We start from the raw sequence: 54,767 nt of genomic DNA on the forward strand, positions 1-54,767 counted from the left end.
CTCCCCGACGACGCCGTGGTCCGGATGGCCCAGTCGAACGACGAGTCGATCCACGAGCACAACGCCCACGCCGAACGCGAGGTCACGATGGAGCGGCTTCGGACCGAAGTGAACGGCGCGGCCGAGTGATCCGGGGACGGAGCGGATCGAAAGACTACTCGACCGTCTCCGCGACCCGCGACAGCAGCTCGTCGGGCGTGCGTGCGGGCTCGGAGGTCTCCCCGTGGAGGGCAACCACGGCCGTGTCGCGATCGAGGGTGCGCCCGCCCGGCGCGTCCGCGAGGTGTGCGTTCGGGACGACGACCTTCTCGTGGTCGGCCACCCGCCAGGCGGCCCGATGGAGGTCGCTTCCCGGCGGGGTGGCGACGTGGACGGCGGGCGAGCCGTGGAGGAGACGCGCCACGAGTCCGCCGTAGCTCGCGATCTGTACGCCGTAGCGCTCGTAGGCGCCGGCGAATGACTCGGCGGTCTCGCGTGCGACGGCGGCGTATCGCTCCTCCCCGGTCGCAAGCGAGAGGGAGTAGAGCGCGTCGGCCATCTCGACGTTGGTGTCGAGGGGACGGAAGGGGCGATCGAGGAGTCCGGGGCCGTTTGCAGGTCCGTCGAGGAACGAGCCGTCCGCGTGGAGGACGTCGATCGCACGGTCGGCGACGGCACGCGCGACGTCGATCCCCTCGCCGAGGACGCCTTGCGCGCGGACGAACGCGGCAACGACGCGGGCAGCATCCTCGAGAACGTCGACCTCCCCGGTCGCGTCGCCGGTCCGAAAGCGCGTGACCGTGCCGGTCTCCGGATCGACGAGTTCGTCGCGGAGCAGATCGAGGATCCGCTCCGCGTACTCGCGGGCGCGCTCGTCGTCGGTGTAGGCGGCGTAGGTCAAAAGCGCGTCCGCCGCGAGCGCGTTCCCGCCCGCAAGGAGGGTGTAATCGTATCTGGGGTCCGCCATTTCTGCGCGTCCCTCGGCGTCGCTCGCGTAGTAGGCACGCCCCTCGCCGGGACCGATGCTGCCGCCGACGCCGACGCCGGTCCAGAGGTCCTCCGTGAGGAACGCGACGGCGTCGCTCGCCGTCTCCGCGTAGGCCGGTTCGCCGGTGTAGAGATAGGCGTTCGCGAACGCCCGAAGCGTCGCGGCGTTGACGTCGATCGTCTGCTCGTGGTGGACGTCCTCCCACGCGCGAGTCCCGGCGTAGCGGAAGAACCCCCCGCCGACGTCGTCGTGCAGGTGCGTCGAAACGGCATCCAGGGTGCGACGGGCCTGCGAGCGCTCGCGTTTGAGCGCGAACTCGATCGTCCGCGCGAGGGGGAACTTGGCGTCGTCGCCCCAGCCGGCGTGTTCGGAATCGAACTGGACCTCGAGTTGGCCCGCGAGGTGCTCCTCGATGGCCGCCGTGAGCTCGCCCGAGGGCGGGAGGTCGCCGGCGAGCGCGCGGGGGACTCGCCCGGCGTCGTCCCCCTTGTCGGCCCACATCGTGCGGACGGACTCGAGCACCTGACGCATCCCGTCGGGGCCGAGGTAGCCGGCGCCGGTGAGAAGCTCCCCGTCGGGGGTGACGAAGACCGTCGAGGGGAACCCCCCCATGTTGTACCGCTCTCGGACCCGCGGATGGCGGTCGACGTCGACGCGGACGGGGACGAACCCCTCGTTGACGTTGGCGGCGATCCGCGGCTCGCCGTAGGTCCGTGCGTCCATCTCGTGGCAGTCCGCACACCACGTCGCCGTGAGCGCGAGGAGGACCGGTCGGTCGGTCTCCGCGGCCTCCCGAAAGGCCGCACTCCCCCACTCGCGCCACTCGACGTGCGTCTCGTTCATGTCACCGGATCGGCCGGCGAGGTGGGTAAGCGCTTCGAGACGCGCGGGCGGCGGGGACGCGGACTCAAAGGTCGCGGAGCGTGTCGAGCGAGTCGTCGAGGTCGCGGGTCGAAACGGCGAGCGAGAAACCGTCGGCCCGAGCGAGGTCGGCCGCGTGGTCCCAGAGGTCCGGCTCCTCGATGCCGTGGAGGACGACCGCGTTCGGCGTCGGCGTGACGACCCGGAGCGCCACGAGCGGCGACTCCCCGCGCGTGACGTTCGTGAACACGAGCGCGCGGTTGGTCGACTGGCCGTACAGCCGGTAGAACTCCTCGCTCGAGAGCCGGGAGATGGCCTGGATGGAGTTGATGACGGTGTGTCCGTAGATCCGGTCGCGCTCGCCGGCTTGGATCTCGTTCGCTCCGATCGCGTCGTGGAACGTCGAGAGGGGGACGGCCGTCGAGTACTCCCGGAGGTCGCGGACCACGTCGCTCTCGAAGCCGGCCGAGAGGACGCGTGCGTGCTGTCGAAGCCGGTCGCCGCCGCGCTCGACGTCGATGTCGAGCAGCGCCTCGACGGTCCGTCGGACGACACCGATTCCGGGACTCTCCCGGCGGCCGCTCTCGTAGTCGGAGACGACGGACGAGGAGACCTCGAGCTGGGCGGCGAGCTCCGTCTGGGAGACGTCGAAGTCCGTGCGCCACTTGCGAAGCGTCGCGCCCGGATCGTCGCTCAGGGTGATCTCGCCGGCGATCCGTCGCGCCAACTCCTCTCTCGCGCGTTGGCTCATCGTGGTCGACGTCCGTCCGAGACGCGCAAAAGGGTATCGAAAGTGGGGTTCGTCGACCGTCGATATCGTTCGAGGATCGAAGAGGGACGGCGGCGCGTCGAGACGGGGACCGCGGCGCGTCCGGACGGCGGGCAGCGGCGCGTCCGGGCCGCGGGCGGTACGCGGACGAACGGCGGGCGCCAGTCCTATTTGATCGGCCGTCGAACCCTCGTCCGATGCGCGCCGCAGCATTCTCTGAGTTGACGGGGCCGGAGGGAGTACGGATCGTCGATCGACCGACGCCGGATCCGGAGCACGGCGAGGCGGTCGTCGACGTGGAGGCGTGTGCGATCAACAGACACGACCTGTGGATCCTGGAGGGCGACTCCGCGATGGTCGACGCGGACGACCTCCCGTTCGTGAGCGGGCTCGACGTCGCCGGAACCGTCCGCGCCGTCGGCGAGGGGGTGACCGACGTCGCGCCCGGCGACGAGGTGGTGTTGTGTCCGAACGAGACCTGCGGACGCTGCCGGTTCTGCCGTGAGGGTCCGGAGAACCTGTGTGAATCCTTCTCGCTGTATCACGGCGGGCTCGCGGAGTCGGCGCGCGTGTCCGCGGACAGGCTGGTCCGGCGTCCGGAGGGGGTCGACGCGACGACCGCGGCCGCGCTCCCGACCGCGTACGTGACCGCCTACCGGATGCTCCAGCGCGCGGAGGTGGGCGCCGGCGACCTCGTCTTCGTCCCCGGAGCCACGGGCGGGGTCGGCCTCGCGGCGATCCAACTCGCGGACGTCCTCGGCGCGCGGACGGTGGGCACCTCCTCGTCGGCGAGCAAGCTCGATCGGGTGGCGTCGCTCGGGCTCGATCATCCGGTCCACGGAGAGGACCCGGAGGAACTCCGGGGTGCCGTGGAGGCGGTCGGGACGCCGGACGCGGTGGTGAACCACCTCGGCGGGCCCTACACGGAACTCGGCATGGACGTCCTCCGCAGGGGCGGGATCATGACCGTCTGCGGGCGGACCGCGGGCGGACGATCGACGTTCGACGTCGCGGACCTCTTTTTGAACCACAAGCGGATCGTCGGCAGCACGATGGGGACCCAGGGCGACCTCGAGACGCTCGTCGATCTCGTCGCGTTCGGCGACCTCGATCCGGAGATCGACGGAACGTATCCGCTTTCGGAGACCGCGGACGCCTTCGCGGCGATGCGCGACCGCGAGACCGTCGGCAAGCTCGTGATAACGGCCTGAGGACTCGCTCACGGAGGACAGGCTCGCGTTCGAGATCCGCCCCTCGCGATCGAAAACGTCGAAACCGGAGACCGGAGCGGCCGGAAAGAAGTCATTGAACCGACCGTTCGCGGGAAAAACGGCGCGAACGGAACTCGGTGTTTATATTCGAGCCCCGATTGAGGACGATCAATGAGGGGCTCCGCCGTCGTGCTTTCGATCTGTCTGATCGCGGCCGCGATCCCGCTCGTCGCGGGGACGGCAGCCGCGGTGCCGGACACGGGGGACGCCACGAACGACGGATCGGCGGCGCTCGACGGACCGGAGCCGTTCGACGTCGCCGATTCGGCCGACGTCCCCGATCCATCCGGCGTCGCACCACAGATCGGCGGAGCCGACGGAAACGAGAGCGAACCCACCGGCGGGGGCGACGGCGGGAGCGGAAACGGAACGGACGCCTCGGACGAGAACGGTACTGACGCCTCGAACGAAAACGGTACCGACGCCCCGGACGAAAACGGTACCGACGCCCCGGACGAAAACGGTACCGACGCCCCGGACGAAAACGGTACCGACGCCCCGGACGAAAACGGTACCGACGCCCCGGACGAAAACGGGTTCGGATCGGCGGTCTCGGCGTTCGTGCAGTCGACGTCGGCGGAGACGGGTTCGACGATCGACCAGGGGATGTGGGAGGCCGGGATCGACGACGAGGACTCGAACGAGGCGGGTCGCGAGCGCGCGAGCGAGCTGTCGAATCGGGTCGAGGCGATCCGCGAGGAGCGCGCGAAGCTCGCCGCGGCCCGGGCTAACGGGTCGATCTCGCCCGAGCGATACCGCGTCGCGGACCGTCGAGCGCGGGCGAGACTGAAGGCGACTGGCTCGGCGGCGAACGAGACGCGAGCCACGGTCCCGAACGAACCGGAGATCGAACGCGCGCTGGAGGCGGTCGAGCAGGCGGCCGAAAACGCCCGGGGACCGCCCGCTTCGGTTCGGAATCGAACCGGGGCGGGCCCGCCGGAGTCGGTTCCCGCGAACGCGAGCGGACCGCCGGGCAACGCCTCGAACGGCTCCACGAACGTGTCGAACCGCTCCGTGACCGTTCCGAACGGTTCCGCCCCGAACGCGAGCGGAGCCGACGGCGAGCCGCCGGGGGCCGGCCGCGGCACGGGGTCAAATGGGGAAGGGCCGGACGGGGTGCCCGGAAACGGACCGGACAGTGCACCGGGGAACGGACCGGATGGTGTCCAAGGAAACGGAGCAGCCGGCGGTGCCGGTCCCGATAGAGGTGGCGAGAACGCCGGAAACGCACCGGGTGACCGGGGTCGAAGCGGGGTGGGTGGCGGGAACAGCAAGGACGAGAGCGACGACGAGGACGGGGAAGACGGGGACGACGAGAGCGACGAGGGTGATGGGGGAGGCGAGGACGGGGATACCGGAAGTCGGGACGGGAACGGGGCCGATCGGGACCCCGGACGGTCGACGAACGACCCCGGAGGGTCGGGTTCGAGCGACGTCCCGGGTCGGGGGAACGGGGCGGGCGACGGGCGTGGTGGACCGGATGGAGGCGAGGAAGGTCCAGGCGAGAGCGACGACGGTGGGGACGAGGAGAGCAACGACGACGGCGAAAGCGACGACGGCGGAAGTGAAGACGACGAGAGCGACGACGACGAGAGCGACGACGACGAGAGCGACGACGACGAGAGTTCGGAGGGAGGCGACGAGGCGGGAGGGCAACCCGACGGCGAGGCGAGCGGAAGCGGTCCCTCGGACGATCGCGAGACCGGCGCGTCATCGAACGGCGACGGAAACGGGGGGCCGCCGAACGATCTCGGAAACGGCCCGCCGAGCGGTCGGTCGAACGACGTCGCGTTCGGCGAGTCGGGCGGTCCCGCTCAGGCGCGCGCGGAGTGAGGGACGCCACGGGAACGCAACCTATTCGGCCGTCCGCGGCGCAGCGACGGTATGACCGAGTACTTCGAGATCCACGAGCGGGACGGCATGGCCCGCCTCGGCGAGCTTCGTCTCGCCGACCCGGTTTCGACCCCGGCACGTGCCGACGACGTCCTCGCGGACGCCGGCAGCCTCTGGGCGGGCGACCGGTCGGTTCCCGAGGGCGACGAGAGCGCCCTCACCGTCCTGCCCCATCGCGGGTTTCCCGCGGGAACCCGCGAGCCCGTTCGCGAGTCGTTCCGGGTCGATCACCCGAACGTCGAGTTTCCGAGCGCGGCCGTCATCAGCGCCGCGGATCCGGCCGCAGCCGTCGCCGAGACGGACGCGAACGTCGACGCATACGTGCTCTCGGACGCGACCGGGTTCGTGGGCCACGGGTCGGCGTTCGTCGACGCGATCGTCGGGGTCAAGGAGGCGATCCCGGCGGACACGGCGCTCGTTCTCTCGGGCGTCTCCACGCCGGTGAACGTCGCGACGCTCGCGTACGCCGGCGTCGACCTGGTCGACGGATCGCTCGCCCGGGTGAAGGGGTCACAGGGAAAGTACCTCACGAACGAGGGCGAACACTTCCTCGAGGACCTCGAGGAGCTGCCGTGCGCCTGTCCGGCCTGTGCGGTCCCCCGCGGGGAGTTCACCCGCGAGGACTGCGAGGCGCACAACCTGAACGCGCTCGAGGCCGAGCTCCGGCGAGTCCGCCACCGGATCCGGCGGGGGCGGCTGCGCGACTACATCGAGGGGCAGGCCCGCCACGACCAGTGGCTCACGGCGACGTTCCGCGTGTTCGACGAGCGCTGGAGCCACGTCGAGCGTCACGCGCCCGTGATCCGCGAATCGGAGATCACGGCGGCGAGTGAGGACACCCTCGAGCGGGCCGAGATCAAGCGCTTCGCCGACCGGGTGAGCACCCGATACCGGTGTCGCTTCGACGCGCCGCTCGTGTTGGTGCCGTGTTCGGCCACGAAGCCCTACAGCGACTCTCGGAGCCACCGACAGTTCCACGACGCGATCGGGTGGCGCGGCCACGTCGTCTCCGTGACCTCGCCGATCGGCGTCGTCCCACAGGAGCTCGAGACGACCTACCCGGCCCAACACTACGACTCGGTCGTGACGGGCCGCTGGTCGTGCGACGAGACGGAGTTCGTCGCCGAGGTCCTCCGGCGTTACCTCGAGGACAACGAGTATCCCCGCGTGATCGCTCACGTGCCCGAGGACTACGGCCCGATCGTCGAGCGCGTCGAGGACGACCTCGAGGTGCCGATCGACTACACCTGCGAGGACCACCCGACGACGGACGCCTCTCTCGAGCGGCTCTCGGAGGCCCTCTCCGGCGAGGAGACCTACAGCAAACGCGAACGCGAGCACAACACGGTTCGCGCCATCGCCGACTACCAGTTCGGGAGCGACACGTGGGCGGACGCGGGGGAGGCGGCCGGCGACCGCCTCTTCGGGGAGGACGTCGACCTGCGAACGAACGGGCGCTACCCCAAGCTGCAGGCGTGGGACGGCCCGGCCGGCGACGAGGGGACACAGCTCGCGACGATGGTTCCACAGTACGGCGTTCTCTCGCTCACGCTCGCGGGCGCCGAACGCTGGGTCGACTCCGACGTGGCGACCCGGACCGTGGAGATCGACGGGTTCGTCCCCCAGGGGTCGGTTCTCGCTCCCGGCGTGGTCGACGCCGACGACTCGATCCGGGTCGGAGACGAGGTCGTGATCGAGGGACCGCGCGCGTTCGCGGTGGGACGCGCGGAGATGCACGGCCGGGAGATGGCCGAGTCGACGCGGGGGATCGCGGTCTCGGTGCGACACGTCGAGGAGCGGTAGGCGGGAACGACGGCAGTTCCCGACGGATCACCACGCGCTCACCACGTCTCGACGTATCCGTCGCGCACGTCCTCGAGACAGCCCTCGCAGTCGGGGTGATCGGCCTCGAAACAGGCGGGACGACCCGACTCGTCGACCGGGACCGATCGGCGCTCGCCGTGGCGGCGACAGACGATCCGGGCGTTCCCGTCCTCGTCGGTCGGCAGGCCGAACCCGGAAACGTCGTCCTCGACCGTTTCGGAGCCGCCGGATCGGCCCTCCCGGTAGGCGCGTTTGGTCTCCTCGAAGCGGCGACCCGCCAGCCGGATCCCGCGCCGGATCGTCTCCTCGAGGTCGTCGTCCATGTCGGGGACAAGCCGCCGTGGACCCTTGAGTGGTTCGTGTGGGGATCTCGAGTGGTTCGCGTGGGTCACTCCTCGCGGCGCTTTCGCATGCTCTGGCGCGTGAACTGCGGCTTGGCGCGGATCCCCGAACGCGATCGGAACGAGCGGTACAACGCGATCGCAAGCGGCGTCGAAAGCCCGAGCGAGACCGCGGCGAGCTCCCAGGCGTTCGCGAACGAGTAGAGGATCGTCGCGGAGAGCACGCCGACGGCGAGCAACACGGAGTAGGCGATCCGCATCGCCAGCTTGTCGAGCACCTTCGTCTCGTCCTCGATGGTGACGTTGAGGTGGACGTCGCCGCGTTCTGCGCGATCGAGGACCCGATCCAGCTTCGGCGGGACGGTGAAGAGCGCCTCGGCGGTCGCACGCGCCTGCTCGCCGGCCTCGGCGGCCAGCTCGCGGGCGGTCTCCTCGTAGTACCCCTCCTCGCGGAGGTAGTCCGTCGCGGTCGCGATGAAGTCGAAGTCCTCATCGAGGGTGACACAGACCCCCTCGACGACGGTCGCGACCCGCAGGACCAACGCGAGGTTCCGCGGGAGCCGCAGCGGGAACTCGTAGATCGTCGATTCGATCTGCTCGATTATCTGATTGACGCGGTACTGCTCTATGTCCTCGCCGCGGGCGTCGGCGATGGCGAGCTCCATCACCTCGCCCATCACCTCGCGGTCGGCCTCCGGCGAGAGCGTCCCCATCTCGATGAGGGTGTCGAGGATGGCGTCGATGTTCTGGTCGGCGACGGCCACGTAGAAGTCGACGATCCGGTCCTGGATGAACGGGTCGACGCGCCCGGACATGCCGAAGTCGTAGAAGACGATCGCCCCCTCGTCGTCGACGGCGAGGTTGCCCGGGTGCGGGTCGGCGTGGAAGACGCCGTCGTCGATGATCATCTGCAGGTAGGCGCGCTGGAGCGTCTCGGCGACCGCGGTCGGGTCGTGGCCGGCGGCCTCCAGATCCGCGATCCGGTCGATCTTCGTCCCCGGAATGTACTGCATGGTGAGGACGCGGCGGCCGGACGCCTCCGCGTAGGACGTCGGGATCCGGATCGACCCGTCGTCGGCGAAGTTCGCGCGGATCTCCGCGAGCATCTCGCGTTCGCGCTCGTAGTCCATCTCCTGGCGGATCGTCTTCGAGAACTCCTCGGAGAGGTTCTCGAGCGAGAACGCCCGCCCGCTCCCGATGAAGCGTTTGACGATCGGAAGCGACCACCGAATGACGCGCAGGTCGGCGTTCACGAGGGGCTCGATCCCGGGACGTCGAACCTTTACCGCGACCGGATCGCCCTCGTAGGTGGCGGTGTATACCTGCCCGAGGCTCGCGCCGCTTATCGGCTCGGGATCGAAGTCGTCGAAGACCTCCTCGACCGGACCCAGCTCGTCCTCGAGCACGCGTTTCGACTCCGGCCACGGGGCGGGCGGAACGTCGTCCTGGAGGCTCGAGAGCACCTCGATGTACGCAGGCGGGAGGACGTCCGGGCGAGTCGAGAGCAGCTGCCCGAGCTTGATGAACGTTGGACCCAGCGTCAACAGGATGTCGAGGAGCGTCTCGGCGCGCTCGCGTTGGGTCTCGGCGTCGACCCGCCGGCTCCCGCCGAACAGCAGGAATCGGCGACGGTCCCGCCAGTAGGCGAGGATCAGCGGCGAGAACCGCCGAACGACGACGAGAAACCGCCAGTAGGCGCGAAGGGAGACCAGCGTGACCACCCTCAGGCGTCGCCGATCTCGATCGGCGTGCCGTCCTCGCCCTCGCGTTTAGGAACCGTCAGCTCCAGGACGCCGCGGTCCATCTCCGCGCGGGCACGCTCGCCGTCGGCGTCCGGAGGGAGAGGGAGATCGACGTCGAGGAACAGCGGTCGGTCCTCGCGGACGTATCGATAACCCTCCGGGGTCGCCTTCTCCCGACGGGCCTCGATCTCGATCCGGCCGGACTCGACGACGACCTCGGTCGTCTCACTCGTCGCGCCGGGGAGATCGACCACCACGAGGTAGGCGCGCTCTGACTCGAGGAGATCTGCGAACGCCGGCTCGGGGAGGTCCCGAAGCGCGTCACGAAGCGCGGACATGAGGCGGAGTACGGTCGCGTGGTCGAAAAAGGGTGTGGTCGACGAGGAAGAGAGACGAGGGAGAGAGTCGAAGAAGAGAGACGAGAGGAAAACGAAGGAGCGGATGGTCGACGGAGACGGGCTTTTCACCTCGGAGGGGAAACGGCGCGTATGGACACACGGAGACACGAGGCCGGGTTCAAGGACCGGACCCGCGTCGAGACCGCCCGGCGAATCCTGCTCGAGGCGGTCGTCCCGCACGGTCGAAGCGAGTCGGTCCCGCTTTCGGAGGCCGACGGCCGCGTCGTGGCCGAGTCGATCCGGGCGCCCAACCCCGTTCCGGGCTACGACCGGGCCGCGATGGACGGCTACGCGGTCCGTGCCCGCGACACATTCGGCGCCTCCGATCGGTCGCCGGTCGTACTCGACCGAACGGAGGGATCGGTCGGTGCGAAGGATGCCGCCCGCGTCCACACCGGAAGCGATCTTCCGGAGGGAGCGGACGCCGTCGTGATGATCGAGCACGTCGAGGAGGTCGCCGGCGGGGCCGAGATCGAGGCGTTCGACGCGGTTGCGGAGGGGGACAACGTCGGGGAGGCGGGCGAGGACGTCGCCGAGGGACAGTCGCTCTACGAGCCGGGACACCGCCTTCGGCCCTCGGATCTGGGACTGTTGAAGTCCGTCGGCCGCCGACGGGTTACGGCCCGCGAACGCCCCGAGGTGGCCGTGATCCCGACCGGCGAGGAGCTCGTGGACGCCGATCCCGACCCCGGCGAGGTGATCGAGACGAACGGCCTCACCGTCTCCCGACTGGTCGAGCGATGGGGCGGAACCGCGCGGTACCGCGACGTCGTCACCGACGACGAGACGCTGCTCCGGGAGGCGATCGGAACGGAGATCGACGACGGCGCCGATCTCGTGGTCACGACGGGCGGGTCCTCGGTCGGCGAGCGCGACCTCCTGCCCGAGGTTCTCGCCGAACTGGGGGAGGTCCTCGTTCACGGGGTTGCGCTCAAGCCCGGACACCCCGTCTGTCTCGGCGTCGTCGAGGACACGCCGGTTGTCTGTCTGCCCGGCTATCCGGTCGCCTGCATCGTCAACGCGGTGCAGTTCCTCCGGCCGGCGCTCAAACGATCCGGGGGCGCCGACGTGCAGCCGCATCCGACGCGACGCGCGCGGCTGACGAGGAAGGTGGCGAGCGAGCCCGGCACGCGGACGTTCGCACGCGTCAGACTGGCGGAGGTCGATGAAACGGGAGCCGATAACGACGGAGCGGACCGCGATGATGCCGGCGAATCGGTCCCCTTCGAGGCGATCCCCACCCGCGCGAGCGGGTCCGGCGTTCTCTCGAGCGTCGCGCTCGCCGACGGGTGGGTCGTCGTCCCCGAGTCGACCGAGGGCCTCGACGCCGGAACGACCGTCGACGTCGAGATCTGGGAGGTGGACGAATGAGCGACCGCCGGGAGTTCCGCGATCTGGCCGAGCCGTCGGAGGCACACGCCGCGATCGCGAGCCTCGAACTCGAGCCCGCCACGGAGTCCGTGCCGCTGGAGGAGGCCGACGGGCGGGTCCTCGCCGAACGGATCGATGCGGATCTCGACGTGCCGGGATTCGACCGCGCCTCGATGGACGGCTACGCGGTCCGCGCGCGGGACACCTTCGGGGCCGACGAGGCCGATCCGGTCGAGTTGGAGCGGATCGGGGCGGTCCACGCCGGCGCGAAGCCGGACGTGACCGTGGAGGCGGGGACGTGCGCTGAGATCTCGACCGGCGCCGTGATGCCCCCCGGCGCGGACGCGGTCGTGATGGTGGAACGGACGGACGAGGTCGAACCCGGAGACGAGGGCGAACTCGCGAGCGACGACGACTCGCGGATCGCGATCCGGACGTCGGTCGCGCCGGGCGACAACGTCATGGTCGCGGGCGCGGACGTCGCGGCCGGTCAGCGCGCCCTCGGGCCGGGGACGGGGCTCACGTCCCGCGAGATCGGGCTGCTGTCCGCGCTCGGTCGGGAGACGGTCCCGGTTCGCGGACGTCCGCGGGTCGGGATCGTCTCGACCGGGGACGAGCTGGTGCGGCCGGGCGATGAGCTCGACAGCGACCGCGGACAGATCTACGACGTGAACTCGACGACGATCGCCGCGGCCGTCCGGGAGGCCGGCGGCGAGCCCGTCCTCTATCCGCACGCCGGCGACGACTACGAGGAGATGGAGCGGCTGCTCGTCCGCGCGGCCGACGAGTGCGATCTCGTGTGCTCGTCGGGGTCGACCTCCGCCAGCGCCGTCGACGTGATCTATCGCGTGATCGAAGAACGCGGCGAGCTGCTGTTGCACGGGGTCGCGGTCAAGCCGGGGAAGCCGATGCTGATCGGTCGCATCGACCGGTCACCCGATGCCGACCGTGCGGGCGAGTCGGCATACGTCGGGCTGCCCGGCTATCCCGTCTCGGCGCTCACCATCTTCCGCACGTTCGTCGCGCCCGCGATCCGGGAGGCCGCGGGGCGACCGGAGCCGCGGACCGCGACGATCGGCGGCGAGATGGCCGTCCGCGAGCGGTACGGCGAGGGGCGTCTGCGACTCATGCCGGTCGGCGTGCTCGAACGCCCCGGAACGGACGATCCGCCGCTCGTCTATCCCGTGGACAAGGGATCGGGCGCGACGACGAGCCTCGTCGAGGCCGACGGCGTCGTCGCCGTCGATCCGGACACCGAGTACCTCGACGCCGGCGAGCGCGTCGAGGTGCAGCTGTTCTCGCCGGAGGTCCGCCCGCCGACGCTGCTCGGGGTCGGCGAGGACGACCCGGCCCTCAACCGGCTGCTCGACCGTCTCGATCGCCCGCGGTACCTGCCGGTCGGGTCGCGGGAGGGGCTCAGACGGCTTCGCGGCGGGCTTCCCGACCTCGCGGTGACCGCCGGGCCGGTCGATCGGGACGTCGAGTCGATCGACCTCGGCGGCTGGACGCGCGAGTGGGGCCTCGTCGTTCCGACGGGGAATCCCGCGGACGTGTCCGGGCTCGCGGATCTCGTCGATCGCGATCTCCGGTTTCTCAACCGCGACCGGAACTCGGGGTTGCGCGCGAGCCTCGATGCCGCCCTCGACGGGATGGCCGCGGAACGCGGGGTGGAACGACGGGAGCTCGCCGACTCGATCGACGGGTTCGAGTGGACCGTCCGCGCCTTCGAGAGCCCGCCGCGACGCGTGAAGGCGGGCGACGCCGACGCGGGGATCGGCCTGCGATCGACCGCCGAGAAGCTGGATCTGGGGTTCGTTTCGCTCGGCGACCAGAACGTCCGGGTGCGGGCGAACCCCGATCGCACCGAAAGCGAGGGAGTGGCGGAGGTCCGGGAGGCGCTCGCGGGGATCGGTGCGATCCTCGAGGACCTTCCCGGATTCGAGTCGGCGTAGGACTTCGGGCCGGCGGAGGAGAATCGACGTTAGACCTCGTTGGAACCCGCTTCGTCGAGACGCCCTCAGGCGGAGCGCGGAACGGCGACGACCGGAACCGGGGCGTCGATAAGCACCCGTTGAGCGACGTTTCCAAAGAGCAGCTTGTCGGTCGCGGAGCGCTCGCGCACCGCCAGGACGATCTCATCGGCCTCGAGGTCGGCTGCGGACGCGAGCACGTCCTCGGCCGCGTCGTTTTCACGGACGAACTGGTGGGTCTCCACGCTCGCAAGCCCTCCGAGCCGAACCGACATCACGTTCAACGCCTCCTCGCCGTCGCGGACGTCATCGTCGGTGGCCGCATCGCCGCCGGGAAGCGAGTTGACCGCGTGAACGACGTCGTCGTCGGCGAGCCGATCCTGGAGGTAGTCACAGATCGCAGCGCTCGCGTGTACCGAGTTCGTCGCGGCGATGAACGTCGTCATCGCAACGCGATTCGCCGCGATCGGTTATAAACCTCCGCGTCTCGACGTCGGCGAGCGGCCAGGATCGAGACGACGACGCGTCTCGACGCCCGGCTACTCCTCGTCGGGGAGGGAGTCGGTCGAGGCGGGGATCTCCTCGACCTGTCCGGCGAGGGTGGCCGCATCGCCGGCGACGGTCGACGGTTCGACGCCGGCCTGTCGCGAGACGAGCTGGAGGTGGGCCGCGAGCAGCCCGAGCGGCTGAAGCGCCTCCTGATCGGCGTCGTCCGCACGTTGGGCGAAGGTCGTCTCGACCTCCCCGTCGCGGATCGCGCCGACGAACAGCGCGTCGACGTCGGGATCGAGGAGCGCGCGAGCCCGCTCGACCTCCGCGGCGAACTCGCCTCGGTCGTCGGGGTCGGTCGACTCGTCGTCAGGGTCAGCGTCTGCGGCGTCGGAGTCGGTGTCGGCGTCTGCGGCGTCCATATCGGTCGGTGGGACCGGGTGGGGAAAAAGGCGCGGCTCGAACCGGGAGAACCGGAAGAATCGGGCGGGTGAATCGAACTGGGAAAATCGAACCGGGAGATCAGTTCGGACGCGGACGGGCGACGAAGAGCGTCTCGACGATGCTGAACGGGTCGTACCGCGACTGGTGACACTGACAGTAGACGCCGTCGGCGGCGTCGTAGCGGGCGGCCTCCTCGTTCTTCTTGTACCCGGGGACACAACAGAAGTGGGTGCAGACGTTCATCCACGCGAGGAAGCCGTTCTCGGTCGAGGCCGCGAGCCACTCGTCGTCCTGGGCGGCCTCCTCGATGATCGGCGATCGAATGACGGTGACGGTGAGGGTGTCCTCGGAGTCCTCCGAGCGCCAGTTGGTGACCGCTGGCTTGCCGATGCCGTCCGATCCGATGCCGTTGCCCCACTCCTCGTAGTTCTCGAAGGAGTCGGCCCGGATCCGGTCGCCGGTCTCGTACTCCTCGGACTGCCAGTCGTATCCGCCCGGCGCCGACCGGAGGATGTTGTCGGACTCGAAGTCGGGCTGGATGTTCTCATAGCCCTCCATCCCGCAGTACTGGAACCACTCGCCGGCGTAGGTCACGCCGCCGGCCATGTCCTCTTGGGCGACCTGGACCTCGACGCCCTCCTGGGTGATGGTCGTGGTCTCCGGCCACTTGCCGCGGAGGTAGCCGTCGTCGGTGATCTCGACGGGGATCTGCGGCATTCCGCGCGGGGCCGGACCGCCGGTGAGCTCGATGGCCATCGCGACGGTCTGGCCGCCACCCTCTCCGGCGGAGGTCGTCAGGGTGTTGACGGTCGCGGAGCCGGCCGCGCCCACGCCCGAGAGGGCCGCACCGCCGACGACGCCCTTCACGAACCGCCGGCGCCCGGATTCGGGGGGATACTTGTCGTCCTCGCTCATACCTCGAGTTCGAATGGCGCGGTGAAAAGCGTGACGAAGCCCCCGTCCGGGGGAGGTTCTCGAAACGAGGTCGTCGATCGACGGCCGCGTGAAACGACAGTCGTTTGTAACGGGCTCGATAGAGTGTCGGTATGTTACTGACCGTCTCCGGCCCGCCGGGAAGCGGGAAGAGCACCACGGCCGCCGGGCTGGCCGAGGCGCTCGATCTCGATCACGTGAGCGGGGGCGACATCTTCCGTGAGATGGCCGCCGAACGCGACATGACGCCGGTGGAGTTCAACGAACACGCCGAGACCGACGACCGGATCGACCGCGAGCTCGACCGACGCCTCCACGAGATCGCGACCACCCGCGAGGACGTCGTCATCGAGTCCCGCCTCGCCGGCTGGCTCGCCGGCGACGCCGCGGACGTGCGGATCTGGCTCGATGCACCCATCGAGGTGCGTGCCGCACGGATCGCCGACCGGGAGGACAAGGACGTCGACCGTGCGCGCGAGGAGACGCGTCGGCGCGAGGAGAGCGAGGCGAAGCGATACCGCGAGTACTACGACATTCCCATCGCCGACCTGAGTATCTACGACGTCGTCTACAACACGGCCCGGTGGGGCCCGGAGTCCGTCCTCGAGTCGATCGTCTCGCTGGTCGAGGCCTACGACCCGGATCTCGACGAGGGGAAACACCCCGTCGAGGGCGTCCGGTACGACTTTTGAACGGTGGGATCGATGACCGGGACGAACGGAGGATCGATGACCGGGACGAACGAGGGGCCCACGGACCGAACGAGCGGAGGCCGACCGTGACGGACGACCGACTGCGCGCCGCGCCCGCGGACCGGACGGCGGCGGAGCGGCTGCGCTTCGGCGTGGTCAACCTCGACAAGCCGGCCGGGCCGACCTCCCACCAGGTCGCCGCGTGGATCCGCGAGGAGATCGCCGAGACGCTCGCCGAACTCGATCCCGAGGGGTCCTCGATCGACGGCGTCGCCCACTCGGGGACGCTCGATCCGAAGGTGACCGGCTGTCTCCCGACGCTCGTCGGGACGGCGAGGCGTGCCGCCCGGGTGTTCCTGGAGGGCGAAAAGGAGTACGTCGCCGAACTCGAGTTCCACGACGTCCCACCCGCCGACCTCGAGACCATCGTGGCGGACTTCGAGGGGGAGATCTACCAGAAGCCGCCGCGAAAAAGCGCCGTGACGCGACGGCTTCGAACCCGCCGGATCCACGCATTGGACCTTCTCGAGCGCGAGGATCGACGCGGCCTGCTCCGGATTCGGTGTGAGTCCGGCACCTACGTCCGCAAGCTGTGTCACGACCTGGGGCTTGCGGCCGGCACCGGCGGCCACATGGGCGCGTTGCGCCGCACCGCGACCGATCCCTTCGACGACACCGATCTCCACACGCTGCAGGACCTGTGGGACGCGCTCGCGTGGGCCCGCGAGGGCGACGACTCCTACCTCCGGGAGGTGGTTCGACCCGGGGAGGACGCGCTGAGCCACCTGCCCGCAGTCACGATCGCCCCCTCCGCGGCGGCGAACGTCGCCACCGGCGCGCCGGTCTACGCGCCGGGGGTGATCGACGTCGAGTTCGTGTCGGGCGACGGCGCCGAGCTCGGAGCGGAGCACGACGCCGGAGACGGTGGGGACGCCGTTCCCCATCCGGAGGGTCGTCCCCTCGTCGCGTGTTACCTCCCCAACGGGAGCGCCGTCTGTCTGGGAACGCTCGTCGGCGATCCGGCCGCCGAGGAGGGACTGGTCGTCGATCTCGAGCGCGTGCTCGTGTAACTCTCCGCCGGCCGATCGCGGGACGCCTCGATGCCCGATCGCGGGGCGTCACGCCGGCCGATCGTGGGACGCGTGACCGCCGTCGACGGGGGAAACGAAGCCCTTAATTAACGGACTCTCGTTCGTTCGGATGCAGCCCGGGACCGTGGGGTAGTGGTATCCTATGCCGATGGGGTCGGTATGACCCGAGTTCGATTCTCGGCGGTCCCATAAAATTCTTTACAGAACTCCATTAACGGGGATTTCAACCCGGTCAGGGCCCCGAAATCGACGACCGGAGGGTCCGAAAATGATGCGGATCGGTCAATTGACCGATAATTCTCTCTGTCTCAACTGCGAACCTCACGTTTCTGATACGTTCCGCCGAACCTTCGGCGATGAGGAGGGGGGCGTTCACCGCTGCACCTCGTGCGACTCCCGGCCGCGCATCCAGCTCGGCAGCGCTGCCGGACTCGACGTCGACTGGCTCGACCCCGCCGACCAGCCCGAACGGAACCGCGGAATCGCGGCGGACCACGCCGCGCGGACTGACGGAGGTCGATCTCGATGAGCGGCTCGTCTCGATCAACGTCGACCGCCTGGGCGTATCGGTTGATCGTGGCTTCAGTATCGACGGGAACTCACGTTTCCCGCTGCTTGCCGTCGACATGCTCGCCGGTGGTGTCCTTCCCGGCGACGATCTCGAGCTCGTAGTGGCGGCCGTCGGTCATGCGCGAGATATGGCGCGGCTCAACGTCGAGGTCTTTGGAGACGCGCAGCCCACAGTCGCCCATCAGCCGGATCGCGATCTCGTGTTCGAACGAGTCGGCCGCTCGCGGGATCGCCTGGTACTCCTCGCGCGACAGCCACACGTTCCAACTCCCGTCCCTGTTTCGCTCCGTTCTCATTTCACGTTCCCCCGGAGAACCACGAAGAATAAGCGTTCCGGTGGGGTTCCGCCGTGATCGGCGCCGATCGACGGTCGATGTTCGGTGTTTCTGTACAAACGTGAAATCCAAGTGACTCAGCCTGGCCGGTACATGAATCGCTCAATACAGAGAATTGATGTATCTCTCGGGCTCTGGTATTCGGATTTCAAGACTTAAAATCATCAAACCCAGCATCACCAGTACCAAGCAACCCCATCCAGTAGTTCCATTTACCCGTAACCTTGAGATGACCGGGGGCAGCCTTCATCGAAGATATTGCTGCATCAATAGTAAACGGGTCATCTTCCTCACTGAATAACTCATAGAGACCCGAACCCTCCAGCTTCTTAGCTTCTCTTACAACTTTTTCTCGCTCTTTTGAGGTACAATTGAATTCTTTCCTAAGCCGCTTTTTGAATTCATCCTCATCCATGATAGATAAAGATAAACAATCGAACTACTTGAATGGTTGTGAGCGTTATCGAGAAATACGCTGTCTTCATCAACCGGCTGTTTCATCGCACCCACGTCTGAAGAATAGGGCTCCAACAGAGTCGGAGATCTCTCGTTTGTGTAGAAACGTGAAATCGCAATTCCTCAGTCAAGAAAACGTATTGACTGTGCGAATAGCGGGGATAGGTATCAACTACGTGGTGTTGTAGGATTCATCGTACCGCTGGTATAACACAGCAAACACTCCAAATACGGCAATTGCCCCAATTGCAACTCCAATCCAGTCGCCGTAGGGAATATCGGCGCTGATCAAGACACCACCGACAGCACGTCCACCAATCATCATCGCGATGATCACCGCGAAACCAAGGATGAACCGGGTAATGAAATTATTCTCGACTGGGTTATTTTCCATACGTTGATTTGTAGATACATTGTCGTAAGTATTCTGTCGGTCGGCGCATGCTCGATACCAGTCGCTATCAAGTGGCTGTTCCATCAGAACACGGTCTGAAGGATTAGGTTTCAACAGAGCCGAAACATCGCGCTTCTGTTCAAACGTGAAATCCCTGTTGCTCAGTCTAGACAGCACGTGAATCGCTCAATACACTCCGAGACGAGCCACACTTATTTACTCTCTGAGTCTATATACCATGGTGCCTACCAACAAACCCCAACGGGATTCGTGGTAGGCAAGCACGATACTCAGGCAACCTGCAATCGGTTGAGCTATCGTGTGACATGCTACATAGGGGGCTTTGGACGGCCCCTGATTTAGCAGCATAACGGAGGTTCGGTCAGTCAAACTCACCAGGTCACATTTCGCCTCCGTTTTTGAACTACGGGGCTGGGAACAGCTCCAAGTCGATCGTGGAAAGACCGACCGGCAGATCTGCTCCTTCGTATCGACATCTAGCTTTCGTCAGAAATCCACCTCGAGCTAGTACATCCCGTCCTGCTCGCGAAGCTCGATAGCCTGCTCGTTCATCGCCACCTAGAAGGCGACGAACTGCTCGGCGGTCACCGGTTCCGATCGATCCATCGACACCACGCGTTGAAGTTTTGGGCGCCGGACTGGTCGGCGATGTCGCGAAGCGTTCCGCCTTTGATTCGGTCATGCATTGGCACGGTCACGAGCCGAACGTCGTCGTCGTTCTCAGGATGATCGTATCGCAGGCGAACGTGGCTTCCCTCACGGCCGATCACTCGAAAATTGTTCTTCGTGAGGGCCTTGAGACGTCCTGGCCGGAAAAGTCGGTCGTGACCATTCGTTACTGCATGAACTCCGGCAGCTCCTCGGACTCCGCTCGAGCCTCCTCGATCTCGTCGGGATCGAGTCCGAGATCCTCTAAGAGGGCAGCCTCGTCATCGACGTTCTCACCGTTCCCGGCGTGGAGTGCGACCGCCTCGTCGAGCATCTCCAGGGCGTGTTCGCGCGTCTCGCCCTGCGTCGTCACGCCCGTATCTTCGTCGGTGATGATCCACATCTCACCGTCCTCGGATAACTCCATCCGGATACGGGTCGGCGTGGTCGGCCCGTTCTCCTCCACGCCCGTATCGGTGCTCATACCTCCACGTTTCGGGTAGACGGGCAAAAGCGTTCTGTCGAGTGGACCCATCCGGAACCGATCGGAACCCTCGGGGTACGACTTATCACGTCGCTCCGAGATCGATTCGACGTGATACGCGACGGAACGGTGTTCGACGACGACCACCTCTCGAACGAGATCGTGGGTCGCAACAGCCACATGAACGAGGTGACCGACGCGCTCTCGCCGATCGAGGACGGATTCCGCGCCGAGAACTGCGTTCTGTTCGGTCCCTCCGGCGCCGGGAAGACGACGGTCGCTCGCACCGCCGTTCGCAACGACGATCGTCATCCGGAACTGAAGGACGTCGTTCGACCCAATGCAAAGGTTTGGATATGGTGAACGAGAACGATCGGTCAACGAGGACCGACCGTGAGTGACTCAGGGCCCAACCCCGCCGATTCAACGGGACAACGGACGTCGCGAGACGTCCTCGGATCGCTGATCGACAGCGCGCTTCACGAGATGAATCGCGAGCGGTCCGGGCTCCTGCTCTCCGGGCTCTCCGCCGGCCTCGACATCGGGTTCGGTCCGCTGATGATGGCGGTGGTGTTGACCCTCTCGGAGGGGGGATTCGGGGATCTCTCGACGGAACTCCTGTTGGCGAGCGTCTACTCGATCGGGTTCATGTTCGTGATCCTCGGGCGCTCGGAGCTGTTCACGGAACACACCACGTTGGCGGTGATACCGGTCCTCGACGGACAGGCGTCGATCCGGCAGTTGGCGCGTCTCTGGGGACTGGTGTACGTCGGAAACGTCGTCGGGGGGCTGCTGTTCACGCTGTTGGTCGTGCTGTTGATGCCGGGGCTCGGCGTCGTCTCGCCGGGGGCGTTCGAGACGATCGCGCTCAAACTGGTCGATCACGACCTGGGATGGCTGTTCGTCGGCGGCGTGTTCGCGGGGTGGCTGATGGGGTTGCTGGCGTGGCTGATCACGGCGGCCCAGGAGACGACGAGTCGGCTGCTCCTCGTCTTCATCGTCACGGGAACGATCGGGCTCCTCCACCTCCCGCACTCGATCGCGGGCAACGTCGAGGTCCTCTTCGGGCTGTTCATGTCGCCCGCAGTCTCCCTGGTGGATTACCTGGCGTTCCTCTCGCTCGCAACCGTCGGAAACGCGTTCGGCGGGGCCGTTTTCGTCGCGCTACTCAAATACGGGCACGTCGTTCGCGGCGGGAACTAGCGGATCGGGTTCTCGAATCCCGTTCGCCCCAATCCGGAACCCTCACCGACACGTCGACCAACCGCTACACACGGATTCGGCAACAACGGTTATGTGCGATGGGCGACGATGCTCCTCGGTAGCATGGTGATCACCACGAACAGGTCCCGGACGCACGAGCGAGCGTGACGGTCCGCAACCGGGCGACGCTCGTCGAGGGGGACGAGGCGGTCCGCAGAGCCGACGCCGTCGGAATCATCGAGGAGGCGCTGGCCGCGGTCGCCCCGGATCGGCTGCTCGAGGGGATCCTCGAACGGTCCGGCGACGTCGTAACGATCGACGGCCGGACGTACGACCTCGACGCGGCCAGCGACGCGTCAGCGGACGACGTGTTCGTGATCGGGGCCGGAAAGGGGGCCGGGGCGCTCGCGAGTGCGGTCCTCGGCCGCCTCGGGGACGCCGTGAGCGAGGCGCTCATCGTCGAGAAGGACGCGTCGACCGTCGACTCGACGGCGTTCGACCTGCCCGAGGACGCCGTCTCGGTGATGGAGGCCGGCCACCCGATCCCGAACGGTGCGAGCCTGGCGGCCGGCGAGCGCGTCCTCGCGCTCGCGGACCGGGCGGGACCGGACGACCTGGTCGTCTGCTGTATCACGGGCGGGGCCTCGGCGCTGCTCGCGGCGCCCGACGGAATCGAACTCGACGCGATGGCCCGGACGACGGACCGCCTCCTGCGGGCCGGCGCCCCGATCGAGGACGTCAACGCGGTCCGCAAACACCTCTCCGCGATCAAGGGCGGAGGGCTGGCCGATCGGCTCGCCCCGGCGACGGTCGAGAGCCTGATCGTCGTCGACGAGGTGGCGGGCGACCCGTGGGGACCGACCGCGCCCGACGCGACCACCTACGCCGACGCGCTCCGCGTGCTGGATCGATACGGGCTGCGGGAGGCGATCCCGCAAACGGCGTCGGGCCGGTTGGAGCGCGGAGCGAAAGGGGATCGACCCGAGACGCTCGACGCGGCGGCGATCGCTGACCTCCCGGTCCGGAACGTCGTCCTCGCGGACGCCTCGAGCGTCTGTCTGCCCGCCGCCGAGGCCGCGAGGGAACGCGGGTACGAACCCATCGTCCTCTCGACGCGCATCGAGGGGGAGGCCAGCGAGGTCGGGCTCGTCCACGCGGGCATCGCGACCGACGCCGTCGAGTCGGGACGCCCCGCGGAGCCGCCGATGGCGCTCGTGACCGGCGGCGAGACGACGGTGACCGTCGACGGTGAGGGCGGCGAGGGCGGACCGAACCAGGAGACTGCGCTGGGGTTCGCACGCGGCGTCGACGGCTGGTCCGGGATCGTCGGGGCGTTCGTCGGCACCGACGGAACCGACGGACCGACCGAACTGGCGGGCGCGATGGCGACCGGCGAGACCCGACGCCGCGCGAGTGAAGCCGGCGTCCCGATCAGCGACGCGCTCGCGGCGAACGACGCCGCCGGGACCGTCAGGGAGCTCGACGACGCGATCGTGACCGGACCGACCGACACCAACCTCATGGACCTCCGGATCGTCCTCGTGGGAGGGGACGCTCCGGAGTAGCCGCCGGCGATGACCGGACAACGACGAACAAATGACGAGCAGACGAATGATGAACGAGATTGCCGACCATGACATGCGAATCCACACACCATGACACGTGAACCCACCAATCACGAATCACACGCCCCACGGACGAACACGGCGATCGAATCGGTCTCCGCGCTCGAGATCGTCGACTGCCGGTTGGATCCGACGCTCCGGGTGACGGTTCGAACCGCGGGCGGCGCGTGCGGGACCGCCGACGTTCCGTGTGGTCGATCGACCGGTTCCCACGAGGCGGTCGAACGGCGTGACGGGGACGACCGGTTCCACGGCCGGGGCGTCGAAGGCGCGGTCGAGACGGTCGAAACGGAGATCGATCCGGCGCTCGCGGGGCTGGACGTCACCGACCAGCGGGCCGTCGATCGCGCGCTCGACGAGCTCGACGGGACGAACGATCGGTCCCGGCTCGGCGGCAACACGACGACCGGCGTCTCGCTCGCGACCGCGGTCGCCGCTGCCGACGCGGTGGGACTGCCGCTCTATCGCTACCTCGGGCGCGCCGACGTCGGATCCCTACCCGTCCCGCTCTTCGACGTGATCGAGGGCGGCGAACTCGCGGAGAGCGGGCTCGCCTTCCAGGAACACCAGCTGATCCCGGTCGGAGCCGACTCCATCTCGGAGGTGGTGCGGATGTGTGCGGAGACCTACTCGGTGCTCGGCGACCTGCTCGAGGAGCGGTACGACGCCAGGTCGCGAAACGTCGGCGTCGAGGGGGGATACACGCCGCCGATCACCGACCCGCGGGACGCCTTCGACCTCGCGTTAGCGGCGGCCGAGGAGGCGGGCTACGGCGGATCGTTCGCCCTGGGGATCGACGCCGCGGCGAGCCACTTTTATGACCCCGAGTCGGGGACCTACGCGGTCCTCGAGGAGCCGTTCGATCGGGGCGAGCTCCTCGAGTTCTACGCCGACCTCGAGGACGCCTACCCGCTCGTGTCGATCGAGGACCCGCTGGAGGAGAACGACCTCGAGGGGACGGCGGAGCTGACGAGATCCCTCGAGGCACAGATCGTCGGCGACGACCTCTTCGTGACCGATCCCGACCGCCTCCGGGACGGGATCGAACGGGGGGCCGGGGACGCGCTGCTTTTGAAGGTGAACCAGGTCGGAACGCTCACGGAGGCGCTCGAGGCGGCCGACCTGGCCCGCCGAAACGGGTACGACCTGCAGGTCTCCGAACGCTCCGGACAGACGCCCGACACGTGGCTTGCCGAACTCGCGGTCGGGCTCTCCGCGACCCAGATCAAGACGGGCGTGACCCGCGGCGAGCGAACCGAACAGTACAACCGGCTCCTCGAGATCGAACGCGCGTTGGGGGACGGCGCCGCGCTGGCGGACCCGCCCTGGGAGTGACGGGAGCAACGTGACCGACGTGTTTCACTCGGGTTCGACGAAGGCGAGCACGGACCGGGGATTGTCGACCAGGATCCGATCGATGACATCGGAGTCGACGCCGCGTTTCTTCAGGAGCGGAACGACGTGTTCGAGCACGTGGGCGTATCCGAACCCGCCGTAGGCGGTCCGCTGCAGCTTCGTGTACACGTCCTGTGAGAACAGCAGCCGGTCGGCGTGTCCATCGTCGATCAGTTCCGTGACGAACTCGAGGCGCCGGGAATCGGACATGTAGGCGTCGCCGTACTGATCGAGGGACGCCTCCATGCCCCAGAGGTCGTACTCGAGGTAGGCGCCGCGCTCGGCGAGGCGGCGTTGATACGTGAGGTCCTCGAAGACCGTCCGGTCCATGTGGCTCATCACCACACGATCGGCCGGGAGTCCCTCCTCCTCGACGAGGTCCAGTATCTCGAGGCACCACCGGGAGGTCGGGTAGGTGCGATCGCGTTGGCTGTGTTCGGTTCGACCGGGCGGATGGAAGTTCACGGAGGCGCCGGTCCGGAGCGCGGCGCGGGCCGCCGCGCGAGCCACTTTCCGTTCGGCCTCGTGGATCCGTCCGCTCAGCCCGATCTCGCCGATCAGGCCGGCGCGAACGTCTGTGTCGTCGATCCCCGTCTCGACGTCGTCGACGAACTCCGCCGCGATCTCGTCGACGCTCATCCGGGCGATCCGGTCTGGATGGACCGGACGGACGTAGTAGGCCGTGCCGTGGACGACGGTCACGCCGGTCGCGTTCGCGACCCGCCGGACCGCCCGCGGGTCCTCGCCGGCGTTCTTCGGCGTCACGTCGACGATCGCGTCCCCGCCGGCCTGCACGTACCGTTCCACCTCGTCTACGGCCTCCTCCGGGGAGTCCAGCCGCATGTTGTCCCGGTGTTGCATCGCGTTGCGTCTCACGTACGGGAGCGTCTCCATCGAGACGGGCTCGCGAGCCAGCCGGCGGTCGACGGCGCTGTCCGGCTTCGTGTACAGCGCGTCGACCGTGTCGATGAAGAGGTGCTCGTGGGTCATGGTCGTCCCGAGCGAGTCGGGGTCGATGCGACCGGTGACCGTGACGATGGAGCCGGGGTCGGACGTCATTGATACACACACCCACCGTGGTCGGGTTAAAGATACCGGCGTCGGGCCATCGGAAGGGCGACCCGATTCAGGTACTCGCGGATGCGCTCATCCGCTCGCGGACGCGTCGGGCGCTTATTCGCGGACGCGTCGGGCGTTCACTCGTAGACGCGTCGACCCGTCTCGTTCGCCTCGATGAACTCCCAGTCGTACTCGACGCCGAGGCCGGGGCCGTCGGGGAACCCGATCGTGCCGTCGTCGTCGATGCGGTCGAGCTGGTCGGTGTAGCCGTCGGCGTAGATGGGCGGCGTCGTGTTCGGCGTCTTCGGGCCGACGAGCGACATCTCGTAGTAGTTCGTGTTTCGGATGGCCGCCAGACACTGCCGCTGTGCGGGGCCGGGGGCGTGGAACTCGATGTCGAGGCCGAATCCCTCGGCCACGCGAGCGCGCTTTATCGCGCCGGTGATCCCGGCGTCGTACTCGGGATCCGCGCGGACGAAGTCGGTCGCCTCGTTCGCGATGAAGTCCGTGAACGGTTCGACTCCGCGGACGTGCTCGGTCTGGAGGATGGGCGTATCGAGCTTCTGGCGGAGCTTCCGGTGGGCGTGTTGGGAGATGCCGCCGTCGCGATAGGGGTCCTCGTACCAGTAGAAGTCGTGTTCGTCACACGCCTTGCCGACCGCGAGCGCGTCGCCCCAGGTCTCGATCTGACAGGCCGGATCGCACATGAGGTCCATCTCGTCGCCGACGCGCTCGCCGACCGCGTGGATCGTCTCGATGGTGCGTTCGGTGTCGCGCCACTGGCCGCCCCACGGGTGGATCTTGAACCCTTGATACCCCATCTCGAGACACTCCTCGGCGAAGTCCGCGTACGCCTCCGGCGAGTCGAGCCCGCCGTTCATGTCGCCGAAGTAGGTGGAGGCGTACGCGGGGAGGCGCTCGCGATAGGTGCCGAGCAGCTCGTGGATCGCGGCGTCGTGATACTTGCCCGCGAAGTCCCAAAGCGCGATGTCGATCGGCCCCATGCCCATGCGGTCGTACTTCCGTAGCGCGCGCTTGATCTCCGACCAGTGCTTCTCGCGCTCGAGCGGGTTCTTCCCGATCAGGTAGTCCGCGACCATGTTCAACTCCGCCATCCCCGGCGAGTTCCCGCCCACGTACTCGCCCGTGATCCCCTCGTCGGTGTGTACCTGTACGCCGAAGAGACGGCGCTCGAAGGTCGAGTCCGGCTCGTAGACCATGTGGAATCCGTCGGGGGTCGGTCCCTGCTCCTCGAGCTCGTAGGCGAACTCGATCGAAACGATGTCCGTGATCGTTGGTGGCATGCACCACTAGGTGTCGGGAGAACGGATAAGTGCTGGCCCGAAGGCAGCGATCACCGTTTCCGGACGACGCGCACGCCAACCTATAGGTGACCGCCGCGAGAACGATACGTCATGTCCGATCGATTTCGCGCCTATCCCGTCGAGGAGCCGACCGACGGGGTGCGGATCCTTCACGTGGACGACGATCCCGCGTTCCTCGATCTGACGGCGACGTTCCTGCGCCGGGAGATCGAGGGCGTCTCCGTCGTGACCGAATCGAGCGTTCCGGCGGGACTCGAGCGTGTTCGATCGGAGTCGATCGACTGCGTGATCTCCGACTACGAGATGCCGGAACTGACCGGACTGGAGTTCCTCGAACGCGTTCGGGCGGTCGATCCGGACGTGCCGTTCATCCTGTTCACGGGGAAAGGATCGGAGGAGATCGCAAGCGAGGCCATCTCGGCGGGGGTGACCGACTACATCCAGAAGGGGGGCGGAAGCGACCAGTACGCGGTGCTCGCGAACCGGATCGAGAACGCCGTCGACCAGAGCCGGTCGCGGCGGGCACTCGAGGAGAGCCAGCGGCGGCTCTCACGGTTCATCGACCAGTCCCCGCTCGGTACGATCGTCTACGACGAGACGTTCACGATCCGGCGGGTGAACGAGGCGGCCGAGGAGATCACCGGGTACTCGGCCGCTGAGCTCGTCGGCGGCACCTGGCTGCCGATCGTCCCCGAGAAGCTACACCGCCACGTCGCCGAGGTGGAACGCAAGCTGCTCGACAACCGGGGCGGGTTCCAGAGCGTAAACGAGATCCGAACCCGGTCCGGCGAACGGCGGGTCTGCTCGTGGCACAACCGGGTGGTCACCGACGACGACGGGGAGGTCATCACGATCGTCTCCCAGTTCGAGGACGTCACCGATCGGCGACGGCAACGACGCGAGCTCGAGGAGACGAACGCCGTCCTCTCGACGCTCTTCGACACGCTCCCCGTGGGCGTCCTCGCCGAGGACGCCGACCGCGAGGTGCTCGCGGCCAACCAGCGCGTCTTCGACCTCCTCGAGATTCCCGGCGAGCCGGCGGACGCGGCGGGAGCCGACTGCGTGGAGCTCGCGCGCGCGGCGAGCGAGGAGTTCGAGGATCCGGACCGGTTCCTCGATCGGATCGGGGACCTGATCGAAAAGCGACAGCCGGTCACGAACGAGGAGCTCGCGCTCGCGGACGGCCGCACGTTCTCGCGCAGTTACCGGCCGATCGACCTTCCGGAGGGGCAGGGCCACCTGTGGGTCTATCAGGACGTGAGCGACCGCAAGCGCCGCGATCTCCGCCTCGAGGCGTTGAACGAGACGGCCCAGCGGCTGATGGGCGCCAGGGACCGGCGGGAGGTGGCGGAGGTCGGCGTCGAGGCAGCCCGCGACGTGCTCGGGTTGGAGGCCAACGCGATCCACCTGCGCGAGGAGGAGGTAGAGGAGAAGGAGGACGGAGAGGAGGGACCGGAGCTGGCGCCGGTCGCCTCGACGACGGCCGTCCGGGACCTCGTCGGGGACCTCCCGACCTTCACGGCAGGGGAGGGGATCGCCTGGCGCGCCTACGAGACGGGCGAGGCGATCTCGATCGACGACGTGCGGGAGGACCCCGACGTCTACGCCGAGGGGACAGAGATGCGAAGCGAGGTCTACCTCCCGCTCGGCGAGTACGGCATACTCATCGCGGGATCGCCGGAGGTCGGCGCGTTCGACGACCGGGACGTCGTGCTCGGGGAGATCCTCGCGGGCAACGTGGTCACGGCCCTCGAGCAGGTCGAACGGACGGAGCGGTTGCGCGAGCGCGAGCGCGAGCTCACGCGTCAAAACGATCGCCTGGAGGAGTTCGCGAGCGTCGCCTCACACGACCTTCGGAACCCGCTCAACGTCGCGAAGGGGCGACTGCACCTCGCGATGGAGGAAGCGGACGCGGCGGCACGGGACGACCTCGCCGACGTCGAGCGGGCGCTCGACCGGATGGAGGAGCTCATCGAGGACCTGCTCGCCCTGGCGCGCGAGGAGAACACCGAGACGGACGAGACGGCCGTCCCCCTCGACGACCTCGCGAGGGGCTGTTGGGACGACGTCGAGACCGACGGCGCGACGCTTCGCGTCGAGACCGACCGCCGGATCCGCGCCGACGAGGGGCGACTGCGCCAGATCCTCGAGAACCTCTTCGCTAACGCCGTCGAACACGGCTCGACGAGCCCTCCCTCGCAAACTCGCGAGGACGCCGTCGACCATGGTTCGACCGGAAGCGACGGCGTCCGAATAACCGTCGGGGAAACGGACGAGGAACCCGGGTTCTTCGTCGCCGACGACGGATCCGGTATCCCCGAACCCGAACGCGATCGGGTCTTCGAGTACGGCTACTCCGGATCCGAGAGCGGGACGGGTTTCGGGCTCTCGATCGTCGATCAGGCCGCGGGGGCACACGGCTGGGACGTACGCGCGACCGCCTCGGAGACGGGCGGCGCACGCTTCGAGATCACGGGCGTCGAGTTCGTGGACGAGGAGTGAGAAAACCACGAACGACGGCGGGAGAGGGCGGCAGTGAGGGCGGCGAGAACGGGGAGCCACGAGGGAGCGAGAATGTGAAACGGAGACGGCCGTGGCCGTCCGGGCGCGGACGCGCATCTTTTTGCACGACCCCCTCGAGCGTTCGTCCATGAGCGCCGATCGGCCGGACGAGGAGGAGGACACCCTCGAGGACCACGGCCCGGAGGATCCGGACGTCGGTGACCTCCTCAGAAAGCTCGACGCGTTGGAGGAGACCGTCGACGACCCCCACGAGCGCCGAAAGGTCCAACAGACCATCTCGCTTGTCGAGCGGATGCCCGGGAGCACGGCGTTCAGCGAACACATCTACAAGTACACCTCCCGGGACATGGCGGAGGCGCTCGTCGGGGGCGTCATCTTCGCGCTGCCGTTCCTCGTCGAGGACGGCGTCTTCCTCATCGCCGAGTGGTTCCTCGCGGTCCGGATCGCGGCGGTTCCGGTCCTCCTCCTCGCGAACGTGTTCTTCGTGCTCGTGTTGTCCGCCGGGTTGATCTACTACGCGGACATCCGGGAGGTGCGGGTGACGAATCCGATCCTCGGGGTCATTCCGCGGCGATACGTGGGCGTGCTCGCCCTCTCGTTCGCGGTCGCGGGCGTGCTGATGGCGATGTGGGGGCGGCTGGCGATCGACGACCCGACGCCGCTTGAGGCCTTCGCCCGGGTGACGGTCGTCTGGACCGCCACCGTACTCGGGTCCGCCCTCGGCGACATTCTCCCCGGAGAAAGCAAGGGCGAGGACATAAGCGAGATGTTCGACGACGACGACTGATCGCGGACGCCGGGGGGGAACAAAAGACGGGACGACTGCGGGACCGGATTCGGCGGTGCTTACTCGCGTTTGACGCCGGGGTTCGTGACGGCGCCGAGCGACGCGGAGGCGAAATCGCGGTGGTACTTCGCGAGGATGCCCGAGGTGTAGGGCGGCTCCGGCGGCTCCCAGTCGGCGTGGCGGGAGGCCAGCTCGTCCTCCGAGAGGTCGACGGAGAGCTCGCGGTTCGGGATGTCGACGGTGACCTCGTCGCCCTCCTCGATCAGGCCGATCGGACCGCCGGATGCGGCCTCGGGGGCGACGTGGCCGATCATTGGGCCGCGGGTCGCACCGGAGAAGCGGCCGTCGGTGAGGAGCGCGACGTCGTCCTCGTGGCCGGCGCCGACGACGGCGGCGGTCACGCCGAGCATCTCGCGCATGCCGGGGCCGCCGCGGGGACCCTCGTTGCGGATGACGATCACGTCGCCGGACTCGATCTCGCCGGTCTGGACGTACTCCATCGCGTCCTCCTCGTTCTCGAAGATCCGCGCGGGGCCCTCGTGGTGGAACTCGTCCTGGCCGGTCGCCTTCAGGACCGCGCCCTCGGGCGCGAGGTTCCCCTTCAGGATCTTGATGGCGCCCTCGGGCTGTTTGGGCTCGTCGACCGGATAGAGGAAGTCGGCGTCGATCTCCTCGTCGTCGGGGAGATCGAGGCGCTCGAGCTCCTCGGAGATGGTCCGGCCCGTCACGGTGAGCTGGTCGCCGTCGAACAGGTCGGCCTCGATCAGCCGACGGATGACGATCGGGACGCCGCCGATCTCGTGGAGGTCGTTCATCACGCTCTGGCCGCCGGGCTGCATGTCGGCGATCTTCGGGGTGCGACGCGAGATCTCGTCGAAGTCCTCGATGTCGAGGCCGACGCCGGCCTCGCGGGCGAGCGCGAGGAGGTGCAGGACGCCGTTCGTCGAGCCGCCGATCGCCGTCTGGAGGGCGATCGCGTTCTCGAAGGACTCGCGGGTCAGAAGGTCCGAGGGGCGCCGGTCGTTCTCGATGCAGTCGACGACCAGGTCGCCGGCGCGTTCGGCGACCTCGTAGCGCTCGTCGACCTCGGCTGGCGCGGAGGCGGACCCGAGCGGGGCGAGTCCGAGCGCCTCGGAGATGGAGGCCATCGTGTTCGCCGTGAACATCCCGCCACACGAGCCGGCGCCGGGACAGGCGTTGCGCTCCAGCTCGTCGAGTTCGTCCGCGTCCATCTCGCCTTGCGCGTAGGTGCCGACGCCCTCGAAGACCTGCACGATGGTGACGTCGCGTCCCTCGTGTTGGCCGGGCATGATCGAGCCGCCGTAGAGGAAGACCGAGGGGAGGTCGGTCCGGATGGCCGCCATCATCATGCCGGGGAGGTTCTTGTCACAGCCCGCGACCGTGACGAGTCCGTCCATCCGCTCGCCGAAGGAGACGAGCTCGACGGAGTCGGCGATGACCTCCCGGGAGATGAGCGAGGCCTTCATCCCCTCCGTGCCCATCGAGATGGCGTCGGAGATGGTGATCGTGCCGAACTCGATGGGCATCCCGCCGGTGTCCTCGACGCCGTCGATCGCGGATCCGGCCACGTCGTCGAGGTGGACGTTACACGGCGTGATGTCGGCCGCGGGGTTGGCCACGCCCACCATCGGCGAGGAGAGATCGGCGTCGTCGAAGCCCATCGCACGGAACATCGATCGGTGGGGCGCACGCTCCGCGCCCTCGGTCACGTCCCGACTCGGCAGGTCGGCGTCCTTGCTGCCGGCGAATTTCTCTGTGTCGTCGCGCGAAGCGTCCTCGTCGTCGACGGCGTCCCCGGGCCGTCGTTGGGATTCGCTCATGACCCGACGATCGTCCCCCGACGATTTAAAATAACCGTGTGATCGCTTCCCGAAGCGAACCGGTCACCGAACCCGGCCGATCAGCGGAACGCGCGAAGGATCCCCTGTCCGTCCGTGCAGTCGGCGACGTCGGGCAGCGCCGCGCGTTCGGGGTGGGGCATCAACACCGCGGTCGCCTCACGCTCGCCGAGGACGCCGGCGACGTTCCCCGTCGAGCCGTTGGGGTTCGCCTCGTCCGTGACGTTTCCGTCGGCGTCACAGTAGCGGAACAGCACGCGGTCGTCGGCCTCCAGATCGGCGTAGGCGTCCTCGCCGATCTCGAAGCGGCCCTCGCCGTGGGCGATCGGAAGGCGAAGGACCTCGCCGGCCTCGTAGGCGTCGGTCCAGGGCGTGTCCGCGCGCTCGACGCGGAGGTGGACGTGTTCACACTGGAAGCGCGCGCTCGCGTTGGTCGTGAACGCGCCGTCGACGAGGCGGGACTCGGCGCCGATCTGCGCGCCGTTGCAGATCCCGAGGACCGGCGTGCCGTCGCCGGCGGCCGTCCGGATCGACTCCATGATCGGAGCGCGCGCCGCCATCGCGCCGGCCCGGAGGTAGTCTCCGTAGGAGAACCCGCCCGGGAGGACGATCCCGTCGGTGTCCTCGGGAAGCCCGTCCTCGAACCAGCGGCGCTCGGCGTCGATCCCGAGGTGGTCGAGGGCGCGGACCGCGTCCCGATCGCAGTTCGACCCGCCGAACTGGACGACCGTGACCGTCATCGTTCGGCCACGGCGACGTCGTAGTCGTGGATGGTCGGGTTCGCGAGGAGCCGCTCGGCCATCTCCTCCGCGCGATCGGCGGCCTCCTCGACGTCGTCGGCCTGGAGGTCGACCTCGAAGCGGTCGGCCGACCGGAGGTCCTCGAGGTCGAACCCGAGCCGTTCGAGCGCCCGCTTCGTCGTCTCGGCCTCGGGATCGAGGACGCCCCGCTTGAGCCGGACCGTGACGGTCGCAGTGTAGCCGGTCATCGATCGATACTGCGAAGTCGTGTGCAAAAACGGTTTTGGAACGGGTGTACGATCCATGTTTGTGGATACTAACTGGTGGGTGTCGACCGGAAGAACGGGCCCCGATCGACGCCGTAACAAGGCTTTTGGGACGGCACGGAGAGTGTGAGCCATGGGACGATTCGAGGGGGGTGGGCCCCCGGAGACGGTCGAATACGAGCCGACGAGCGTGAAGGACCTGCTCGTCGAGATGAAGGACACGGCGGAGCTGCTCATCGATCTCTCCTACTCGGCCGTCCTCCACCGGAGCACCGACGTCGCCCGGGAGGTGCTCGAGCTGGAAAACCGGATGGACGTCCTCCAGTTGCGCGCCCGGATGAGCCTGATGCTCGCGGCGCGAAATCCCGACGAGGCCGAACGGCTCGCCCCGGTCCTCGGCGTGGTCTCCGGGGCGGACAAGGTGAGCGATGCCGCCGGCGACATCGCGAAGATCGTCTTAGAGGAGATCGGCCTGCCGGAGGCGATGCGCGGCGCGCTGTCCGAGGCCGTCGAGATGCTGGTTCGCGGCGAGATACACGACGACTCGCCGTACGCGGGACGGACCCTCGCCGACATCGACCTGGAGTCGGAGACCGGCGTTCGGGCCATCGCGATCCGGCGCTCCCAGGAGTGGATACTCAATCCCGGCCCGAACACGACCCTGCGGGCGGGCGACGTCGCGATCCTGCGGGGTCCCGAAGCGTCGATCTCCGGGGTACACGAGACCGCGACCGGGAAGGCCTACGAACCCGGCGAGCCCGCCGAACCCGACGTCTCCGACCTCGAGCGGGCCGTCGACTCCATCGTGTTGATGAAGAACCTCTCGGAGCTGGCCGTCGACCTCGCCTACGGGTCGGTGCTGTTCGACACCGAGGAGCTGGCCGAGGAGGTGGCCAACCTCGAGGTGGAGGTCGACGCGCTCCAGTCGCGCTTCGAGGCCTGGACGCTGCAGGCGGCCGCCGAGGCGGACGATCCGGTCGCGCTTCGCGGACTCATCCACCTGGGCGTCGCCACCGAGACGATCTCCGATGCGGCCCTCGAGATCACGGAGGGGGTCCTCCGTGATCTCGACGTCCATCCGGTCGTCGAACTCGCGGTCCGGGAGTCCGACGAGATCATCACCCGGACGACCGTCGAGGCCGGAAGCGAACTCGAGGGGACCGCCGTCCGCGAGGGAGTTCCGGAGACGGCCGTCTCCACGAGCGTGTTGGCGATCCGGCGGCCCGACGAGGGATGGCTGGTCGGCCCGGATCTCGACACCACGATCCGTGAGGGAGACGTGTTGATCACGAAGGGGACGCGCACCTCGGCGGCGGCGTTCGGCTCGCTCGCGGAGTGAGGACCGGAACGGGCGAATTCTACCCGAGCCGGAAGGATGGCTCGTCCGTATCGCCGTCGAGGTCCTCGAGCTGGATGACCTCCTCGTCCTCGTCCTCGAGCTGCTCTCTGAGGTAGGTCACGTAGCGTTTGTGCTCCTCGAGCTGCTCCCTGAGGTGGTCGGCCTCCAGCTCGAGCCGCTCGTGCTCGCGGATGAAGCTCTTCGGCACCTCCACCTTCGGGGGGAAGGAGTCGTCGGCGTCGCCCGCGTTCTCCAGTTCGTGTTCGGGGACGACGCGCACCTTCCCGTCGTGGGCAACGAGCGTGTCCACGTAGTCGCGGAACACCGCCGAAAGCGAGATGTCGCGTTCCTCGGCGATCTCGCGAAGCGTCTCGAAGGCGTCCTCGTTGACGCGAAACGAGATCGTCTTGTTCTTGTTGCCCATCATCGACTCGTTGGTCCCGCATAATACTTAAACGTTTGTCAGACGGGCGCACGGACGCGTCGATCGTCGCCCGACGTCGCAGCGATGCACGACGCCGAACCCGGCTCCGTCGTCGGATCTCGACGCCGATCCGAACCAACACGCGGAGCGAAACACCGGCCCGGATCACCAACGAATCGGCCAAATCACCAACCTCCCGACCAAAACCGACACGTCGACCAAAACCACCGACACCCCGACCAGAACCACCAACATCCCGACCCGAACCACTAATTCGGTCCGTCACCTCGCCTCGTGCATGCGCGGATCGGACCGGGGGGAGGACGGAGGGGCGCGAGCGACGGGCGAACGAGTTCGCTCGCGAGCCCGCGGTTCGGCCGGCGCGGTCATCCTGGCCACGCTCCTCCTCGCGGCGGCGACGGTCGGTGGAGTATCGGTCGCTGGCGCCGCGAGCGACGGGGCGTCGAACGCGATCGACACGACGGATACGGGCGGATTTGAAACCGCCGCGGTCGCGGACTCGGATGCGATCCGGATCGAGAACGCGCTCCGACGGGTCGACCGCCCCGGGGAGTACGGCGTGAGGACCCGAGTGCGGATTCCGGACCGGGTGACCGAACTCCGGCTGGAGATCCCCGAGACCGCACGCGACGTGACGGGGACGGGATTCTCCCGCGAGAGCGAGACGACGTGGGTCTGGGACCGGGAGACGTCGACCCCGCGGCTCTCCTACCGGATGCCCGCGAACCGCACCCGCGAGGACGCCGGACCGCTGGAGGGGGAAGGCGAGTACCTGTTCGTCGGGACCGGCGAGTGGGCGATCGTTCGGACGCCGGCGATCGGCGCCAGGTGGCGACAGACTGGCGACGAGTTACGCGTCACTCGCGAGAACGTCGTATCGGGCGAGGGCGCGGCGAGCGATCGAATGGCCTACCTCGGCCCGTACGAGGAACACGTCCACGAGGCGCACGGACAGCGGTTCCGGCTGATCGTTCCCGAGAGCGCGGAGCTGTCCGAGTCGCCGGCGGAGATCCACGCGTCGCTCGAGCACGCCTCGGGAGCGCTCCGGATCGGCGACCGCGACGGGACCGTGTTCGTGATCGCCGCCCCGACGTCGGAGGTCGGCTGGAGCGTTCGCGGGCTCCAGACCGGGCCGGCGGACATGTGGGTCCGCGACCTGGAAGGGACGGACACGGCGACCAACGTCTGGGTCCACGAGTACGTCCACACGCGACAGGGCTACGCCGAGGCCCCCTCGGGACGGTGGATCACGGAGGCGTCAGCGAGCTACTACGCCGCCCTGTTGACCCTCGAGCGCGGCGGGGTCGACTTCGAGTCGTTCCGCCGCGTGCTCGAACGCGGCGAACGCGACCCGCAGGCGAGCTCCGTCCTCTCGCGGCCGGACACCTGGCGGAACGCCGCCGAGTACACGAAGGGGGCGCTCGTCACCGGCGAGATCGACCGACGAATGCGCCTCGCGACCGACGGTCAGGAGACGACCGCGACCGTCCTCCGGCGGCTCAACGCACGGGAGGACCCGATAGAGAACGACGACGTGCTCGGGTACGTCCGGGAAGCGGCCGGACGTGAGGTCCGCGACGAGGCCGAGCGGCTGACGACCACGGAGGCTGCCCCGACGGCGTGGGATCGACGCGCCCACGACGAGGCGTTCGGACGGCTACCGGCGCGGATCGCGGTCTCGATCGACGATCCGGACGCGGTTCGCGCGACCGGCGAGTACCGCGGTCGGGCGATCGATCGCGAGCCCGCGACGCTCGTTCCCGGCGAAACGCTGCAAGTCCGCGTGCGCGTCTCGAACGTCGGCGGGACGGCCGGCGAGTACGACCTCGAAATGCGCGTCGATGGCGAAACCGTAGCGACCCGGGAGGGGGAACTCGACGCGAACGAGTCGACCGTCGAATCCTTCGAGCACGCGTTCGCCGAGCGCGGCGACCACGAGGTCTCGGTCGCCGGCGATCGGATCACGGTATCGGTCGTCGAGCCGGCGACGCCCCGGGTTCGGGACCTCACCGTGGCGCCGGATCGAGTCACGGCCGGCGAGCCGATTCGCGTGAGCGCGACCGTCGAGAATCCCGAGTCGGTTCCCGCTCGCGGCGAGTTCGCGTTGTCGGTGAACGGCGAGACCGCGGAGACTCACGAGGTGCTCCTCGACGCGAACGAGACGACCACGGTCGAGTCGACCGTGACGCCGACCGATCCCGGGGAGGCGACGATCGCGTTCGGGGAGGCGCGCGCGACGGTGGCGGTCGATCCCGCGGCCACGACCGCCGGTTCGGGATCGGGCGGGACGGCCGACGACGGGGGTGGAGCGACCAACGACGGACCGACGGACGAACGAACGCCGGGATTCCTCGGCGTTCACGCGCTCGTTGCGCTCCTGCTCGCTATCGCGCTCGTGGGGGCTCGGGTTCGAGGGGCAGGATGAAGTTCGACAACGGGGGAGCGGTTCGACGGGGAGTGGGGATCGGCGAGGGAATGAGGGTTCCGCGGGAAAATCCCCGGATCAAAACGGGGCTTCCGGGCCCTCGTCGTCGGGGACGGCTTCGTCACCGCCCGAGGAGGTCGAACTCGCCTCGGTCGTGGGCTCCAAAGGCCCCTCCCAGGCGTCCAGGCCGCCGCGGAGATTCTCCACGCGGGCGTCCGCCGTGCCCGCGTACGATTCGATCAGGGCGGCGGCCTGCCGACTCGAGACGCCGTGGGGACAGACGGTCACGATCCGGTCTGCACCCTCCAGTTCCGCGACCCGCGTGGTGAGTTCCGGAAACGGGATGTTCCGGCTGCCGGGGATGTGTCCGCGATCGAAGTCGCGTCGCGACCGGATGTCGACGATCGTCGGCGGATCCTCCCGTCCATCACCATCCTCGCCTCCATTCCCGCTCCCGTCTCCATCCTCGCCTCCATTCCCGCTCCCGTCTCCATCCTCGCCGCCGTGTCCGTCCCGGAGGAGGGCTGCGAGATCTTCGGGATCGATATCCGCGACCATCTACGGGAGCGGACAGAGGCTCGCCGTGAGCACGGCTCGCTCGTCGGTCTCGTTTTCGGCGCCGTGGACGTCGCCGCGCTCGTTGTGTACGACGGCGGGTGCCTCGAGGCGTTCGCGCGCGCCGTTTCGGATCACCGTCGGCGACCCCTCGAGCACGTGGAACACGTTGGTGGAATCGGCGTGTTCGTGCGGGTCGATCGCGGCGTCGGGAGCGAGCACGAAGGCCTTGACGAGGACGTCGTCGGTGACGACGACCTCGGCGGTTTCGACCTCCCCGCGGGCGGGATCAAGGTCGGCGATCGCGTCGGCGTATCGATCGAGACTCATGGACGTCCCTCGGCGACGGAGCCGTATGAAGTGAACGAACCCGTCGGTGGCGGATCGGGGATACGTCTGTGGCGAATCGAGGACGCGTCGGTTCGGAACGGAAACGCGTCGGTGGCGGGTCGAGGACGCGTCGAAAACGGGAGTGGCCGGGGCGGGCTCCGAACCCGCGATCTCCGCATCGCCCAGGTTCGAGGCTCGGCGGGCCCCGACGGGGTCGCGGACGCTTCCAAGGCGAGTGCCGCACCGAAGCTGCGAAACCCTATGAGTGCGGCGCTATGTCCAGCTAAGCCACCCGGCCTCACCTCCACCTACCGTGATGGGACCCTTTAAGCTTCCCATCTTCCGGCGGTTTGGCACCCGCGATCACGGTCGATGCGGACGATCGTTCGAAGTCACGACGCCCGTCCGCGGCGTCGAATGAACCCGTGGATCGGCCGATTTCGGGGTCGAACCGGCGGATCGACGACGGATCCGCGCTCGAAGACGCGGCTCGGACCCGCGGATTTATACTCCGGGCGACGGATTCGTCTTCCAATGAGTCTTCCCGATCTGCTCGCATCCGCCGTCGGCGAGGGGGACGTCGTCGCGACCGTCGATCTCGGCGGCGAGGACGTCCTCGCGGTGACGGCCGACCGAACGCTCATCTACCGCGCCGACGGGCTCCTCTCGGACGAATCGATCGAGGAGTACCCACACGGTGCAGAGCGGATCGACGTCTCCGAGGGGCGACGCAAGACGACGTTCACGCTCGATTACGGCCTCGACGGCGAGGAGACCGTGACGGTGCCAGCAAAGCGGACCGACGACGCCCTCCATCCGCTGCTCGCCGGCGTCCTCTCGGCCGCGGACGTGACGGACCCGGGCGAGTCGGTGCTTCGAACGTTCCGGTTCTCCGAACTCACGCTCATCATCACGAGCGATCGGGTCGTCAAACACGTCGGATCGGTCGTCTGGGACGACGAGTTCGAGGAGTTCCACTACGGCGACGTCGTCGACCTCGGCTTCGAGGAGGGGACGGTCGCGACGTCGATCGTGTTGACCCTCGATGGACGCCAGGAGCGGTTCAAGGCGCCCAACGAGTCGGCCCGGTCGGTCAAGGAAACCCTGAGCGAGGCGGTCTGTGCCTACCACGACGTCGAGAGCGTGGCCGAGCTTCGCGCGCTTCGAGAGGAGGAGGCGGCCGAGGAGGCGGCCGCCGAGGAGGCCGCGACCGCCTCGAGTTCGACCGACTTCGGCGAGGGCCCGGACCCGCTCTCGCCGTCGCCCTCGACCGAGGCCAGCTCGGAGGCGTCGACGGCGATGGAGGCGCCGCTCGAGGAGGCATCCGGCGGCACGGACGACGACGCCGACCCGCTCGCCGCCGGCGCGTCGGAGGTCACGAACGGGTCGGGGGCCGCAGGTGACGGCGAACGAAGCGGCGGCGACGCGGCGTTCGGCGATACGGGGTTCGAGCCCGCCGGCCTCGAGGACGACGCGCTCGCGGCCGAGATCGAGGCGTTGCGCGAGACCGTCGAGGCCCAGGGCGAACGGATCGACAGACAGGCGGAGCTCATCGACCAGCTGATCGAGGAGCTGCGACGCGGCCGGTGATCCCCGGGGATCCCGCCCGCGACTCGCGACCGGTGTCCGCCGCTCCCGCGTTCACGACTCCCGACCGGTGACCTTGCGGACGCACGAGGAGCCGAACGGCCCGAGCTCGCCGGCGGACAGGCGGACGAAGTGGCCGGTCGAGATGGAGGCGCCACAGCGGCGGCACTCGAAGTCCCCCTCGCGTTCTACGATCTGTTGGTCGAAGGAGACGTAGGTCCCGCCGCGGCGTATCAGAAGCCGGCCGTCCTCGCGGGCGATGATCCCGCGTTTCTCCGCGGCATCGAGGATCTCCCTCGTGAGCGAGGGGCTCTCCGTAACGGTCTCGATCCGGTCGACCGCCGCGGAGAGGGAAAGCGACTCGTCCTCGAGGTGGGCGAGAAGCTCGATCCCGACCTCGCGTTTCTGCTCGCGAGTGCGGGCGGCATCGTCGTCGACCCCGTTCGAGCCGTCGCGCGGATCGCTCATCGTTCACCGGATTCGACGGGCACGCCCATAAGCCGGCGGGATCGATCGACGAAGGCGCCTCCACAAGGCGTTTATCGGTCGACCGGATAGTCGGTCGCGTGAAGCGCCGCCTCGCCGCCGGGATCGCCGTTTGCGTCGCCGTCGCGACGGCGGCGTGGGTCACGTCACCGGCCGCGGTCGTCGCCCCGCTCGAGCGGCTCGCCGGCGCGCCGATCGCCTTCGGGCTGGCGCTCCTCGCGCTCGCCGCAGTGCGGCCGTTTCTCGCGCTCCCGACCACGCTCCTGGCCGTCGGCGTCGGGTACGGCTACGGCTGGTCCGGCGTTCCCCTCGGGGTCGTTCTGTTGACGCTCACGGCGATCCCGCCGTACGCCCTTTCCCGGGCGGGATGGCGGGGGACGAACGGCCGGATCGTCCGGACCGGCGAGCGGGTCGTCGATCTGACCGGCGGGACCCGCGCCGTGGTCGCGAGCCGATTCCTGCCGCTGCCCTCCGATGCGGTCTCGGTCGGGGCGGGCGTCTCACGGGTCGACCTCCGGCCGTTCCTCCTCGGCACCGCGATCGGCGAGACGCCGTGGGTCGTCGCCGGGGTCGCGATCGGCGTCTCCACCGACCGACTGCTCGCGGGCGACGCGTCGGCGCTCGATCCGGCCCTGCTCGTCGGGATGGTCGGGGTCGCGGCGCTGTTGCTGTCGGGACCGTGCTACAGGGCGTACACGGAGGGGTCGGGCCGGTCGACCGAACCCCTTTGAGAGAACCCCTTTGAGACTTACGCGAGGTGCTCGCGGATGGCGGCGACGACGCGACCGGGCCGCTCGTGGACGATCCAGTGGCCCGCGTCGTGGACCTCGAGGAGCCGCCCGTCGGTACAGCGCTCGACGCTGGCCGCGGCCATCGACCGCCGGAGGAACTCATCCTCGACACCCCAGATCACGAGCGTCGGGACCTCGACGGTCGGCGAAGCCGCGACGGGGCGCTCCCGGACGACCGCACGGTACCAGTTCACCATCGCGGAGAAGGCGCCTGGACGCGACCACGCGCGTCGGTATCGATCGAAATCGCGGGCGTCGAACGTCCCCGGGCGACTCGAATGCCGCATACCGTTGACGATCGGCGCCCAGTCGCCGACCCGGGCGACGCGTTCGGGCAGACGGGGGATCTGGAAGGCGAGGAAGTACCAGCTCTTCAGCCGCTGTCGCCAGGAACCGCGGAGCGTCCGCTCGAAGACGGTCGGGTGCGGGACGTTGACCGCGACGAGTCGGCGGAGCCGCTCGGGGCGATGGATCGCGAGCCACCAGCCGACCGCGGCGCCCCAGTCGTGACCGACGACGGCGGCCGTCTCGCGGTCGTACGCGTCGATCAGCTCCGTGACGTCACGGGCCAGTTCGTCGAGTCGATAGGCCGCGATCCGGTCCGGTTTCCCGCTCAGGTTGTAGCCGCGCTGGTCGGGAACGACGACGCGGAATCCGGCCTCGGCGAGCGGCGCGATCGCCTCGTGCCAGCCGTACCAGAACTCCGGGAATCCGTGGAGGAGGACGCACAGCTCGCCGTCCGCGGGACCGGCCTCCACGACGTGGAGGCGAACGCCGTTCGCGTCGACGAACCGTGACTCGCCGGGGACGGACTCCGGGATCTCGTCGTCCGGCGGGGACGGGCCGTCAGCCGACCGCGGCGGGCTCGACATGGTCGTGACTACGACGGCGAGGTCGGGTAACGTCTTCGACGCTCGAGAGAAGTCGACAACGGCAGTCGGACGCGGGAGGTCGATGGCGGCGGTCCGCCGGAGAACGTCGTTTCCTACTCCCCGGCGCCCCAGTCGGCGACGCGCTTCGGGCGGTCGGAGACCGCGAGGACGTCGAGGTCGTCGTTCGCGTGCGCGAGCGCCTCGAGGGCGGCCTTCGCGCTGGCCGGGGTGGAGAAGTAGGTGATCTCCTCCTCGACGGCCACCTCGAGCAGGTCGCGCTGGCGGGAGACGATCAGGTCGAGTTCGCCGGCGCGGGCCGCCTCGATCAGGTCTGTCGCCGTCGACAGCTCGAAGTGCTCGGCGAAGCCGTCGACGAGCGCCTCGCCCGCCTCGGTGTCCGGATCGGGGAACTCCTCGGCGGAGAGGTCGACGACGGCGGTCCCCGATTCGGGGATCGGCTTGCCGGTCGCGTCCTGGGCCTTGTCGTAGGCCTTCCCGAAGGAGGTCGCGGTGCCCATCACCTCGCCGGTCGACTTCATCTCGGGGCCGAGGCGCGGATCCGAACCGGGCAGGCGGTCGAACGGGAGCACGACCTCCTTCACGCTCAGGTGTTCGGGGATCTGTTCGTCGACGTCGAGGTCGGCGAGGGTCTCGCCGGCCATCACCTTCGCCGCGATCTTCGCGATCGGGACGCCGGTCGCCTTCGAGACGAACGGGACCGTCCGCGAGGAGCGCGGGTTCGCCTCGAGCACGTAGACGGTGGAGTCCGCCTCGGGGTCGTGGACGCCGGTCACGGCGAGCTGGACGTTCAACAGGCCGACCGTGTCGAGCGCGGTCGCGATCTCCTCGGTCACCTCGCGGACCCGCTCGAGGGTGTCCGCGGACAGCGAGCGCGGCGGGATCATGCACGCGGAGTCACCGGAGTGGACGCCCGCGCTCTCGACGTGTTCCATCACGCCGCCGATCAGGACGTCCTCGCCGTCCGAGACGGCGTCGACGTCCAGCTCGACCGCGTCGTCGAGGAACTGGTCGATGAGGATCGGCTTGTCCGGCGAGACGCGGACGGCCTCCTCGATGTACTGCTCGAGTTCGGCGTCGTCCTCGACGACGCGCATCGCGCGGCCGCCGAGCACGTAGGAGGGACGCACGAGGACCGGGTAGCCGATGCCGTGGGCCAACTCGAGCGCCTCCTCGCGGCTCGTCGCGGTACCGCCGGCGGGCTGGGCGATGCCGAGGTCGTCCATCAGCTCGTTGAAGCGGTCGCGGTCCTCCGCGAGGTCCATCGCCTCGACGGAGGTGCCGACGATCTCGCAGTCGAGGTCGCGACGATCGAGTTCCGCCTCGAGCGGCTCGCCGACGTTGACGGAGGTCTGCCCGCCGAACTGGACCATCACGCCGTCCGCGTCGGTGGCCTCGACGACGTCCGCGACCTCCTCGGCGGTGATCGGCTCGAAGAAGAGCCCGTCGGAGGTGTCGTAGTCGGTCGAGACGGTCTCGGGGTTGTTGTTGACCACGTGCGCGTCGATGCCCATCTCGCGGAGCGCGCGCACCGCGTGGACCGCACAGTAGTCGAACTCGACGCCCTGGCCGATGCGGATCGGCCCGCCGCCGATGACGACCACGCTCTCGACGTCGGGGTCGATCTGCTCGAGCTCGCCGTAGTCCGTCTCCCCGCTTCCGGCCTCGACGCCGGCGAGGTACTCGGGGAGACGCGCGGAGTAGTAGTACGGCGTCGATGCCTCGAACTCGCCCGCACAGGTGTCGACCTGCTTGAACGTGCGGTTCGGCGTCGTCGATTCGACCTCCTCGACCGAGACGGGCTGTACGCTCCCGCCGTCCGTGGAGGTCGTCTTCGGCTCGACATCGGCCGGCGCCTCGGGGGAGGCCGCGTCGGCGATCTCCGCGTCGGTGAAGCCGGCGATCGCGGCGTCCGTGAACTCGCCGTGTTTCGCGCCCTCGTGGGCGTCCGCGATACGCTTGAACCGCTCGACGTACCACTCCTTGATGCCCGTGAGTTCACACACGTCCTCGACCGTGTAGCCGCGCGAGAACGCCTCGAAGATCGCGTAGGGACGGTCCGGCGTCGGCGACTCCAGGTAGTCCGCTTCGAGGGTCTCGTCGTCGACGTCGACCCAGTCGACGGCGGGGTCGTACTCCGAGGAGCGAAGCGCCTTGAGCATGCTCTCCTCGAAGGTCCGGCCGATGGACATCGCCTCGCCGGTCGACTTCATGGCCGTGCCGAGCTCGAAGTCGACGTCGTCGAACTTGTCGATGGGCCACCGCGGCACCTTCGTCACCACGTAGTCGATGGCCGGCTCGAAGGCGGCGGTCGTCTCGCCCGTGATCTCGTTTTCGATCTCGTGGAGCCGCTTGCCGAGCGCGACCTTCGCCGTGACGCGGGCGATCGGGTAGCCGGTCGCCTTCGAGGCCAGCGCGGACGAACGGGAGACGCGCGGGTTCACCTCGACGACGCGGTACTCGCCGCCGGGCGTGCCGTCGTCGCGCCAGGCGAACTGGATGTTACAGCCGCCCTGGATGCCAAGCTCGCGGATGACGCCGAGCGCGGCGTCGCGCATCTCCTGGTGACCGTCGTCGGGGATGACCTGTGAGGGGGTCACGACCGTCGACTCGCCGGTGTGGATGCCCATCGGGTCGATGTTCTCCATGTTGCAGATGATGATACACGAGTCGTCGGCGTCGCGCATCACCTCGTACTCGAGTTCGACCCAGCCGGCGATGGACTCGGTGATGAGCACCTCGCTGTTGCGCGAGAGGCGAAGCCCCTTGCGGACGCGGTCGACGAGCTCGTCGAACTCCTCGACGACGCCCGAACCGGAGCCGCCGAGCGTGTAGGTCGTCCGGGAGATGACCGGCAGGCCGCCGACGTGGTCGACGGCGTCGCTGACGCGCTCGCGGAACGCCTCCTCGTCGAAGTCGGTGAGCGACTCGCCCTCGCCCAGCGAGATGGTCGTCGATTTGGGCACCGGCTGGCCGATGTTCTCCATGCGCTGGCGGAAGAGGTCGCGGTCCTCGGTGGCGTAGATGGTGTCGAGCGGCGTGCCCATGATATCGACGTCGTGCTCCTCGAGGATGCCCTGTTCGGCCAGCTCGGCCGTGACGTTGAGGCCGGTCTGGCCGCCGAGCCCGGCGATGACGCCGTCGGGCTTCTCCTCGCGGATGACCTCGGCGATCGCCTCGGGGGTGATCGGCTCGATGTAGACCCGGTCGGCCATTTCCGGGTCGGTCATGATCGTCGCGGGGTTGGAGTTGACGAGGACGACTCGGGCGCCCTCCTCCTGAAGGGCGCGACACGCCTGTGCGCCGGAGTAGTCGAACTCGGCAGCCTGTCCGATCTGGATCGGGCCGCTCCCGATGAGCAGGATCGTGCGGTCCTCGGAGGCCGCTTCCTCCCCGGACGTCTCGTCTGTCTCGCTCATTACCCGACCGGAGTGCGCACATCGTAATAAGGCCGGCGAAAGAATACGATTCTCGCAGGGGAATTTCGAAATTCGCAAGGCACGCGATCACGTGCCACGGTTGGCGGCCGGTAGCACGGAGCGGGGGGAACGTGTACCGTAGGCTCGAACGGGTGATCGACGGTCCGAACCGTGGCGTGGCCGACGGTCCGTCCCCGGTTGGCCGAGGTCGGTCAGGTGTTGAGCCGGTATCGATAGGGACTGTCCGCGATGACCTCGACCTCGCCGCGTCTCGCCCACCGACCCAACACGGTGGCGACGCGATGCGGACTGTCGAACTCGTCGCGGTCCTCGAGCTCCTCGACGAGCGCGAGGATCTCCCGCGCGGTCAGCGGCTCGTCGGCGTCGGCGAGCACACCGCGCAGCGACTCGTACTCCTGGGTGTGCATGTGTCTTACGTATGGGTGGAACACACATAGTCTTCAGTGAGACAGCGGTCCGACGAACGTCAGACACGCGGGGGACGGGACGGGAAAACGGGGTTCAAGCGTACGGGTCGTCCGCCTCGAGGTCGCGCTCGGCGCGGTATCGGTCGACGAACTCCGGGACGTCGAAGTCGGTCATCTGCCGTTCGAACTCCCGGAGGGCGCCGTCGTCGTCGGCGTGGCTCACGGCGTGTTCCATCAGTTCGACGACGAGCTCGACGATCACCTCGTGGAGCCTGCGGGAGTCGAACTCGGTGACCCACGCGAGGGCGTATCCGACGTCCGCGGTCTCGGAGGCGTCGATCGCGACGACCCGGTCGGGAAACTCCTCTAAGACCACGCCGAGCAGGTGCGGCGTCCCGAACTCGGGCATCTCCTCGCTCGTCGTCTCGATCGCCTCGCGCAACACCTCGACGAGGAACTCCGGGAGGAACCGCTCGGGCGGGTGGACGTCCATGACGACGCCGTGGGTCTCCCCGCAGTCGCACTCGAACTCCCGCATTCCCAAATCGAGGTCGCCGTGGCGGATCGTCTCGCCGCAGGACAGCTCGACGACGTCCTCGGCGCCCGGAACGCGTGGATCGGCCATACGCGACGTTGACGGCTGCGGCGGTTAAAGGGCGCGAAACCCACCGAGTCGGCTGCACGGGTCGCCGTCGGGCGAAGGCTTTTGGTCGTGATGCGCCATTCTGCTCGTATGTTCGACGGCCTCGGTTCGATCGACGACGTCAACGACATCAAAAGCCCCGACGAGATCCGCTACGGGATGGGCGCGGCGGACGGTCTGACGGAGTACGCCACGGAGGAGGGCGTGGAGACGGCGCTCGTGGTCACGGACGAGCACGTGCTCGGAGCCGGCGCGGCCGACCCCGTCCTCGACGCGCTCGAGGCCGCCGACGTGGAGGTGGCGGTCTACGACGGGGTCAAGCCCGAACCGAAACTCGAACTCGCGGAGGCGGCCGCGGCGGAGGTCGATCGGGTGGACGCCGACGTCGTTCTCGGCGTGGGCGGCGGCAGCAGCATGGACACGGCGAAGTTCGCCTCCGTCATCGCCGAACACGACGTCCCCACGCGCGAGATGATCGGAATGGGCAACGTCCCCGGCCCCGGCCGGCCGACGGTCCTGCTTCCGACGACGGCCGGAACCGGAAGCGAGGTCACCCACATCGGCGTGTTCGCGGACAAACAGGACGGAAACAACAAGAAGGTCGTCTACTCCGACCACATGTTCGCCGACCTGGCGCTCGTCGACCCCGAACTCACCCGCACGATGCCGGCGGGGGTCGCCGCCGCGACCGGCCAGGACGCGCTCACGCACGCGATCGAGTGTTACGTCTCGACGCTTCGGACGCCCTTCACCGACGGGCTGGCGCGACACGCCATCGAGCTGATCGGCGACTCCCTTCGCCCCGCGGTCCACCAGGGCCGCCACAACGACGAGGCGCGCTACCGGATGAGCCTCGCCGCGACCACCGCGGGACAGGCGTTCGTCAACTCCGGACTCGGCGCCGTCCACGCGCTCACCTACCCGCTCGGCATCGAGTGCGGCATCGGTCACGGGCTCGCCAACGCGGTGCTGCTGCCGCACGTGATGCGGTACAACGTCCCGGCCGAGCCCGATCGGTTCGCGGAGATCGCGGGGCTCCTCGGCGTGCCCGAACGCGAGGACGAATCGACGATCGAACGCGCCTACCGCAGCGTCGAGGCGGTCGAGGCGCTCAACGAGGACGTCGGAATTCCGAACCGGATCGGCGAGCTCGGCGGCGTCGACGACTCGGAGTTCGGGACGTTCGCGGACATCGCGCTCGAACACTCGAAACACAACATCGACCGGAACCCGCGAGCGATGGACCGAGACGACATCATCGAGCTGTTCGAATCGGCTTACTGACCGTTCGAATCGACCGACTGATCCGGTCGGCGTCTACTGATCCGGTCGGAGAGGTGGGAACACCGAAACGGGACGGCCTCGTCGGGTCGCGTCAGTGCTCGCCGCCGGTGCCGCGACGATCGCTGTCGAAGTCGATGTCCATGTCCGCGAGCAGCTCGGCCGCCTCCTCGCGTTTCTCCTGGTGGTCGGCGAGGAACTCGGCCATCAGCTCGGCGGCCTGGTCCTTGCAGCCGCCACAGAGCCGGTCGCCGCCGCGACACTCGTCGTAGACGGTCCGCGCGAGGTCGTCGTCGTCGCCGGCGAGCAGGTAGGCGTACAGCTCGTACACCGGACACTCGTCGGGCTTTCCGCCACGTTCGCGCTGTTCCTCCGCGGTCGAGCGGCCGCCGGTCGTCGCCGCTTTCACCTTCTCGCGTCCGTCCTCGGGGTCGTCGAGCAGCGAGATGTGGCTCGCCGGGATCGACGAGGACATCTTGCCGCCCGTGAGCCCCGACATGAACCGGTGGTAGATCGAGGAGGGTTGTCGGAAGCCGAACCCGTCGTGGTCAAGTTCGATCTCTCGGGCGAGCGCCTCCGCGGCGGGCCGGTCGAGATCGAAGGCGTCGACGTGGCCCTCGAACACGCGCTTTTCGCCGTCGATCCGCTCGATGAGGTCCTCGAAGGCCCCCTCGGTCGCGTTCCGGTCGAGGAATCGGACCCGCGGACGAAGCGGCTCCTTCCCGCCGGACCGCAGCGTTCCGATCGCGGACTCGCGGGCGTCCGCGAGGTCGTCCGGGGGATCGTAGGTCTCGAGCCAGTCGGCGGCCGCCTCACACCGGATCGGGTCGGCATCGCCCGTCCCGTCGGCATCGCCCGTCCCGTCCGATCCACTTTCGTCCGCGTTCGCGGCGGCGAGCGCGTCGTAGGCCGCCCGGACGAGCTGGCGCTCGTCGTCATCGAGCTCGAAGCTGGCGAACGCCTCCGTGACCTTGAAGTACCGCATCCGGATCGACAGATCGCGCGACAGCCGAAGGTGTGGGTCCTGGTCGGGACCGACCGGAACGACGGTCGGCTTCGGCTCGTCGACCAGCTGCGGATAGAGGATGTCGGCCATCTGGGTGATCGTCGACTGCATGTGCGAGACGTTCGTCTCGCCGTCGAAGCCGTAGAGCGCCTGCATCTCCGAGAAGTTCGCCTTCGAGCCGAGTTCGAAGGCCAGGTCCTGAACCTCCCGGTTGTCCGACTGGCGGTAAACGGTCCCCTCCTCGGGGTCGAACCCCAACGCGAGAAGCGAGAGGACGTAGCTGCGGGCGTGCTCGTCGATCTCCTCCCAGGAGAGCCCGCGTGCCGAGTGCGCCTCCAGATCGGCGATCAGCCCGAACGCGTCGCCGCCCTGTTGTTGGTGCCAAATGATCTCGTCGAAGACGAGCTTGTGGCCGATGTGGGGGTCCCCGGTCGGCATGAACCCCGAGAGCGCGGCGAACGGCTCGTCGTTGGCCATCGCCTCCGCGACGGCGTCGTACTCGCGGTGGCCGAAGATGACGCCGCGACGCATGAGGTAGTGCGGGTGGGGCACGTCGGGGAGGACCTCGTCGAACTCCTCGATGCCGAACTCCTCGAAGAGCTTCCGGTAGTCGTCGACGGTCGCCGAGCCCCACGGGTCGAGCTCCACGTCGTCGGCGCCGGCTGCCGTGTCGGTTCCACCGTCGGTCGCGGGCACGTCGGCGGCGACGCCGATCGCGTCCGCGTCGGCCGCGTCCGCGTCGGTCGTATCGACGTCCGGATCGGCGGACGTCCCGCGTGGAGCGTTGTCGTGGTCGGTCATGGCGTGAGTCGAGCTACCGAGAGGTAGTCGATGGAACTCGAACCGGTCGGCGCAAAAACCATTCGCTTGCGGACGCCCCCGGCGAGTCGCACGTCGAGCGAGAGTTCGCGGGGAACGAAGACGTGGTCCGGCTCGAGGACCCGAACGAGGTGTTCGGAGTGGGGGAGATCCGTCACCGTCTCCACCTCGAGGTAGGTCCGGAAGTCGGCGCCGAACTTGAACCCGGTCTTCGGAACGATCGAGCGATCACGGAGGTCCGTGTACACCCGAAGCCGCCGGTCGAACCGATCACCCTCGACCGCGCGACCGCGCTCGCGGATGGCCTCGGCGGCGTCGACGGGGGCGAGGACGCTCCCGTCATCGTCGGTTCGGGCGTCGGACGAAGCGGCATCGAGCGGGAGCGCCCGATCGAGGCGCAGCGATCCCCGTTCGGCGAGGAAGGCCGCCTCGAGCAGCGACAGCTGGATGGCACCCTCGAGCGTGGATGCCCGTCCGGAGAGCGGGCGGCCGTAGAAGCCGCGCTCGTAGAGGTCTCCCGGGACGTCCCACGCGAGGACGCGGTCCTCGAGGAGGACGCCGGCGAGGTCGTCCGGCGGATCGTATCGCGTGTCCCCGTCCGGATCGATCGCGACGGCCTCGAAGTAGGTGAGGTCGCTCTCCTCGTCGACGACCGCGAGCGTCGTTCCGGACAGCCCTTCGACCGGGATCGACTCGCGCTCGCCGACGACGCGGATCCGGTGTTCGAGCGCCCCGTCCGGGGGGCTCGCGCCCCGCTCGTAGACGACGAAGTCGACGTCCTCGCCGTCCCCGTCGAGGCGGCGATCCCCCGGCCATCCCTCGCGCGTGGGCGAGAGGTAGAAGCCGCGGTCGCGGAGGTCGGTATAGACCAGAAATCGGACCGCGAAACGGTCGACGGCGGCGGCCGCGTGGACGAAGAAGGGTTCGAACCCGAGCGCGTCGCCGTCGACGGAGACCGCCGAGAGATCGCCGCGAAACAGGAGGTGGGCGGCCTCGAGGTGCGTGAGGACGATCTCGTTGCCCTCGAGCGGCCGACCGTAGCCTCGCGAGTCGTAGAACCGCTGGCGGGCGTCGCCGCCGACGTGGACGCCGTCCGCGCGGAGGGTCCCTTCCGGTTGCATGGCTGTAGGGCGGCGCGGCGGCCGTAAACGGGTTGCGGTCCGGGACTCACGGGCGGGTGTCGTGGTTCGAAACGGGACGGTGATCGTCGTCGGTGCGACCCGCAGCGTCGGATGGCCGGGAGTCTCTCGACGACCGCGAGTCGCCTCCTCGCCACCGATCGCAGGTCCCGTCGAGACACCTGCGGGCGTCGGGCGTCTCGAAGACGGGGAGGCCGCAGGGACAGTCGTCGACGACGACGCCCGAGGGGAACGAGAACGTGGTGTCACAGTCGGGGTACTCCCCACAGCCGAGGAACACCCGGCCGGTCGCCTGCTGGACCCGGAGGTCGGACCCGCAGTCGGGACACGACCAGACGCGGTCGAACCGCTCCGCGACGGCGTCGGCGAGCGAGTCGCAGTAGACGTCCAGACAGACCGAGAGGACCTCGCCGCGCTCGACCCGAAGGAGGGGGAGCCCGCAGTCCCCACAGGTCCGTTCGGTGACGGTCGCGTCCCTGGGCAGGCCGTACCGCGATCCACAGCCGGTACAACTCACCGTGCCGGCGGACCGCATGAGCGGCGACGCGCAGTCGGGACAGTCGCCGACCGGGGTTCCGGCCGTCGTGACGGGGACGTCGCGTACGGCGGCGACCTCGTTGGCGACCACCCGGAGCGTGCGGTCGCCGTCGCGGGCGGTGACGGTGAATCCCGAGGAATCGGACTCGACGGTCACCGACTCCGGTCGGGTGAGCCACGCGACCGGCCGGTAGCCGTCGGCGTCGTGAACGAGCGTCGTGTTGTCGGGCTTGACGACCACGAGGACTCGTCCCCGCGTGGTCTCCTCGCGGGTCCCCTCGAAGGTCGTCGTACAGTCGCCGGCCAGGACGCGAAGGCGCGATGGCATACGCCGGTTGGTCCCGGCATCCGGTTTGAACCCTCGTCCGCCGCCGGGTGCCGCCGCCGTGACAAGACGCAAGCCCGACCCGGCAAACTTCCCAAAAGACGCCTCACCGAACCTCGACCGAGCGGGACGAGCGGACCGGATACAGCGGCCGCTCGGGGAAGGAGACCTCGATCGTGAAGGTCACCTCGTCGGCGTCCGGGGCGCCGAAGACGCCGACCGGAACGGTCGTCTCGCCGTCGAGATACACCGTTTTGGCGTTCATCTCGACGTCGTTGACCGTCACGCGGACGCCGACGCGCGCGCCGCCGCCGCGGTTTCGAACGGTCACCTCCCGGAGGTCGTTCTCGCCGACCTCGACGGCCTCGGGGAACGATCCCCACTCGACGTCGATCCGGGGGAGATCCCCCGCGGCCTCCGCGATCCGGGTCGCGACGCCCTCGGTCAAGCCCGCGCTCTCGAGCGCGCCCGGATCCGCGTCCGCGATCGCGGCTGGCGAGTCAAATCCGGCATCGGAGAGCCGCACGGCCCGGTTCGCGCCGACCCCGTCGATCGCCGTGAACGCGACCGCCTCGCGGGAGACGCCGTGTTCGAGCCGCGCCTCGACCCGACACGCGAGGTTCGCCGCCCGGGGACCCGCGAACCGGTCGAGGAACTCGCTCAAGGCCGCGATCAGTCGGAGCGCGTTCTGGCGGATCACCCACGCGTCCGACCGGAGGTCGGACGGAACCGAGTCGTCCATGCTCGCCGCACAGATCGCGAACACCTTGCGGTGGCCGTCCTCGAGGGTCGTTTCGAGGTCGACGGCCTCGAGGATCCGGTCTATCGCGTCGCCCTCAGCCGACCGGGCCGAGACCGAATCGAACTCGCCGGCGGCCGCGACCGCCTCCAGGATCGACTCGACCGAGACCGAATCGCGCTCCGCGAGATCGTGGAACCGCGCCGCGGTGTCGAGCCGGAGGTAGTACTTCGAGGCGAGACGGCCGACCGCGGTGGGCTCGATCCCCAGATCCGCGTCGGTCTCGACGAACCCGTCCTCGACCAGCGTCTCGAGGACGGTTCGGACCCGATCGCGGATCGAGTCGAAGCCGTACGCCTCCGGGTTCGAGCGCGCGCGGACGTGGTAGAACGTCGTCTCGATCCACGACATCACGTCGTCGAGATCGCGGATCGTTCCCATCGCGATCTCGGCGTTGAGGTGGGACGGAAGTTCCTCCGCCAGCCGCGATTCGATCGGCTTTCCCTCGCGCAACAGCCGCCGATAGCGATCGGCGTCCTCGCGGTCGCAGACGACCCACCCGTAGCCGACGTCGTCGTAGCCGGGACGGCCCGCCCGTCCGAGCATCTGTAGCACGTCGAGCGGGGAGATGTCCGTCTCGCCCTCGAGCGGGTCGTGGTACTTGGTGTCGCGGATGACGACACAGCGGGCGGGGAGGTTCACGCCCCACGCCAGCGTCGAGGTCGAAAAGAGGATGGAGATGTGCCCCTCGCGGAACCACTCCTCGACGCGGTCGCGGTCGTCCTTGCCGAGGCCCGCGTGGTGGAAACCGACCCCGTCGAGGACGGACTGGCGGAGCGTGTCGTTGGCGAGCTCGCTCGCCTCCGTGTGGAAGTCGTACTCGCCGCGGGCGCCGATGGGCACGTCGCGTTCGGCGAGGACGTCGCGGGTCTTCTTCGCCGCCTGCACGGTGTCCTGTCTCGAGGAGACGAACACGAGCGCCTGGCCGTCCTCGCGGACGTGCGGCTCCGCCAGGTCGATCGCTCGATAGAGCCGACGGTACTTGTCGGCGAAGGCGTTGTCGCCGTGCGAGTAGGTCTTGACGCCGGTCTCGAGATCGACGGGGCGGTACTCGTCGCCGAACGCGAAGGTCGCCTCCGGGGGCGCATCGAGCCACTCGGCGACGTCCTCGACGTTCGACATCGTCGCCGAGAGGGCGACGATCCGGGGGTCACAGATCCGCCGCAGCCGGGAGACGACGACCTCCAGGACGCCGCCGCGGCGGTCGGAATCGAGGAGGTGTACCTCGTCGATGAGCACGCAGTCGACCTCGGCGATGAACGAGTAGCGGGCCGACTCGTGTTTGCGCGTCGCCGAGTCGGCCTTCTCGGGGGTGATCACGATGACGTCGGCGCGCTCGGCGCGTCGTGGGTTCAGATCGCGCTCCCCGGAGACGACGTAGACGGAGTAGCCGAGGTCCTCGAACCGCTCCCACTCGCTCTCCTTCTCGTTCGTGAGCGCGCGGAGCGGGGCGACGAAGAGCGCCGTCCCCCCCGAGGCGAGCGTCTTGCAGATCGCCAGTTCGGCCAGGGCGGTCTTGCCGGAGCCGGTCGGTGCGCTCGCGACCACGTTCGCCGTCGTCTCGAGCAGCGCGGGCAGCGCCTCTCGCTGCATCCGATTGAACTCCTCGAAGCCGAACGCCTCGGCGAACTCCGGGACCGCCTCCGTGACCTTCATCGTGTCCCACCGCGGGACGACCTCCCACGCATTGTCTAGAGTCGGGAGCCTCGCGGGGAAAGGCGTTTCTCCTCCCGGCGGCCGCGGACGCCAACACCGGCCGCGAACGCCAACACCGGCCGCGGACGCCAACACCGGCCGCGGACTCCAACAGCTATACGTCCGGACGGGAAGGCTCGAACATGGCCAAGTGGCTCCACAGCGGCCGCCGACGCGACGTCTGCGTGTTGTTGTACGAGGCGGGCGAGCTGCGCGCACAGCGTCTCAAGAACCGCCTCTCGACCCACTACGACGAGCGGATCGACCCCGGATCGTTCTCCGCCATGCTGGCCGCGCTCGAGGACGCCGGCCACGTCGAGGCGCACACGGAGGGGATCGCGGACGTCTACGGACTCACGGACGCGGGAGAGCGAGCTCTCCTCGACCACTACGGGTGGCTCGCCGGGAACATCGAGAACGCCAACGACGAGTGCGACGAAGGCACCGACGACGCGAACGGTGAGCGTGTCGACACGGAGGAAGACGGAGCGGTCGATCAGGAGTCGATATAAGCGTTTGCGACAAGGCTTATGCCGTGGTGTGCGTAGTGTTACCATGCATAGAATGTTCGAACGCTTCTCGAGCAGCTACTTCCTGGGGGAACTGTACGTCGAGCCGCACGACTGCGACCGCCCGCTCATCCAACGCGCGGATCACGAGCGGGTCAACGAGCAGCTGTATGCGGACGATACGGGCATAGAGCGACTCGACGCGCCGCTCGTGATGAAGATCGACACCGGACACGTTCCCGTCGACGGCGACGACGGGATCCCGAGCGGCACGCTCGCCGTGCCCGACGAGCTCGCGGACGAGACGCTCCCCTCGAGGAAGAACGTGCTGCTCGCGGACGCCGATCGGGCGGCGGACCTCCTGAAGTGGGAGGGGTGGGAGCCACCGACCGGCGTCTAGAGCGCGCGACGGATGTAGGCGTCAAGGTCGCGAACGAGGTCGTCCCGATAGGTCCAAAAGCCGTCCCAGACGTTCGGCTCGTCCTCCAACGCGAGGAGGCCGACGTGTTCGTTCCGTTCGGTCGTCGGATCGTCGGGCGTGTACACGACGAACCAGGAGCGGCGGTACTCCTC

52 protein-coding genes, 2 tRNA genes and 1 pseudogene (2 of these 55 cut by a window edge) are annotated in these 54,767 nt (G+C 68.5%); 23 read left to right on the top strand and 32 right to left on the bottom strand.

Going from position 1 to position 54,767, the window contains the following annotated elements:
* Positions 1–129: the 3' portion of a GTP cyclohydrolase MptA gene (gene mptA / locus ACFQE9_RS11205; protein WP_379744441.1), read on the top strand. 807 nt of this gene lie to the left of the window's left edge; the window shows 129 of its 936 coding nt (coding positions 808–936); the start codon falls outside the window, past its left edge; the stop codon is at positions 127–129.
* Between the two features lie 25 nt (positions 130–154).
* Here mptA and ACFQE9_RS11210 read toward each other — a convergent pair whose 3' ends face one another.
* Both ACFQE9_RS11210 and ACFQE9_RS11215 read right to left on the bottom strand, forming a co-directional pair.
* Positions 155–1,810 carry a DUF255 domain-containing protein gene (locus tag ACFQE9_RS11210; protein WP_379744443.1) on the bottom strand — a complete coding sequence of 552 codons (1,656 nt, stop codon included), beginning with the start codon at positions 1,808–1,810 and terminating at the stop codon, positions 155–157.
* A 64-nt stretch (positions 1,811–1,874) separates the two neighbouring features.
* A complete protein-coding gene (locus ACFQE9_RS11215) occupies positions 1,875–2,579 on the bottom strand; it encodes a helix-turn-helix domain-containing protein (protein WP_379744445.1) in 705 nt (234 codons plus the stop codon).
* A gap of 215 nt (positions 2,580–2,794) precedes the next feature.
* Between ACFQE9_RS11215 and ACFQE9_RS11220 the strand changes: the two genes are divergently transcribed.
* The 3 genes from ACFQE9_RS11220 to arcS all read left to right on the top strand — a co-directional run bounded on the left by ACFQE9_RS11220 (position 2,795) and on the right by arcS (position 7,564).
* Complete coding sequence (locus ACFQE9_RS11220; RefSeq protein ID WP_379744447.1) at positions 2,795–3,808, top strand: alcohol dehydrogenase catalytic domain-containing protein; 1,014 nt, start codon at positions 2,795–2,797, stop codon at positions 3,806–3,808.
* A 171-nt stretch (positions 3,809–3,979) separates the two neighbouring features.
* A complete protein-coding gene (locus ACFQE9_RS11225; RefSeq protein WP_379744449.1) occupies positions 3,980–5,701 on the top strand; it encodes a hypothetical protein in 1,722 nt (573 codons plus the stop codon).
* 51 nt (positions 5,702–5,752) lie between these two features.
* The gene (arcS, locus tag ACFQE9_RS11230) at positions 5,753–7,564 is read left to right on the top strand and encodes an archaeosine synthase subunit alpha (RefSeq protein ID WP_379744451.1); all 1,812 of its coding nucleotides are present in this window, start codon (positions 5,753–5,755) and stop codon (positions 7,562–7,564) included.
* Between the two features lie 38 nt (positions 7,565–7,602).
* Here the strand turns inward: arcS and ACFQE9_RS11235 are convergent, their stop codons facing one another.
* From ACFQE9_RS11235 to ACFQE9_RS11245, 3 genes are all read right to left on the bottom strand, one after another.
* Positions 7,603–7,908: a DUF7091 family protein gene (locus ACFQE9_RS11235; protein WP_379744453.1), complete on the bottom strand. Its 306-nt coding sequence runs from the start codon at positions 7,906–7,908 to the stop codon at positions 7,603–7,605.
* Positions 7,909–7,973: 65 nt separating this feature from the next.
* Positions 7,974–9,647, bottom strand: coding sequence for an ABC1 kinase family protein (locus tag ACFQE9_RS11240; RefSeq protein ID WP_379744455.1), 1,674 nt, complete (start codon positions 9,645–9,647; stop codon positions 7,974–7,976).
* Positions 9,648–9,649: 2 nt separating this feature from the next.
* A complete protein-coding gene (locus ACFQE9_RS11245) occupies positions 9,650–10,006 on the bottom strand; it encodes an Hsp20/alpha crystallin family protein (RefSeq protein ID WP_379744457.1) in 357 nt (118 codons plus the stop codon).
* A gap of 150 nt (positions 10,007–10,156) precedes the next feature.
* Between ACFQE9_RS11245 and ACFQE9_RS11250 the strand changes: the two genes are divergently transcribed.
* Together ACFQE9_RS11250 and ACFQE9_RS11255 are read left to right on the top strand one after the other, a co-directional pair.
* The gene (locus tag ACFQE9_RS11250) at positions 10,157–11,437 is read left to right on the top strand and encodes a molybdopterin molybdotransferase MoeA (protein ID WP_379744459.1); all 1,281 of its coding nucleotides are present in this window, start codon (positions 10,157–10,159) and stop codon (positions 11,435–11,437) included.
* Entirely contained in the window at positions 11,434–13,389 is a 1,956-nt protein-coding gene (locus ACFQE9_RS11255) for a molybdopterin biosynthesis protein (RefSeq protein WP_379744461.1), read from the top strand. Before ACFQE9_RS11250 ends, ACFQE9_RS11255 begins: the two co-directional genes overlap by 4 nt.
* A gap of 65 nt (positions 13,390–13,454) precedes the next feature.
* On the opposite strand, the gene ACFQE9_RS11260 is transcribed toward ACFQE9_RS11255, so the two are convergent.
* The 3 genes from ACFQE9_RS11260 to ACFQE9_RS11270 form a co-directional block, all read right to left on the bottom strand.
* Complete coding sequence (locus ACFQE9_RS11260) at positions 13,455–13,853, bottom strand: universal stress protein (protein WP_379744463.1); 399 nt, start codon at positions 13,851–13,853, stop codon at positions 13,455–13,457.
* Between the two features lie 93 nt (positions 13,854–13,946).
* A complete protein-coding gene (locus tag ACFQE9_RS11265) occupies positions 13,947–14,318 on the bottom strand; it encodes a hypothetical protein (RefSeq protein ID WP_379744465.1) in 372 nt (123 codons plus the stop codon).
* 100 nt (positions 14,319–14,418) lie between these two features.
* Complete coding sequence (locus ACFQE9_RS11270) at positions 14,419–15,255, bottom strand: QcrA and Rieske domain-containing protein (protein ID WP_379744467.1); 837 nt, start codon at positions 15,253–15,255, stop codon at positions 14,419–14,421.
* Positions 15,256–15,386: 131 nt separating this feature from the next.
* Between ACFQE9_RS11270 and cmk the strand changes: the two genes are divergently transcribed.
* The 4 genes from cmk to ACFQE9_RS15270 all read left to right on the top strand — a co-directional run bounded on the left by cmk (position 15,387) and on the right by ACFQE9_RS15270 (position 17,585).
* The gene (cmk, locus tag ACFQE9_RS11275) at positions 15,387–15,965 is read left to right on the top strand and encodes a (d)CMP kinase (protein WP_379744469.1); all 579 of its coding nucleotides are present in this window, start codon (positions 15,387–15,389) and stop codon (positions 15,963–15,965) included.
* A gap of 86 nt (positions 15,966–16,051) precedes the next feature.
* On the top strand, positions 16,052–17,035 hold the full coding sequence (locus tag ACFQE9_RS11280; protein WP_379744471.1) for an RNA-guided pseudouridylation complex pseudouridine synthase subunit Cbf5: 984 nt from the start codon (positions 16,052–16,054) through the stop codon (positions 17,033–17,035).
* A 139-nt stretch (positions 17,036–17,174) separates the two neighbouring features.
* Positions 17,175–17,245: transfer RNA gene (locus tag ACFQE9_RS11285), tRNA-Pro, on the top strand.
* An 82-nt stretch (positions 17,246–17,327) separates the two neighbouring features.
* A complete protein-coding gene (locus ACFQE9_RS15270) occupies positions 17,328–17,585 on the top strand; it encodes a DUF7563 family protein (protein WP_465261200.1) in 258 nt (85 codons plus the stop codon).
* A gap of 70 nt (positions 17,586–17,655) precedes the next feature.
* Here the strand turns inward: ACFQE9_RS15270 and ACFQE9_RS11290 are convergent, their stop codons facing one another.
* The 5 genes from ACFQE9_RS11290 to ACFQE9_RS11310 form a co-directional block, all read right to left on the bottom strand.
* Positions 17,656–17,922 (bottom strand): hypothetical protein, encoded by a 267-nt coding sequence (locus ACFQE9_RS11290; protein ID WP_379744473.1) that lies wholly within the window; start codon positions 17,920–17,922, stop codon positions 17,656–17,658.
* Between the two features lie 187 nt (positions 17,923–18,109).
* Positions 18,110–18,376: a hypothetical protein gene (locus tag ACFQE9_RS11295; protein ID WP_379744475.1), complete on the bottom strand. Its 267-nt coding sequence runs from the start codon at positions 18,374–18,376 to the stop codon at positions 18,110–18,112.
* Between the two features lie 213 nt (positions 18,377–18,589).
* Positions 18,590–18,895, bottom strand: a complete 306-nt coding sequence (locus tag ACFQE9_RS11300; RefSeq protein WP_379744477.1) for a hypothetical protein — start codon at positions 18,893–18,895, stop codon at positions 18,590–18,592.
* A 521-nt stretch (positions 18,896–19,416) separates the two neighbouring features.
* Positions 19,417–19,602: a type II toxin-antitoxin system HicA family toxin gene (locus ACFQE9_RS11305; RefSeq protein ID WP_379744479.1), complete on the bottom strand. Its 186-nt coding sequence runs from the start codon at positions 19,600–19,602 to the stop codon at positions 19,417–19,419.
* Between the two features lie 65 nt (positions 19,603–19,667).
* Positions 19,668–19,964 carry a type II toxin-antitoxin system HicB family antitoxin gene (locus ACFQE9_RS11310; protein ID WP_379744481.1) on the bottom strand — a complete coding sequence of 99 codons (297 nt, stop codon included), beginning with the start codon at positions 19,962–19,964 and terminating at the stop codon, positions 19,668–19,670.
* 180 nt (positions 19,965–20,144) lie between these two features.
* Between ACFQE9_RS11310 and ACFQE9_RS11315 the strand changes: the two are divergent.
* The 4 genes and pseudogenes from ACFQE9_RS11315 to eno form a co-directional block, all read left to right on the top strand.
* A pseudogene (locus ACFQE9_RS11315) lies at positions 20,145–20,324 on the top strand (Cdc6/Cdc18 family protein); the annotation flags it as partial.
* A gap of 33 nt (positions 20,325–20,357) precedes the next feature.
* A complete protein-coding gene (locus tag ACFQE9_RS11320) occupies positions 20,358–21,167 on the top strand; it encodes a formate/nitrite transporter family protein (protein ID WP_379744483.1) in 810 nt (269 codons plus the stop codon).
* Between the two features lie 164 nt (positions 21,168–21,331).
* Positions 21,332–22,732 (top strand): glycerate kinase type-2 family protein, encoded by a 1,401-nt coding sequence (locus ACFQE9_RS11325; protein WP_379744485.1) that lies wholly within the window; start codon positions 21,332–21,334, stop codon positions 22,730–22,732.
* 90 nt (positions 22,733–22,822) lie between these two features.
* Complete coding sequence (eno, locus tag ACFQE9_RS11330; RefSeq protein ID WP_379744487.1) at positions 22,823–24,127, top strand: phosphopyruvate hydratase; 1,305 nt, start codon at positions 22,823–22,825, stop codon at positions 24,125–24,127.
* 24 nt (positions 24,128–24,151) lie between these two features.
* Here eno and ACFQE9_RS11335 read toward each other — a convergent pair whose 3' ends face one another.
* Both ACFQE9_RS11335 and ACFQE9_RS11340 read right to left on the bottom strand, forming a co-directional pair.
* Positions 24,152–25,246, bottom strand: a complete 1,095-nt coding sequence (locus ACFQE9_RS11335; protein WP_379744489.1) for a phosphotriesterase family protein — start codon at positions 25,244–25,246, stop codon at positions 24,152–24,154.
* Positions 25,247–25,383: 137 nt separating this feature from the next.
* Positions 25,384–26,550: an enolase C-terminal domain-like protein gene (locus ACFQE9_RS11340; protein WP_379744491.1), complete on the bottom strand. Its 1,167-nt coding sequence runs from the start codon at positions 26,548–26,550 to the stop codon at positions 25,384–25,386.
* 111 nt (positions 26,551–26,661) lie between these two features.
* Here ACFQE9_RS11340 and ACFQE9_RS11345 point away from each other — a divergent pair, with 111 nt between their 5' ends.
* A complete protein-coding gene (locus ACFQE9_RS11345; protein ID WP_379744493.1) occupies positions 26,662–29,073 on the top strand; it encodes a hybrid sensor histidine kinase/response regulator in 2,412 nt (803 codons plus the stop codon).
* A 148-nt stretch (positions 29,074–29,221) separates the two neighbouring features.
* On the top strand, positions 29,222–29,881 hold the full coding sequence (locus ACFQE9_RS11350) for a DUF2391 domain-containing protein (RefSeq protein ID WP_379744495.1): 660 nt from the start codon (positions 29,222–29,224) through the stop codon (positions 29,879–29,881).
* 59 nt (positions 29,882–29,940) lie between these two features.
* Here ACFQE9_RS11350 and ilvD read toward each other — a convergent pair whose 3' ends face one another.
* The 3 genes from ilvD to purS all read right to left on the bottom strand — a co-directional run bounded on the left by ilvD (position 29,941) and on the right by purS (position 32,728).
* Positions 29,941–31,722, bottom strand: coding sequence for a dihydroxy-acid dehydratase (gene ilvD / locus ACFQE9_RS11355; RefSeq protein WP_379744497.1), 1,782 nt, complete (start codon positions 31,720–31,722; stop codon positions 29,941–29,943).
* An 80-nt stretch (positions 31,723–31,802) separates the two neighbouring features.
* On the bottom strand, positions 31,803–32,480 hold the full coding sequence (gene purQ / locus ACFQE9_RS11360) for a phosphoribosylformylglycinamidine synthase I (protein WP_379744499.1): 678 nt from the start codon (positions 32,478–32,480) through the stop codon (positions 31,803–31,805).
* Positions 32,477–32,728: a phosphoribosylformylglycinamidine synthase subunit PurS gene (gene purS / locus ACFQE9_RS11365; protein ID WP_379744501.1), complete on the bottom strand. Its 252-nt coding sequence runs from the start codon at positions 32,726–32,728 to the stop codon at positions 32,477–32,479. Before purS ends, purQ begins: the two co-directional genes overlap by 4 nt.
* Before the next feature lie 151 nt (positions 32,729–32,879).
* Here purS and ACFQE9_RS11370 point away from each other — a divergent pair, with 151 nt between their 5' ends.
* Positions 32,880–34,085, top strand: coding sequence for a potassium channel family protein (locus ACFQE9_RS11370; protein ID WP_379744503.1), 1,206 nt, complete (start codon positions 32,880–32,882; stop codon positions 34,083–34,085).
* A 19-nt stretch (positions 34,086–34,104) separates the two neighbouring features.
* Here the strand turns inward: ACFQE9_RS11370 and ACFQE9_RS11375 are convergent, their stop codons facing one another.
* The gene (locus ACFQE9_RS11375) at positions 34,105–34,509 is read right to left on the bottom strand and encodes a DUF8146 domain-containing protein (RefSeq protein ID WP_379745594.1); all 405 of its coding nucleotides are present in this window, start codon (positions 34,507–34,509) and stop codon (positions 34,105–34,107) included.
* Positions 34,510–34,807: 298 nt separating this feature from the next.
* On the opposite strand from ACFQE9_RS11375, the gene ACFQE9_RS11380 reads away from it, so the two are divergent.
* Positions 34,808–36,955 (top strand): CARDB domain-containing protein, encoded by a 2,148-nt coding sequence (locus ACFQE9_RS11380; RefSeq protein WP_379744505.1) that lies wholly within the window; start codon positions 34,808–34,810, stop codon positions 36,953–36,955.
* 78 nt (positions 36,956–37,033) lie between these two features.
* On the opposite strand, the gene ACFQE9_RS11385 is transcribed toward ACFQE9_RS11380, so the two are convergent.
* The 3 genes from ACFQE9_RS11385 to ACFQE9_RS11395 all read right to left on the bottom strand — a co-directional run bounded on the left by ACFQE9_RS11385 (position 37,034) and on the right by ACFQE9_RS11395 (position 38,138).
* Positions 37,034–37,513, bottom strand: coding sequence for a rhodanese-like domain-containing protein (locus ACFQE9_RS11385; RefSeq protein WP_379744507.1), 480 nt, complete (start codon positions 37,511–37,513; stop codon positions 37,034–37,036).
* On the bottom strand, positions 37,514–37,840 hold the full coding sequence (locus tag ACFQE9_RS11390) for a cupin domain-containing protein (RefSeq protein WP_379744509.1): 327 nt from the start codon (positions 37,838–37,840) through the stop codon (positions 37,514–37,516). It abuts the gene before it with no gap.
* A 143-nt stretch (positions 37,841–37,983) separates the two neighbouring features.
* Positions 37,984–38,138, bottom strand: a tRNA-Met gene (locus tag ACFQE9_RS11395).
* Between the two features lie 236 nt (positions 38,139–38,374).
* Between ACFQE9_RS11395 and ACFQE9_RS11400 the strand changes: the two genes are divergently transcribed.
* A complete protein-coding gene (locus tag ACFQE9_RS11400; RefSeq protein WP_379744511.1) occupies positions 38,375–39,430 on the top strand; it encodes a DUF7115 domain-containing protein in 1,056 nt (351 codons plus the stop codon).
* Positions 39,431–39,481: 51 nt separating this feature from the next.
* Here ACFQE9_RS11400 and ACFQE9_RS11405 read toward each other — a convergent pair whose 3' ends face one another.
* Entirely contained in the window at positions 39,482–39,895 is a 414-nt protein-coding gene (locus ACFQE9_RS11405) for a DUF5830 family protein (RefSeq protein WP_379744513.1), read from the bottom strand.
* A gap of 98 nt (positions 39,896–39,993) precedes the next feature.
* Here ACFQE9_RS11405 and ACFQE9_RS11410 point away from each other — a divergent pair, with 98 nt between their 5' ends.
* On the top strand, positions 39,994–40,644 hold the full coding sequence (locus ACFQE9_RS11410; protein WP_379744515.1) for a TVP38/TMEM64 family protein: 651 nt from the start codon (positions 39,994–39,996) through the stop codon (positions 40,642–40,644).
* Positions 40,645–40,661: 17 nt separating this feature from the next.
* Here ACFQE9_RS11410 and ACFQE9_RS11415 read toward each other — a convergent pair whose 3' ends face one another.
* The 4 genes from ACFQE9_RS11415 to ACFQE9_RS11430 all read right to left on the bottom strand — a co-directional run bounded on the left by ACFQE9_RS11415 (position 40,662) and on the right by ACFQE9_RS11430 (position 46,066).
* The gene (locus ACFQE9_RS11415) at positions 40,662–41,576 is read right to left on the bottom strand and encodes an alpha/beta fold hydrolase (protein ID WP_379744517.1); all 915 of its coding nucleotides are present in this window, start codon (positions 41,574–41,576) and stop codon (positions 40,662–40,664) included.
* Positions 41,577–41,689: 113 nt separating this feature from the next.
* Positions 41,690–45,013 carry a carbamoyl-phosphate synthase large subunit gene (gene carB, locus ACFQE9_RS11420; RefSeq protein WP_379744519.1) on the bottom strand — a complete coding sequence of 1,108 codons (3,324 nt, stop codon included), beginning with the start codon at positions 45,011–45,013 and terminating at the stop codon, positions 41,690–41,692.
* Positions 45,014–45,225: 212 nt separating this feature from the next.
* A complete protein-coding gene (locus ACFQE9_RS11425; protein WP_379744521.1) occupies positions 45,226–45,441 on the bottom strand; it encodes a hypothetical protein in 216 nt (71 codons plus the stop codon).
* A gap of 94 nt (positions 45,442–45,535) precedes the next feature.
* On the bottom strand, positions 45,536–46,066 hold the full coding sequence (locus tag ACFQE9_RS11430; RefSeq protein ID WP_379744523.1) for a DUF5815 family protein: 531 nt from the start codon (positions 46,064–46,066) through the stop codon (positions 45,536–45,538).
* A 108-nt stretch (positions 46,067–46,174) separates the two neighbouring features.
* On the opposite strand from ACFQE9_RS11430, the gene ACFQE9_RS11435 reads away from it, so the two are divergent.
* Entirely contained in the window at positions 46,175–47,368 is a 1,194-nt protein-coding gene (locus tag ACFQE9_RS11435) for an iron-containing alcohol dehydrogenase (RefSeq protein ID WP_379744525.1), read from the top strand.
* A 91-nt stretch (positions 47,369–47,459) separates the two neighbouring features.
* Here the strand turns inward: ACFQE9_RS11435 and ACFQE9_RS11440 are convergent, their stop codons facing one another.
* The 4 genes from ACFQE9_RS11440 to ACFQE9_RS11455 all read right to left on the bottom strand — a co-directional run bounded on the left by ACFQE9_RS11440 (position 47,460) and on the right by ACFQE9_RS11455 (position 53,646).
* Positions 47,460–49,172, bottom strand: a complete 1,713-nt coding sequence (locus ACFQE9_RS11440; protein ID WP_379744527.1) for a tryptophan--tRNA ligase — start codon at positions 49,170–49,172, stop codon at positions 47,460–47,462.
* Positions 49,169–50,311 carry a tRNA-intron lyase gene (gene endA / locus ACFQE9_RS11445; protein ID WP_379744529.1) on the bottom strand — a complete coding sequence of 381 codons (1,143 nt, stop codon included), beginning with the start codon at positions 50,309–50,311 and terminating at the stop codon, positions 49,169–49,171. Before endA ends, ACFQE9_RS11440 begins: the two co-directional genes overlap by 4 nt.
* A 46-nt stretch (positions 50,312–50,357) precedes the next feature.
* The gene (locus ACFQE9_RS11450) at positions 50,358–51,194 is read right to left on the bottom strand and encodes a topoisomerase DNA-binding C4 zinc finger domain-containing protein (RefSeq protein ID WP_379744531.1); all 837 of its coding nucleotides are present in this window, start codon (positions 51,192–51,194) and stop codon (positions 50,358–50,360) included.
* 103 nt (positions 51,195–51,297) lie between these two features.
* Positions 51,298–53,646: a DEAD/DEAH box helicase gene (locus ACFQE9_RS11455; RefSeq protein ID WP_379744533.1), complete on the bottom strand. Its 2,349-nt coding sequence runs from the start codon at positions 53,644–53,646 to the stop codon at positions 51,298–51,300.
* Between the two features lie 182 nt (positions 53,647–53,828).
* Between ACFQE9_RS11455 and ACFQE9_RS11460 the strand changes: the two genes are divergently transcribed.
* Both ACFQE9_RS11460 and ACFQE9_RS11465 read left to right on the top strand, forming a co-directional pair.
* On the top strand, positions 53,829–54,197 hold the full coding sequence (locus ACFQE9_RS11460) for a PadR family transcriptional regulator (RefSeq protein ID WP_379744535.1): 369 nt from the start codon (positions 53,829–53,831) through the stop codon (positions 54,195–54,197).
* A 52-nt stretch (positions 54,198–54,249) separates the two neighbouring features.
* Positions 54,250–54,594, top strand: coding sequence for a DUF5802 family protein (locus ACFQE9_RS11465; RefSeq protein WP_379745597.1), 345 nt, complete (start codon positions 54,250–54,252; stop codon positions 54,592–54,594).
* On the opposite strand, the gene ACFQE9_RS11470 is transcribed toward ACFQE9_RS11465, so the two are convergent.
* Positions 54,591–54,767: the final stretch of a DICT sensory domain-containing protein gene (locus tag ACFQE9_RS11470; RefSeq protein ID WP_379744537.1), read on the bottom strand. Its footprint extends 603 nt past the window's final position; the window shows 177 of its 780 coding nt (coding positions 604–780); the start codon falls outside the window, past its right edge; the stop codon is at positions 54,591–54,593. The two genes, ACFQE9_RS11465 and ACFQE9_RS11470, sit on opposite strands and share 4 nt — an antisense overlap.

This window comes from Halopenitus salinus (assembly GCF_042662125.1).
In the GTDB taxonomy this organism is placed as follows: Archaea; Halobacteriota; Halobacteria; order Halobacteriales; family Haloferacaceae; genus Halopenitus; species Halopenitus salinus.

Excerpts from the sequence above, each read along its gene's own strand:
- ACFQE9_RS11245 (WP_379744457.1), bottom strand. The coding sequence starts at position 10,006 with ATGTCCGCGCTTCGTGACGCGCTTCGGGACCTCCCCGAGCCGGCGTTC.
- ACFQE9_RS11415 (WP_379744517.1), bottom strand. The coding sequence starts at position 41,576 with ATGTCGAGCCCGCCGCGGTCGGCTGACGGCCCGTCCCCGCCGGACGAC.
- ACFQE9_RS11375 (WP_379745594.1), bottom strand. The coding sequence starts at position 34,509 with ATGGGCAACAAGAACAAGACGATCTCGTTTCGCGTCAACGAGGACGCC.
- eno (WP_379744487.1), top strand. The coding sequence starts at position 22,823 with ATGACACGTGAACCCACCAATCACGAATCACACGCCCCACGGACGAAC.
- ACFQE9_RS11260 (WP_379744463.1), bottom strand. The coding sequence starts at position 13,853 with ATGACGACGTTCATCGCCGCGACGAACTCGGTACACGCGAGCGCTGCG.
- ACFQE9_RS11270 (WP_379744467.1), bottom strand. The coding sequence starts at position 15,255 with ATGAGCGAGGACGACAAGTATCCCCCCGAATCCGGGCGCCGGCGGTTC.
- ACFQE9_RS11465 (WP_379745597.1), top strand. The coding sequence starts at position 54,250 with ATGTTCGAACGCTTCTCGAGCAGCTACTTCCTGGGGGAACTGTACGTC.
- ACFQE9_RS11400 (WP_379744511.1), top strand. The coding sequence starts at position 38,375 with ATGAGTCTTCCCGATCTGCTCGCATCCGCCGTCGGCGAGGGGGACGTC.
- ACFQE9_RS11345 (WP_379744493.1), top strand. The coding sequence starts at position 26,662 with ATGTCCGATCGATTTCGCGCCTATCCCGTCGAGGAGCCGACCGACGGG.
- ACFQE9_RS11210 (WP_379744443.1), bottom strand. The coding sequence starts at position 1,810 with ATGAACGAGACGCACGTCGAGTGGCGCGAGTGGGGGAGTGCGGCCTTT.
- ACFQE9_RS11455 (WP_379744533.1), bottom strand. The coding sequence starts at position 53,646 with ATGAAGGTCACGGAGGCGGTCCCGGAGTTCGCCGAGGCGTTCGGCTTC.
- arcS (WP_379744451.1), top strand. The coding sequence starts at position 5,753 with ATGACCGAGTACTTCGAGATCCACGAGCGGGACGGCATGGCCCGCCTC.
- ACFQE9_RS11425 (WP_379744521.1), bottom strand. The coding sequence starts at position 45,441 with ATGCACACCCAGGAGTACGAGTCGCTGCGCGGTGTGCTCGCCGACGCC.
- ACFQE9_RS11225 (WP_379744449.1), top strand. The coding sequence starts at position 3,980 with ATGAGGGGCTCCGCCGTCGTGCTTTCGATCTGTCTGATCGCGGCCGCG.
- ilvD (WP_379744497.1), bottom strand. The coding sequence starts at position 31,722 with ATGAGCGAATCCCAACGACGGCCCGGGGACGCCGTCGACGACGAGGAC.
- ACFQE9_RS11300 (WP_379744477.1), bottom strand. The coding sequence starts at position 18,895 with ATGGAACAGCCACTTGATAGCGACTGGTATCGAGCATGCGCCGACCGA.
- ACFQE9_RS11370 (WP_379744503.1), top strand. The coding sequence starts at position 32,880 with ATGGGACGATTCGAGGGGGGTGGGCCCCCGGAGACGGTCGAATACGAG.
- ACFQE9_RS11385 (WP_379744507.1), bottom strand. The coding sequence starts at position 37,513 with ATGGTCGCGGATATCGATCCCGAAGATCTCGCAGCCCTCCTCCGGGAC.
- ACFQE9_RS11405 (WP_379744513.1), bottom strand. The coding sequence starts at position 39,895 with ATGAGCGATCCGCGCGACGGCTCGAACGGGGTCGACGACGATGCCGCC.
- ACFQE9_RS11215 (WP_379744445.1), bottom strand. The coding sequence starts at position 2,579 with ATGAGCCAACGCGCGAGAGAGGAGTTGGCGCGACGGATCGCCGGCGAG.
- ACFQE9_RS11390 (WP_379744509.1), bottom strand. The coding sequence starts at position 37,840 with ATGAGTCTCGATCGATACGCCGACGCGATCGCCGACCTTGATCCCGCC.
- carB (WP_379744519.1), bottom strand. The coding sequence starts at position 45,013 with ATGAGCGAGACAGACGAGACGTCCGGGGAGGAAGCGGCCTCCGAGGAC.
- ACFQE9_RS11220 (WP_379744447.1), top strand. The coding sequence starts at position 2,795 with ATGCGCGCCGCAGCATTCTCTGAGTTGACGGGGCCGGAGGGAGTACGG.
- ACFQE9_RS11310 (WP_379744481.1), bottom strand. The coding sequence starts at position 19,964 with ATGAGCACCGATACGGGCGTGGAGGAGAACGGGCCGACCACGCCGACC.
- ACFQE9_RS11295 (WP_379744475.1), bottom strand. The coding sequence starts at position 18,376 with ATGGATGAGGATGAATTCAAAAAGCGGCTTAGGAAAGAATTCAATTGT.
- ACFQE9_RS11255 (WP_379744461.1), top strand. The coding sequence starts at position 11,434 with ATGAGCGACCGCCGGGAGTTCCGCGATCTGGCCGAGCCGTCGGAGGCA.
- ACFQE9_RS11235 (WP_379744453.1), bottom strand. The coding sequence starts at position 7,908 with ATGGACGACGACCTCGAGGAGACGATCCGGCGCGGGATCCGGCTGGCG.
- ACFQE9_RS15270 (WP_465261200.1), top strand. The coding sequence starts at position 17,328 with ATGCGGATCGGTCAATTGACCGATAATTCTCTCTGTCTCAACTGCGAA.
- purQ (WP_379744499.1), bottom strand. The coding sequence starts at position 32,480 with ATGACGGTCACGGTCGTCCAGTTCGGCGGGTCGAACTGCGATCGGGAC.
- ACFQE9_RS11350 (WP_379744495.1), top strand. The coding sequence starts at position 29,222 with ATGAGCGCCGATCGGCCGGACGAGGAGGAGGACACCCTCGAGGACCAC.
- endA (WP_379744529.1), bottom strand. The coding sequence starts at position 50,311 with ATGCAACCGGAAGGGACCCTCCGCGCGGACGGCGTCCACGTCGGCGGC.
- ACFQE9_RS11265 (WP_379744465.1), bottom strand. The coding sequence starts at position 14,318 with ATGGACGCCGCAGACGCCGACACCGACTCCGACGCCGCAGACGCTGAC.
- ACFQE9_RS11450 (WP_379744531.1), bottom strand. The coding sequence starts at position 51,194 with ATGCCATCGCGCCTTCGCGTCCTGGCCGGCGACTGTACGACGACCTTC.
- ACFQE9_RS11335 (WP_379744489.1), bottom strand. The coding sequence starts at position 25,246 with ATGACGTCCGACCCCGGCTCCATCGTCACGGTCACCGGTCGCATCGAC.
- ACFQE9_RS11250 (WP_379744459.1), top strand. The coding sequence starts at position 10,157 with ATGGACACACGGAGACACGAGGCCGGGTTCAAGGACCGGACCCGCGTC.
- ACFQE9_RS11440 (WP_379744527.1), bottom strand. The coding sequence starts at position 49,172 with ATGACCGACCACGACAACGCTCCACGCGGGACGTCCGCCGATCCGGAC.
- purS (WP_379744501.1), bottom strand. The coding sequence starts at position 32,728 with ATGACCGGCTACACTGCGACCGTCACGGTCCGGCTCAAGCGGGGCGTC.
- cmk (WP_379744469.1), top strand. The coding sequence starts at position 15,387 with ATGTTACTGACCGTCTCCGGCCCGCCGGGAAGCGGGAAGAGCACCACG.
- ACFQE9_RS11340 (WP_379744491.1), bottom strand. The coding sequence starts at position 26,550 with ATGCCACCAACGATCACGGACATCGTTTCGATCGAGTTCGCCTACGAG.
- ACFQE9_RS11430 (WP_379744523.1), bottom strand. The coding sequence starts at position 46,066 with ATGGCCGATCCACGCGTTCCGGGCGCCGAGGACGTCGTCGAGCTGTCC.
- ACFQE9_RS11380 (WP_379744505.1), top strand. The coding sequence starts at position 34,808 with ATGCGCGGATCGGACCGGGGGGAGGACGGAGGGGCGCGAGCGACGGGC.
- ACFQE9_RS11435 (WP_379744525.1), top strand. The coding sequence starts at position 46,175 with ATGTTCGACGGCCTCGGTTCGATCGACGACGTCAACGACATCAAAAGC.
- ACFQE9_RS11460 (WP_379744535.1), top strand. The coding sequence starts at position 53,829 with ATGGCCAAGTGGCTCCACAGCGGCCGCCGACGCGACGTCTGCGTGTTG.
- ACFQE9_RS11290 (WP_379744473.1), bottom strand. The coding sequence starts at position 17,922 with ATGAGAACGGAGCGAAACAGGGACGGGAGTTGGAACGTGTGGCTGTCG.